Origin of the sequence: Mycobacterium asiaticum (assembly GCF_001668675.1) — a bacterium.
Lineage (GTDB): Bacteria > Actinomycetota > Actinomycetes > Mycobacteriales > Mycobacteriaceae > Mycobacterium > Mycobacterium asiaticum_D.
In genome coordinates this window covers 1-40794 of record NZ_LZKQ01000110.1, presented here as the reverse complement: position 1 = coordinate 40794, position 40794 = coordinate 1, and the positions used below count along the sequence as shown (strand labels likewise).

The 40794-nt window shown below is 66.3% G+C and carries 32 protein-coding genes, 3 tRNA genes and 3 pseudogenes; 7 read left to right on the top strand and 31 right to left on the bottom strand.

Features of this window, described 5'->3' with window-relative positions; translation table 11 throughout:
* Positions 1-163: 163 nt before the first annotated feature.
* From A9X01_RS09840 to A9X01_RS09785, 12 genes and pseudogenes are all read right to left on the bottom strand, one after another.
* Positions 164-475, bottom strand: a pseudogene (locus A9X01_RS09840) (LysM peptidoglycan-binding domain-containing protein); the annotation flags it as partial.
* A gap of 116 nt (positions 476-591) precedes the next feature.
* The gene (locus tag A9X01_RS09835) at positions 592-1179 is read right to left on the bottom strand and encodes a DUF937 domain-containing protein (RefSeq protein ID WP_065120578.1); all 588 of its coding nucleotides are present in this window, start codon (positions 1177-1179) and stop codon (positions 592-594) included.
* Between the two features lie 106 nt (positions 1180-1285).
* Positions 1286-2542, bottom strand: a complete 1257-nt coding sequence (locus A9X01_RS09830) for a saccharopine dehydrogenase family protein (protein ID WP_065120577.1) — start codon at positions 2540-2542, stop codon at positions 1286-1288.
* 81 nt (positions 2543-2623) lie between these two features.
* Positions 2624-3193, bottom strand: coding sequence for a transglycosylase family protein (locus A9X01_RS09825; protein ID WP_065120576.1), 570 nt, complete (start codon positions 3191-3193; stop codon positions 2624-2626).
* Positions 3194-3829: 636 nt separating this feature from the next.
* Entirely contained in the window at positions 3830-4435 is a 606-nt protein-coding gene (gene mobA / locus A9X01_RS09820) for a molybdenum cofactor guanylyltransferase (protein WP_155772014.1), read from the bottom strand.
* A 1-nt stretch (position 4436) separates the two neighbouring features.
* The gene (locus A9X01_RS09815) at positions 4437-5525 is read right to left on the bottom strand and encodes a 2-oxoacid:ferredoxin oxidoreductase subunit beta (protein ID WP_065120575.1); all 1089 of its coding nucleotides are present in this window, start codon (positions 5523-5525) and stop codon (positions 4437-4439) included.
* Positions 5522-7468 carry a 2-oxoacid:acceptor oxidoreductase subunit alpha gene (locus A9X01_RS09810; RefSeq protein ID WP_155772015.1) on the bottom strand — a complete coding sequence of 649 codons (1947 nt, stop codon included), beginning with the start codon at positions 7466-7468 and terminating at the stop codon, positions 5522-5524. Before A9X01_RS09810 ends, A9X01_RS09815 begins: the two co-directional genes overlap by 4 nt.
* A 275-nt stretch (positions 7469-7743) precedes the next feature.
* The gene (gene clpX, locus A9X01_RS09805) at positions 7744-9024 is read right to left on the bottom strand and encodes an ATP-dependent Clp protease ATP-binding subunit ClpX (protein ID WP_036358438.1); all 1281 of its coding nucleotides are present in this window, start codon (positions 9022-9024) and stop codon (positions 7744-7746) included.
* A gap of 382 nt (positions 9025-9406) precedes the next feature.
* A complete protein-coding gene (clpP2, locus tag A9X01_RS09800) occupies positions 9407-10051 on the bottom strand; it encodes an ATP-dependent CLP protease proteolytic subunit ClpP2 (protein ID WP_036358434.1) in 645 nt (214 codons plus the stop codon).
* Positions 10048-10638: an ATP-dependent CLP protease proteolytic subunit ClpP1 gene (clpP1, locus tag A9X01_RS09795; RefSeq protein ID WP_036358432.1), complete on the bottom strand. Its 591-nt coding sequence runs from the start codon at positions 10636-10638 to the stop codon at positions 10048-10050. The genes clpP2 and clpP1 overlap by 4 nt, the downstream gene beginning before the upstream one ends.
* 108 nt (positions 10639-10746) lie before the next feature.
* Positions 10747-12249: a trigger factor gene (tig, locus tag A9X01_RS09790; RefSeq protein WP_065120573.1), complete on the bottom strand. Its 1503-nt coding sequence runs from the start codon at positions 12247-12249 to the stop codon at positions 10747-10749.
* Between the two features lie 51 nt (positions 12250-12300).
* A tRNA-Pro gene (locus A9X01_RS09785) sits at positions 12301-12377 on the bottom strand.
* 133 nt (positions 12378-12510) lie between these two features.
* Between A9X01_RS09785 and A9X01_RS09780 the strand changes: the two genes are divergently transcribed.
* Positions 12511-12581 (top strand) — tRNA-Gly (locus tag A9X01_RS09780).
* A gap of 33 nt (positions 12582-12614) precedes the next feature.
* Positions 12615-13814, top strand: coding sequence for a serine hydrolase domain-containing protein (locus tag A9X01_RS09775; RefSeq protein WP_065120572.1), 1200 nt, complete (start codon positions 12615-12617; stop codon positions 13812-13814).
* Between the two features lie 25 nt (positions 13815-13839).
* Here the strand turns inward: A9X01_RS09775 and A9X01_RS09770 are convergent.
* From A9X01_RS09770 to A9X01_RS09755, 4 genes and pseudogenes are all read right to left on the bottom strand, one after another.
* Positions 13840-14031 (bottom strand): annotated as a pseudogene (locus tag A9X01_RS09770) (Mtp family mycobacterial-type pilin); the annotation flags it as partial.
* Between the two features lie 174 nt (positions 14032-14205).
* Complete coding sequence (locus tag A9X01_RS09765; RefSeq protein ID WP_065120570.1) at positions 14206-15006, bottom strand: Fpg/Nei family DNA glycosylase; 801 nt, start codon at positions 15004-15006, stop codon at positions 14206-14208.
* A 15-nt stretch (positions 15007-15021) separates the two neighbouring features.
* Positions 15022-15501 (bottom strand): ribose-5-phosphate isomerase, encoded by a 480-nt coding sequence (locus tag A9X01_RS09760; protein ID WP_065120581.1) that lies wholly within the window; start codon positions 15499-15501, stop codon positions 15022-15024.
* Between the two features lie 72 nt (positions 15502-15573).
* Positions 15574-16185 carry an Rv2466c family mycothiol-dependent reductase gene (locus A9X01_RS09755; protein ID WP_065120569.1) on the bottom strand — a complete coding sequence of 204 codons (612 nt, stop codon included), beginning with the start codon at positions 16183-16185 and terminating at the stop codon, positions 15574-15576.
* A 123-nt stretch (positions 16186-16308) separates the two neighbouring features.
* Between A9X01_RS09755 and pepN the strand changes: the two genes are divergently transcribed.
* On the top strand, positions 16309-18921 hold the full coding sequence (gene pepN / locus A9X01_RS09750) for an aminopeptidase N (RefSeq protein ID WP_065120580.1): 2613 nt from the start codon (positions 16309-16311) through the stop codon (positions 18919-18921).
* Here the strand turns inward: pepN and A9X01_RS09745 are convergent.
* From A9X01_RS09745 to A9X01_RS09730, 4 genes are all read right to left on the bottom strand, one after another.
* Entirely contained in the window at positions 18912-19649 is a 738-nt protein-coding gene (locus A9X01_RS09745; RefSeq protein ID WP_065120568.1) for a hypothetical protein, read from the bottom strand. The two genes, pepN and A9X01_RS09745, sit on opposite strands and share 10 nt — an antisense overlap.
* 25 nt (positions 19650-19674) lie before the next feature.
* Positions 19675-20142 carry a DUF5130 domain-containing protein gene (locus tag A9X01_RS09740; RefSeq protein WP_065120567.1) on the bottom strand — a complete coding sequence of 156 codons (468 nt, stop codon included), beginning with the start codon at positions 20140-20142 and terminating at the stop codon, positions 19675-19677.
* Positions 20129-20356 carry an aa3-type cytochrome oxidase subunit CtaJ gene (ctaJ, locus tag A9X01_RS09735; protein WP_065120566.1) on the bottom strand — a complete coding sequence of 76 codons (228 nt, stop codon included), beginning with the start codon at positions 20354-20356 and terminating at the stop codon, positions 20129-20131. The genes A9X01_RS09740 and ctaJ overlap by 14 nt, the downstream gene beginning before the upstream one ends.
* Positions 20357-20427: 71 nt before the next feature.
* Complete coding sequence (locus A9X01_RS09730; protein WP_065120565.1) at positions 20428-21075, bottom strand: HNH endonuclease; 648 nt, start codon at positions 21073-21075, stop codon at positions 20428-20430.
* Positions 21076-21205: 130 nt separating this feature from the next.
* Between A9X01_RS09730 and A9X01_RS09725 the strand changes: the two genes are divergently transcribed.
* The 3 genes from A9X01_RS09725 to A9X01_RS09715 all read left to right on the top strand — a co-directional run bounded on the left by A9X01_RS09725 (position 21206) and on the right by A9X01_RS09715 (position 24259).
* Positions 21206-21601, top strand: a complete 396-nt coding sequence (locus tag A9X01_RS09725) for a globin (RefSeq protein WP_036358405.1) — start codon at positions 21206-21208, stop codon at positions 21599-21601.
* Positions 21601-23178 carry a glycoside hydrolase family 13 protein gene (locus A9X01_RS09720; protein WP_081282295.1) on the top strand — a complete coding sequence of 526 codons (1578 nt, stop codon included), beginning with the start codon at positions 21601-21603 and terminating at the stop codon, positions 23176-23178. Before A9X01_RS09725 ends, A9X01_RS09720 begins: the two co-directional genes overlap by 1 nt.
* Positions 23179-23242: 64 nt before the next feature.
* Positions 23243-24259, top strand: coding sequence for an NAD(P)/FAD-dependent oxidoreductase (locus tag A9X01_RS09715; protein WP_065120579.1), 1017 nt, complete (start codon positions 23243-23245; stop codon positions 24257-24259).
* Between the two features lie 54 nt (positions 24260-24313).
* Here A9X01_RS09715 and A9X01_RS09710 read toward each other — a convergent pair whose 3' ends face one another.
* From A9X01_RS09710 to lipQ, 9 genes are all read right to left on the bottom strand, one after another.
* On the bottom strand, positions 24314-24979 hold the full coding sequence (locus A9X01_RS09710; RefSeq protein WP_065120563.1) for a DUF8010 domain-containing protein: 666 nt from the start codon (positions 24977-24979) through the stop codon (positions 24314-24316).
* Positions 24967-25380 (bottom strand): acyl-CoA thioesterase, encoded by a 414-nt coding sequence (locus A9X01_RS09705; RefSeq protein ID WP_065037006.1) that lies wholly within the window; start codon positions 25378-25380, stop codon positions 24967-24969. Before A9X01_RS09705 ends, A9X01_RS09710 begins: the two co-directional genes overlap by 13 nt.
* Complete coding sequence (locus tag A9X01_RS09700; protein ID WP_065120562.1) at positions 25377-30215, bottom strand: NAD-glutamate dehydrogenase; 4839 nt, start codon at positions 30213-30215, stop codon at positions 25377-25379. The genes A9X01_RS09705 and A9X01_RS09700 overlap by 4 nt, the downstream gene beginning before the upstream one ends.
* 54 nt (positions 30216-30269) lie before the next feature.
* Positions 30270-31946, bottom strand: coding sequence for an energy-dependent translational throttle protein EttA (ettA, locus tag A9X01_RS09695; RefSeq protein WP_065037008.1), 1677 nt, complete (start codon positions 31944-31946; stop codon positions 30270-30272).
* Positions 31947-32013: 67 nt separating this feature from the next.
* Positions 32014-32493 carry a single-stranded DNA-binding protein gene (locus A9X01_RS09690; RefSeq protein ID WP_065120561.1) on the bottom strand — a complete coding sequence of 160 codons (480 nt, stop codon included), beginning with the start codon at positions 32491-32493 and terminating at the stop codon, positions 32014-32016.
* 145 nt (positions 32494-32638) lie between these two features.
* Entirely contained in the window at positions 32639-35014 is a 2376-nt protein-coding gene (locus A9X01_RS09685; RefSeq protein ID WP_065120560.1) for a glycerol-3-phosphate 1-O-acyltransferase, read from the bottom strand.
* Positions 35015-35022: 8 nt separating this feature from the next.
* Positions 35023-36852, bottom strand: a complete 1830-nt coding sequence (locus tag A9X01_RS09680; RefSeq protein WP_065120559.1) for an HAD-IB family hydrolase/lysophospholipid acyltransferase family protein — start codon at positions 36850-36852, stop codon at positions 35023-35025.
* Positions 36849-38324 carry a WS/DGAT/MGAT family O-acyltransferase gene (locus A9X01_RS09675; protein WP_065120558.1) on the bottom strand — a complete coding sequence of 492 codons (1476 nt, stop codon included), beginning with the start codon at positions 38322-38324 and terminating at the stop codon, positions 36849-36851. The genes A9X01_RS09680 and A9X01_RS09675 overlap by 4 nt, the downstream gene beginning before the upstream one ends.
* A 229-nt stretch (positions 38325-38553) precedes the next feature.
* Positions 38554-39810, bottom strand: coding sequence for an esterase LipQ (gene lipQ, locus A9X01_RS09670; RefSeq protein ID WP_065120557.1), 1257 nt, complete (start codon positions 39808-39810; stop codon positions 38554-38556).
* A gap of 187 nt (positions 39811-39997) precedes the next feature.
* On the opposite strand from lipQ, the gene A9X01_RS09665 reads away from it, so the two are divergent.
* Positions 39998-40071 (top strand) — tRNA-Arg (locus A9X01_RS09665).
* Between the two features lie 73 nt (positions 40072-40144).
* Here A9X01_RS09665 and A9X01_RS09660 read toward each other — a convergent pair.
* Both A9X01_RS09660 and A9X01_RS28970 read right to left on the bottom strand, forming a co-directional pair.
* The gene (locus A9X01_RS09660) at positions 40145-40480 is read right to left on the bottom strand and encodes a DUF732 domain-containing protein (protein ID WP_065120556.1); all 336 of its coding nucleotides are present in this window, start codon (positions 40478-40480) and stop codon (positions 40145-40147) included.
* Positions 40481-40504: 24 nt separating this feature from the next.
* Positions 40505-40794, bottom strand: a pseudogene (locus tag A9X01_RS28970) (hypothetical protein); the annotation flags it as partial.

Genomic DNA, 40794 nt, shown 5'->3' with positions numbered 1-40794 from the left:
AGGGCAAAACGCAGGTCAGGCTCGTCCTGCAGGACGACCGCAATCTGGTGCTCTACGCCGCCGACGGCCCGGCCTGGTCCACCAAAACCGAGACCGACGCACCGCCGCCGCCCGAGCCGGTGGCCGAGCCCGCCGCCGAGGATCTCGATGACAAGGGCATCTCCCAGGCCGGGCCGTCGGCGGCGTAGAGCACCAGATTGCGGTCGTCCTGCAGGACGAGCCTGACCTGCTTTTTGCCCTTGGTGTCGGTGTGCCACACTGGCTTGTCGGCCGTATACAGGACGAAGTTGCCGTCGCGCTGTACCTCCGCGCGCACCACATCCTGACCGTTGGTCGAGGTGGCCCACAGCGGCTTACCGCGTGAAGCAAGCACCAGGTTCCCGTCATCTTGCAGGGTGAGCGTGTAGGCCCCGTTGTTGGAGACCAGCGACTCGCCGCGTACCAGCTTCTGACCTTCTTGGAGCGTGTCTGCCATGACTTTCCCTCTCGTTGCGTCGATTTCGGTTCTGGTACTACCCCTGACCGCGAGGCTACTAATCCTGCAATTGCCGGAACAGACTTCGGCTCAGCGCAATTATGTTGTGACGCTGGCTATTTCCGCCCGCCCAGCAAACCACCGAGGATGTCGCCGAGCCCGCCGCCCTTGCCGCTCAACACGTTGCCGAGGATGCCGCCGAGCCCCTTGTCGTTGCCGCCACCCAGGATGCTGCCGAGTATGTCGCCCAGTCCGCCGGAACCCTTCTGCGCGCCGGTTTCCTGCGTATTGCCGGAGCCGAGTTGTTTTCCGATGTAGGCCAACACGATTGGCAGCACCACCGGGAGCAGCTGCTTGAGCAGGTCGCTGTTGCCCGCGCCGCTACCGGCCAGTGCCGAGGCGACCTCGTCGGTGTCTTTGCCGCCGAACAGCGTCGAGACGGCCTGGTGTCCGTCGTTCTCGTCGACCTGGTCCAGCGTCGGTCCGCCGCCGCCGGCGTCAAGCAGGCCCCGGGCGGCGTGACCGCTGGCCGCGGATTCGATCCGGCTGGCATGCTCGGGGTCTTGGCTGCCGTGCTGCAACCCGCTGAGCAAGACGGGCACCAGCGTGTGCACCGCCTTGTCCACCTCGCCTTGATCCGCGCCTAACCGGCTTGCCAGCTCCGCGGTCGGAATCTGCTGGTAAAGATCGTCGAGATCGGCCATCGCTCTCCACCTTCGTCGTTAATTCGTAGGGGGTCGCATCTTCGACAGTAGACTCACGCCTCCCGGATGGGCACCCCTCGGCGCGGGGGGTTTTCCGCTCGCCACGTCACGTCAATCTCTCGGTCTGTAACACGACACCTGCCGCCGGGAAACGATCCAGCAGCGCATCACCCATGGCCGCCGCGGGGGTCAGGACCCCGCGCAGGTCGGAAAGCTTGTCGCGGTCTTTGGCCAACGCGAGGCCACACTCGCCCAACAGCACCGATGTCGCCTTGTAGCCCGGGTCGCCCCGCTGTTCCATCCGAGCCACATAGCGAGCGCCCGAGGTGGTCGTGGTGTAGGTCTCCACTTTGTAGAAGCCGCGCTCGCGGGTCGCCTCACTGGGGCCGCTACCCGGTTTGGGAACGACGCGCTCCACCAATCCACTCGGCAGGCGGTGGAAAAAGCGGCTGCCGACGGCGAACATCGCGTTGCCGAAGCCGGTCATGGCGGCCGACGCAACCGGCGCGAGCGGTGAGGAGCCGACGCTCATCGTTTCGGTGTAACGGAACTGGCGCCCGTAGGCCCAATCAAGTAAAGCGTTGCTGCGCCGAACAATTCGGGTGTTGTAGGGCGCCATCAGGAAAGCCGCCGTCCACAGACCGCTGAGTTCGGGGGCGAGCTGGCTGCCGCGCCGCAGCGGCAGGTCCGGTTGCTTGCCCACCTCCGGTTCCGCACCGCGGTCGCTACTGAGGGTGTACGGGTCGGCCATCTGCCGGCGCGCCTCGGGGTCGCGGGATGCGGTGCGCAGCACCTCCAACACCGAGGCGATGGTGCCGCCGGACGCCCCGCCCTTGAATGAGCGGACCACGAAGTTGGTGTCGGCCAGTTCACCCGCGCCGTCGTCGCGCGCGGCCCGGTACAGCGCGTACACCGTCATGTCCGACGGAATCGAGTCGAAGCCGCAGGCGTGCACGATCCGGGCGCCGGTGTCGGCTGCCTGCTTGTGGAACTGGTCGATGCTTTCCCGGACGAACATCGCCTCACCGGTCAGATCGGCGTAGTCGGTCCCAGCGGCGGCGCACGCGGCCACCAGCGGCAGCCCGTAATGGGTGTAAGGCCCGACGGTGGTGATGACGACCCGGGTGCGGGCGGCCATCTCCTCGAGCGTGGCTTGCGATGAGGCGTCGGCGGTCACCAATTGCCAGGATTGGGCGGACGGCCCGAGGGATCTGCGGACCGCCTCCAGCCGCTCGGTCGATCTGCCCGCCAGTGCGATCTTCGCGTCTTGACCGGCGCGGGCGAGGTAGTCGGCGGTCAGCTTCCCCACGAACCCGGTGGCTCCGTACACAATGATGTCGAATTCACGTGGCGTATCGGTCACCGGTTCGACGCTACTACGGGCAGAAACGACGAAGTGCCGGGCTGGTAGCCCGGCACTTGTCGTTATTCGTTTATCGGCTGATCAGCCGCGTCGGCCGCAGACCGGCCAGGCACCGATGCCCTGCGAATGCAGCACGTTCTCGGCCACGCGGATCTGCTCCTCACGGCTCGCACCGGCAGCGGATCCCGAGCCACCGTTGGCACGCCAGGTGCTGGGGGTGAACTGCAGGCCGCCGGAGTAACCGTTACCGGTGCTGATGCCCCAGTTGCCGCCGGACTCGCACTGCGCAATCGCGTCCCAGTTCACGCTGTACGCCTTGGGCGCGGGCGCGGGCACCTGGTCCACGGGCGGCGCGTCCGGAGCCGGCAGGTTCGGGTCGAAGCCGGCAGGCTCCGGCGCGGGCGGCGCGTCGGCCGGCGGAGCGTCGACAGGCGGCGCATCCGGGGCCGGCAAGTTCGGGTCGAACGCAGCCGGGTCGACCGGCGGAGCGTCGGCGGGCGGCGCGTCCGGGGCCGGCAGGTTCGGGTCGAAGCCCGGCGCCACGTTCGGGTCCACGCCCTCGACGTCGGCATGTGCAATGCCGGCGCCCGGCATGGTCACGAGGGTCCCGGTGATCGCGGCGAGGATGAGCGTCTTGCGGACGTTCTTCAAGCTTGTTCCTTTCGTTGCGCGCGCGCCGAAGACAGCCCACAGCTGTGGGTCGGATTGGATTGCTGCGTCGTCAGACGCGGAAATAACTGCTTCAGGGCGTGCCGTCTCGTTTCGGCACGACAGCGGAGGGCCTAATTACCCGGCGCGGCCGTAGACCGTCGCCTGCGGGGCGGCACCGGTACTCGGTTGCCGTCCCCCGCTCCGCTCACACGCGGGTCCGTGGATTCAATTTTGGGTTTGTTTATTCGGTTTTGCGGCGCCCGTTTTCGGGCTAACAGGACCGTACGATAACGATTTGGATTCGTCATCTCGGCGACGCGAAGATCTCGCTGCGGTCACGAGTCGATCACGGCGCGGATCCACCAGGGTCCGCGCAGGTCAATCCCGCATTCACGGACAGTGTCAACGCGGCAACGAAGTCGCGATTTGGTGAGCCGAATCACGCACATAATGTGAGCTGTGACACCGGATTTGGGGTTTGAAAAATTCTGCAGGCCTCCGGCGATCGGGGTGAATCCCGGAGTGACTCAGCCCACATGCCGCGCAGGAGGGACGAGTGCGTCACACCTTCGCTTACGCGAAATGGTTGATCGCCAAGTACCACAAGTGAATTCAGCTAACAATCAGCGCGACGGGTCAGCGCCCGGACCGCACCGGCGTTCTCAAATCGGCCTCGGTGTTGACGTTGGTCAACGCAGCGGATTCCGGCATGACAATCTGCTGGGAGTCCGAGGCGTCGATCAAAGCGCTCATCCGGCGGGCCCCGCCGGCGACAAGCGCGTCGATCCGGTCGGCCAGGTCCGTGCGGTACACCGCGGCCAGATAATGGCTACGGCCGTCCCACGGCATCACGATTTCGGCGTTGGTCTCGACCGCCAGGCGGGCCAGCTCATCGATCAAATCGGTTGTCAGCGAAGGCATGTCGACCGCCGAGACGAATGCGAGCTGCGCGCCGGCTGCCGCGGCCTCGCGCAGACCCCGGCCGGTAGCCGGCAGTGGTCCGAGCCCGCGCATTTCGTCGCGCAGGATGGGGACCGGCAGGGCCGGCAACGGTTGGCCCGGCGCCGCCATCACATAAACCGGCGAACAACGTTGCGCCACAACACTTACCACGTGCTCGACCAGTGTGGTGCTGCCACCCGGCACCGGTAGGGTCGCTTTGTCGCGGCCCATGCGCCGCGATTCGCCGCCGGCAAGAACGACAGCGGCCAGTGAAATCTCCTCGGGCACCTGTGTTGTCACCTCAGTCCACGGTCCAGGTGTCGCGACCGCGCAGCAGCGATTGCAGCGCGGCTTCGTCGGATGCGGTCGCAGTTCTGGCCGTGGTGACCTGCGAACGGGCCGCGTCGTCGTAGGTGGGCCGGCTGACGTCGCGGAAGATACCCATAACCGTGTGGTCGAGGTTCTGATCCGATAGCCGCGACAGCGCGAAGGCGTAGGCCGAGTCGTCGGAATGTGCGTCGTGGACCACGATTTCATCCACGGCGACGTCGGCCGTCTTGGCCACGTCCAGGCTGAAGCCCGACTTCACCACGCAGAACTCACCATTGGCGCCGAACACGATTGGCTCACCGTGACGGACCTTGATCACCCGCTCCTCGGCGCCCTCCTTGCGCAGCACGTCGAACGAGCCGTCGTTGAAGATCGGGCAGTCCTGCATGATCTCGACCAGGGCGGCGCCGCGATGCTGAGCCGCGGCACGCAGAACCTCGGACAGACCGGCGCGGTCGGAGTCCAGCGCCCGGCCGACGAACGTCGCTTCGGCGCCCAGCGCCAGGGACACCGGGTTGAACGGGTGGTCCAGCGATCCCATCGGGGTGGACTTGGTGATCTTGCCGACCTCGGATGTCGGTGAGTACTGGCCCTTGGTCAGCCCGTAGATCCGGTTGTTGAACAACAGCACCGTGATGTTGACGTTGCGGCGCAGCGCATGAATGAGGTGGTTGCCGCCAATGGACAGCGCGTCCCCATCGCCGGTGACCACCCAGACCGACAGGTCCTCACGCGCCAGCGCCAGACCGGTGGCGATGGCCGGGGCCCGGCCGTGGATCGAGTGGAACCCGTAGGTCTCCAGGTAGTACGGGAACCGGCTGGAGCAGCCGATGCCACTGATGAACACGATGTTCTCGCGACGCAGCCCGAGCTCGGGCAGGAAGTTGCGGATTGTGTTGAGGATGACGTAGTCACCGCAACCGGGGCACCAACGGACTTCTTGGTCGCTGGTGAAGTCCTTGCCCTTCTGCGGCTGGTCTTCACCGGAGAGCCGGGGCACCCCGTCGTTCTTGCTCGGTTTGGGGGTAACGCCCAGGTCGGCCCCAATCAAGTTGGTCATAGTGCGGCTCCCGCTCCAACCGTGGCCGCCGACAATCGGGCGACCATGGTTTTGTCTTGCTCGATGTCTGCCAACGTCCCGCCCAACGCGGCGCGGATGACGCGACCCACTTCGTCGGCCAGGAAAGACAGGCCGTGCACCTTGCTCACCGACTGCACGTTCACCAGATACTTCGCGCGTAGCAGCATCGCCAGCTGGCCGAGGTTCATCTCCGGGCAGACCACCTGCGGATAGCGACGCAACACGTCGCCCAGGTTGGCCGGGAACGGGTTGAGGTGGCGCAGGTGGGCATGAGCGACCTTGATGCCCTTGCGCCGCGCCCGCCGGCAGGCCTCGCCGATGGGGCCGTAGGAACTGCCCCACCCGATCAGCAGCAACTCCGCGTCGCCGGTCGGGTCGTCCACCTCGAGATCGGGGACGCGGATGCCGTCGATCTTGGCTTGCCGGATCCGGACCATCAGGTCGTGGTTGACCGGCTCATAGGAGATGTCGCCGGAACCGTTGGCCGCTTCCAGGCCGCCGATGCGGTGTTCCAGGCCGGGGGTGCCCGGCACGGCGAACTGACGGGCAAGTGTCTCGGGGTTGCGCGCGTAGGGCTGGAACGGTTCGTCCGGCTTGGCGAAGACGTGCTTGATCGGCTTGAGCGAGCTGACGTCCGGGATACGCCACGGCTCAGACCCGTTGGCGATGGCGCCGTCGGACAACACGATCACCGGGGTGTGGTACGACACGGCGATGCGGACGGCCTCGATGGCGGTCTCGAAACAGTCGGAGGGCGACCGCGGCGCCACTACCGCCACCGGCGACTCGCCGTTGCGGCCGAACAGGGCCTGCAGCAGGTCGGCCTGCTCGGTCTTGGTGGGCAGCCCGGTGGACGGTCCGCCGCGCTGGACATCGATCACGATCAGCGGCAGCTCGGTCATCACGCTGAGCCCGAGCGCCTCGGACTTGAGCGAGATACCCGGCCCCGAGGTGCTGGTGACACCTAGCGCGCCGCCGTAGGAGGCGCCGATCGCGGCGCAGATACCGCCGATCTCGTCCTCGGCCTGAAAGGTGATGACGTTGAAATTCTTGTGCTTGGACAACTCGTGCAGGATGTCCGAGGCCGGGGTGATCGGGTAGCTGCCCAGCACCACCTGCTTGTCGGCCAGCTGGCCGGCCGCGACGATGCCGTAGGCCAAGGCGGTGTTGCCGGAGATCTGCCGGTATTCGCCGGCCGGCAGCGAGGCTTTCGACACCTCGTAGGTGGTGCCGAACGCTTCGGTGGTTTCGCCGTAGTTCCAGCCCGCCTTCAGCGCCAGCACGTTGGCCTCGGCGACGTCGGGCTTGCGGACGAACTTCTCCCGGATGAAGTTCTCACTGGTCTGGATCGGACGCGAGTACATCCACGACAGCAACCCCAGCGCGAACATGTTCTTGGCGCGCTGGCCGTCCTTCTTGGTGGCGCCGATCGCTTCAACCGCGCCGAGGGTCAGGGTCGTCATCGGTACCGCGTGGACGACGTATTCCTCGAGCTCGTCGGTTTCCAGCGGGTTGGTGACGTAACCGACCTTGGTCAGATTGCGCTTGGTGAATTCGTCGGAATTGGCGATCACCATGCCGCCGCGCGGCAGATCGCCGATATTGGCTTTGAGCGCGGCGGGATTCATCGCGACCAGCACGTCGGGCCGGTCGCCGGCCGTCAGAATGTCGTAATCGGCGATCTGGATCTGGAATGACGAGACGCCTGGCAAAGTTCCTGCGGGAGCGCGGATTTCGGCGGGGTAATTGGGTTGGGTGGCGAGGTCGTTTCCGAAAAGCGCCGCCTCAGAGGTGAATCGGTCGCCGGTCAGCTGCATGCCATCGCCGGAGTCTCCCGCGAATCGGATAACGACGTTCTCCAGGCGCTGCCGACCGGACCCGTTATGAGACTCTGCCCCGGCGCCATTGCCGTTCAGATCCACGTCTCCGCCTTCCATCTGGTGTCCGGACAGGCACTCCACTGGTTCCCAAGATTACGCGCGCCGGAGTGCCTTCTTCCGCTCTCACGTTTCATGTCACTGGCGGTACCAATTATGACACTTTTCTTAGGTTGTATAGCCGCTCTCGAGGCGGTGTTACCAGCGAGTACGCAAGCAAAAGCCGTAGTCAGCGCGGGGTCGTCGACGGTGAAACGCCAAACTGTGGTATTCGTCACTCTGGCGTGGCAAACGCACGTCAGACGCGGGAAATCGAGCGGTCAGGCGCTCTTGTCGCGCCGCTCCGAACGAGACGGCTTGCGGGGCACGATCGTCGGCAGCACGTTGTCCTGCACGGTCTCCTTGGTGACGACCACCTTGGCAACGTCGTCGCGGCTCGGGATGTCATACATCACCGGCAGCAGGACTTCTTCCATGATCGCGCGCAGACCGCGGGCGCCGGTGCCGCGGTGGATCGCCTGGTCGGCGATCGCCTCGAGCGCCTCGTCGGTGAATTCGAGCTCCACGCCGTCCATCTCGAACAGGCGAGTGTACTGCTTCACCAGAGCGTTCTTGGGCTCCGAAAGGATCTTGACCAACGACTCCTTGTCGAGGTTGGTGACCGAGGCGACCACCGGCAGGCGGCCGATGAACTCAGGGATCAGGCCGAACTTGATGAGGTCCTCGGGCATCACTTCGGCGAAGTGGTCGGTGGTGTCGATCTCGGCCTTCGAGCGCACCTCGGCGCCGAAGCCCAAGCCTCGCTTGCCGACCCGCTCGTAGATGATCTTCTCCAGGCCGGCGAACGCACCAGCGACGATGAACAGCACGTTGGTGGTGTCGATCTGGATGAATTCCTGGTGCGGGTGCTTACGGCCGCCCTGCGGCGGAACCGACGCCTGGGTGCCTTCCAGGATCTTCAACAGAGCCTGCTGAACACCCTCGCCGGACACATCCCGGGTGATGGACGGGTTCTCGCTCTTGCGGGCGATCTTGTCCACCTCGTCGATGTAGATGATGCCGGTCTCGGCGCGCTTGACGTCGTAGTCGGCGGCCTGGATGAGCTTGAGGAGAATGTTTTCGACGTCTTCACCGACGTAGCCGGCCTCGGTCAGCGCGGTGGCGTCGGCGATGGCGAACGGCACGTTGAGCATCTTGGCCAGCGTCTGGGCCAGGTACGTCTTGCCGCAGCCGGTCGGGCCGAGCATCAGGATGTTGGACTTGGTGAGCTCGACCGGCTCGTAACGCGAGTCACGGCCCTTTTCGCCGGCCTGAATCCGCTTGTAGTGGTTGTAGACGGCGACCGCGAGCGTGCGCTTGGCGGTGTCCTGCCCGATGACGTAGCCCTCGAGGAAGTCACGGATCTCGATCGGCTTGGGCAGTTCGTCAAGTTTGACGTCGTCGGCGTCGGCCAGTTCCTCTTCGATGATCTCGTTGCACAGGTCGATGCACTCGTCGCAGATGTACACGCCCGGGCCAGCAATGAGCTTCTTGACTTGCTTCTGGCTCTTGCCGCAGAACGAGCACTTCAGCAGGTCACCGCCGTCTCCGATGCGTGCCATGATGCCTCAGGGCCTACTTCCTGTGTCGCCGTAACGTCTTGGTTGCCGGTTGGTATCTCACGACGCTACCCGTTAGTTCCGGCCTGCCGCGACCGTTAATGCCGAATAGCTTGCTTGGTATTCAACTGGTTATTCGCGCTTATGGTGTGCATGAAACATATAGCCCGAGAGCCTCCGCCACTCGTTGAGACGCGCAATACGTGTCCCTGGCGTGTCGCGGTCGTTACGCCACCGAGGCTGTGGTCAGCCGCTTGGCGAGCCCTCCGGCCACAACCCTACCGCGACGCTGACCCGCGAGGAGACGCAAAAGCACCCGATTTCGTTGAAATCCGGGTGCTTTTGCGTCTGCTCGCGGGGATAGGTGACACCCAGCTTGCCGGGCTCAGGCGTTCTGCGCCGAAAGCTTCCGGTATTCCAGAACCGTGTCGATGATTCCGTAGTCCTTGGCCTCTTCGGCGGTCAGGATCTTGTCGCGGTCGGTGTCCTTACGGATCACCGACGCGTCCTTACCGGTGTGCCGGGCCAGCGTCGTTTCCATCAGGGTGCGCATCCGCTCGATCTCGGCGGCCTGGATCTCCAGGTCGGAGAACTGACCCTGGATCACGCCGGACAGCGACGGCTGGTGAATCAGCACGCGCGCGTTCGGCAGCGCCATCCGCTTACCCGGGGTGCCGGCGGCCAGCAGCACCGCGGCGGCCGACGCGGCCTGACCCAGGCACACCGTCTGAATGTCGGCGCGCACGTACTGCATGGTGTCGTAGATGGCCATCAACGAGGTGAAGCCGCCACCCGGCGAGTTGATGTACATGGTGATGTCGCGGTCGGGATCCAACGACTCGAGCACCAGCAGCTGCGCCATGATGTCGTTCGCCGACGCGTCGTCGACCTGCACGCCGAGGAAGATGATGCGTTCCTCGAACAGCTTGTTGTACGGGTTGGATTCCTTGACGCCGAAGCTCGAGTGCTCGATGAACGACGGCAGGATGTACCGCGCCTGGGGTTGGATCCGGGGGTCCTGAGGGTTCACTGGGCTTCTCCATTACTGATGTGGGCGGCGCGGGTGATGATGTGGTCGACGAAGCCGTATTCGAGAGCTTCCTGCGCGGTGAACCAGCGGTCGCGGTCGGAATCCGCTTCGATGCGCTCGATCGGCTGGCCGGTGAACTCGGCGTTGAGCCGGAACATTTCCTTCTTGATGACGGCGAACTGTTCGGCCTGGATCGCGATGTCGGCCGCGCTACCGGTCACCCCGCCCAACGGCTGGTGCATCAGGATGCGGGCGTGCGGCAGCGCGTAACGCTTGCCCTTGGTGCCGGCCGCCAGCAGGAACTCACCCATCGAGGCGGCCATGCCCATGGCGTAGGTGGCGACGTCGCACGGCGCCAGCACCATGGTGTCGTAGATCGCCATTCCGGCGCTGATCGAGCCGCCGGGCGAGTTGATGTACAGCGAGATGTCCTTGTCGGCGTCCTCGGCCGCAAGCAGCAGAATCTGCGCGCACAACCGGTTGGCGACTTCGTCGTTCACCTCCGAACCCAGGAAGATGATGCGCTCGGACAGCAAGCGCTCATAGACGGAGTCCGTGAGGTTGAGACCCAACGAGTTCGAACGCATGTCAGTCACGACTGAATTACCTGCTTTCTCGTATTGCGTGTTGCACCTGACACTAACGAACCGGGCCCACCCTTTGACCACCTGAGAAGGGCTCGTTCGCTCACAGCGTCACGAGGTGGGTTCGTCGGCCTGTTCGGCGTTGTCCTCTTCGGCCGCTTCTTCGCTGCCTTGTTCGGCGGCTTGGGCCTGCGCGGTGGCGTCGTCGGCTTCGGACGCATCCTCGGCCCCATGGGGCTCGTGCTCGGGCTCGTGCTCGTGATCGTGATCGTGATCGTGATCGTGGCCGGCGTGCCGCTTGCCGAAGAACTCACTGGTGTCGATCGTGTTGCCGTCGTTGTCGGTGACGGTCGCCTTCTCGATCACGGCCGCGACCGCCAGACCGCGCCGCACGTCGGCGAACATGGCGGCCAGCTGATTGTTCTCCTGCAGATAGGCGAACAGCTGTTGCGGCTCGATGCCGTACTGCCGGGAGGTCATCACCAATCGCTCGGTCAGGTCCTCCTGGCCGACCTGGACGTCGAGTTCGTCGGCGATCGCGTCGAGTAGCAGCTGCCGCTTGACGTTGTTCTCGGCGGCGGTGCGCGCTTCGGCCTCGAACTCCTCGCGGGACGAGCCCTGCTGTTCGAGCACCTCGGCGAACTTGGCCGGGTCCTGGTTGAGGCCGCTCATCGCGGCTTGCAGGGTCTCGTCCATCTGCGAGCGGACGATCGCGTCCGGCACCGGCACCTCGACCTGCTCGAGCAGCGCGTCCAGGGCGGCGTTGCGGATCTGGTCGGCCTGCTGGGCGCGCTTGGTGTTGCGAACCTGCTCGGCCAGGCTGGCGCGCAGCTCCTCAATGGTGTCGAACTCGCTGGCCAGCTGGGCGAACTCGTCGTCCGGCTCGGGCAGCTCGCGCTCCTTGACCGACTTGACCGTGACGGTCACCTCGGCGTCCTGGCCCGCATGTTCGCCGGTCGCCAGCTTGGCGGTGAACACCCGCGACTCGTCGACGGACAAGCCCACCAACGCGTCGTCCAGGCCCGCGATCAGGCGGCCGGAGCCGACTTCGTGCGACAGCCCCTCGGCGGTGGCGTTCGGCACTTCCTCGCCGTCCACCGTCGCGGACAGGTCGATCGAGACGAAGTCGCCGGTCTGCACCGGCCGGTCGACGCCGGCCAATGTGCCGAACCGCGCCCGCAGCGAATCCAGTTCCGCCTCGACCTCCTCGTCGGCGACCTGCACCGGCTCGACCGAGACGGTCAGCGCGTCCAGATTGGGGATCTCCAGCTTGGGACGGACGTCGACCTCGGCGAAGAACTGCAACTCTTCGCCGTACTCCTTCTTGGTCACCTGGATGTTGGGCCGGCCGATCGGTTGCACGTCCGACTCCGTCAACGCCTGGCCGTAACGGCTGGGCACGGCGTCCTCGATGACCTGGTCCAGCAGCGCCTCGCGGCCGAAGCGCGCCTCGAGCAGGCGGGCCGGCGCCTTGCCGGGCCGGAAACCGGGCAGTCGCACCTGCTTGGCCAGCTCCTTGTAGGCGCGCTGGAAATCGGGTTCGAGTTCGGTGAACGGCACCTCCACATTGATGCGAACCCGGGTCGGGCTCAAAGTCGTAACGGTGCTCTTCACGGCGTGCTCCTCGGTTTGTCGTTCCTGCGTGCGGCTGTGCGCTTGTCGGGCTGGTCGGGGTGACAGGATTTGAACCTGCGGCCTTCCGCTCCCAAAGCGGATGCGCTACCAAGCTGCGCTACACCCCGCGCTGACCTCGCGATCCTACGGCCAGCCGGGACCCGGCCCGGAGGCGACCTCGGACCTTACGCTGCGGTCACGCGACTGCGTCGATTAGATTTGATCTACGCCACCACGTACAGTCTCGCTCGACTAACACTTGCGGGCGTAGCTCAATGGTAGAGCCCTAGTCTTCCAAACTAGCTACGCGGGTTCGATTCCCGTCGCCCGCTCTGAGCTAAGATTTTGCACGGCAGAAAGGCGCAATGAGCGACCTGGGAAGCGTCACTATTCACGGCTCATGCGCCTCGAACTTCGTCGGAGTGCGCGACGCGTTCGAGCGCAATTTCGCGCTGCGTGGGGAAGTCGGCGCCGCCGTCGCCGTATGGGTCGACGGTCATCTGGTGGTCAATCTGTGGGGTGGCTGGGCCGACGGCGCGGGCACCCGGCCGTGGCAGGAGGACACGCTGACCACGGTGCTGTCCGGCACCAAGGGTCTGACGTCCACCTGCATCCATCAGCTCGCGGATCGCGGTGAGCTGGACCTGCATGCGCCGGTGACCCGCTACTGGCCCGAGTTCGGCCAGTCCGGCAAGGACGACATCACGTTGGCCATGGTGATGAGCCACCGCTCCGGGGTCATCGGACCGCGTACCCGGGTGACCACCGAGCAGCTGTGCGACTGGGACTACGTCTGCCGGCAGCTGGAGATCGCCGAGCCGTGGTGGAAGCCCGGCACCGCGCAGGGCTATCACATGACCACCTTCGGATTCATCCTCGGCGAGGTGTTCCGTCGCGTCACCGGACGCACCATCGGGCAGTACCTGCGCACCGAGATCGCCCAACCGATCGGCGCCGAGATCCACATCGGGCTGACGCCGGTCGAGCAAGCCCGCTGCGCCGAGCGGGTCAACAAGCCGACCGGCCGGCAACTGCTGGCCGAACTGCAGGCGCCCAGCGATCCGACCAGCTTGGCCGACCACCCCAAGGCCGGCATGTCGATCTCGATGGGATTCCTCGCCGACGACGACCTGGACACCGAAAACCTGCAGCTGTGGCGGCAGCTGGAATTTCCCGGCACCAACGCGCAGGTTTCCGCGCTCGGCATGGCCACGTTCTACAACGCGTTGGCCCAGGAGAAGCTGCTGAGCCGCGAGCACATGGATTTGGTTCGGGTCTGCCAGGGCGGCTTCGAGCCGGACCTGGTGTTGGGACCGCGGGTCGCCGACCACGGGTGGGGCCTGGGTTACATGCTGAACCAGCGCTGCATCAACGGCCCCAACCCACTGGTCTTCGGCCACGGTGGTCTCGGCGGGTCATTCGCGTTTGTCGACCTCGAACACCGAATCGGCTACGGATACGTGTCGAACCGTTTCGACGCCAGCAAGGCGAACGCCGATCCGCGCAGTGTCGCCCTCAGTAACGAGGTCTACCGCGTGCTCGGCGTCCTCCCTGCCGACGACTGAGCCGCTACCGGCGCCAGCCGTTGTTCCAGTCGCGGCTGTGGTCATTGCCGTCTCGGTCCCGGTGATGATCGTCGTGGCAATTACCGCCGTCCCAGTTCTGGCCCCAGCCCGGGTCCCAGAATTGTCCGGGACACCAGTGATACTCAGGCAACGGAGCGGGTTGGGCCGCAGCGGTGGTCGCCGCTCCCACACCGGCGAGCCCCAGCGCAGCGGCCATGGCGAAAAGGGTTGCAGCTAAACGGGAAATGTTTTTCACAAGGACATCTTCTACCCGCACGCCGCACCGCGAAACTGTAGACGCCAGCGTTTCTTCTGCCAGTTTACTGGTAAACGGCTTGACGCCGGCCGTGATCGAAATCCTCAGTGAATACTGAACTTTCGCGCTGCGCGATCAATTTTGGCAGGTCGGACACCAGAACACATTGCGGCCCTCCAGCACTGCCGTGCGGACCACCTCCCCGCACACCCGACACGGTTCGCCGGCCCGCCGGTACACGTACGTGCGGGGCCGGGCGGGCGCGTACGAGGGCGCACCATGATCGTGCTCGGGGCGGACGACGATGATCTTGCCGCGCCGCAACCCGACCTTCATCAACGCCACGAGATCCGCCCATGCCGCGGCGAATTCCGCCTCGGAGACCTGCTGCGCGGGCCGGTATGGGTCGATGCCCTGGCGGAACAACAGCTCATTGCGGTAGACGTTACCCACTCCCGCGATGACGGTCTGATCCATCAGCATGGATCCAATAGGTCTGCGCGACTTACTGATTCGCGCCCATGGCCACGCCGGGTCGGCATCGGCACGCAACGGGTCGGGTCCCAGCCGGGCGACGACATCGTCGACCTGGGCCGCGTCGATGACCTCGCATACCGTGGGTCCACGCAGATCGGTGCCGTATTCGGTGCCGACCATCCGCATCCGCACCTGTCCAACGGGGTCGGGCATGAGACCGTCTTGCCGTTGCCACTCCGAGAAGGCTCCATAGAGCCCGAGGTGCACATGCACGATCGGGCCACCTTCGTAGTGGTGAAACAGATGCTTGCCCCACGCGCTGGCGCGCCGCAGCACCCGACCGTTCACCACGGCCGCGTCGGCGAAGCGTCCCTGCGGGCTGGACACCGCCACGGGGTGTCCGGCGAAGCGGCGCTGATGCAGCCGGGCCAGCCGGTGCAGCGTATGGCCCTCGGGCACTGGCTGTCAGTCTCCTCAGGAAGAGACGCCGGGCACCGGCGGCGCTTCGTGGGTCCGTTCGTATTCGGCGAGAATGTCGATGCGGCGTTGATGCCGTTCGGCTTTCGACCAGGGCGTGGACACGAACGCATCGACGATGGCCAGCGCCTCCTCGACGGTGTGCATCCGACCGCCGATGCCGATCAACTGCGCGTTGTTGTGCTGGCGCGCCAACGATGCCGTTTCCACGCTCCATGCCAGCGCACACCTGGCGCCGGGCACCTTGTTGGCGGCGATCTGCTCACCGTTGCCCGACCCGCCCAGCACGATGCCGAGGCTGTCCGGGTCGGCGACCGTGCGGGTTGCCGCGGCGATGCAGAACGCCGGGTAGTCGTCCTCGGCGTCGTAGCTGAAGGCGCCGCAGTCGATCGGCTCGTGGCCGGTCTTCTTCAGGTGCTCGATGATGTGTTGCTTGAGCTCATAGCCGGCGTGGTCGGCACCCAGGTAGACGCGCATGCCGGTCATTGTGCATCAGGCGGCGCACGCCACCGCGACGGCCACCCAACCCGCCGTTAGTCCGACCCGGGCTCAGTCGAACTGGGGCGGCTCGGTGCGCGTCCGCTTGAGCTCGTAGAAGTGCGGGTAGGACGCGAAGGTCACCGAGGCGTCCCAGAGCTTGCCGGCCTCTTCGCCGCGCGGGATCTTCGAGATCACCGGGCCGAAGAATGCCACCCCGTTGACGTGGATCGTCGGTGTGCCGACGTCGGGACCCACCGCGTCCATGCCGGCGTGGTGGCTCTTGCGCAGGGCCTCGTCATATTCGGTGCTGGTTGCGGCCTCGGCCAGTTCGGCGGGCAGGCCGGCGTCGGCCAGCGACAGCTTGATGACCTCTTCGAGATCCTTGTTGCCCTCGTTGTGGATGCGGGTGCCCATGGCCGTGTAAAGCGGCTCCAGCACCTTCTTGCCGTGGGCCTGCTCGGCGGCAATGGCAACCCGCACCGGCCCCCAGGCCTTGGCCATCATTTCCTTGTACTGCTCCGGCAGTCCCTCGCGATTCTCGTTGAGCACCGCCAGGCTCATGACGTGCCAGTTCACCTCGATGTCGCGGACCTTCTCCACCTCAAGGATCCAGCGCGAGGTGATCCAGCACCACGGACACAGCGGATCGAACCAAAAACCGGCTTCAGACTTCTCGGCCATTACTGCGTCCTCTCGTCGACACATCGGACAGTCCGCTCAGACACAACCGTAGCCACGCCCGGACTGTTCCCGCCGGGATGCTGCGCGCTGAAGCGGCGACGCTCAGCCGATATGTTGGAGCGCGTGGCCCTTCCCAACCTCACCCGGGACCAGGCGGTCGAACGCGCCGCCCTGGTCACCGTGCACAGCTACCAGATCAACCTCGACGTCACCGACGGCGCGGGCAAACCCGGCGAACGCACCTTCCGCTCCACCACCACCGTGGTGTTCGACGCTCTCGCCGGTGCCGAGACCGTGCTCGATCTGGCGGCCGACACCATTCACAGCGCCAGCCTCAACGGTCAAGACCTCGACGTGTCCGGCTACGACGAATCGACGGGTATCACCCTGCGCGGCCTGGCCGACCGCAACGTCGTCGTGGTGGACGCGGACTGCCGCTACTCCAACACCGGCGAAGGCCTGCACCGCTTCGTCGATCCGGTCGACGACGAGACCTACCTGTACTCGCAGTTCGAAACCGCCGACGCCAAGCGGATGTTCGCCTGCTTCGACCAGCCGGACCTCAAGGCCACGTTCGACGTTCAGGTGACCGCGCCCAAGCACTGGCAGGTGGTCTCCAACGGCGCCCCGCTGTCGGTCGAGGAGGGCGACGGGGGCAGTGAAAGGGCCAGCATCCACACCTTCGCCACCACCCCGCGGATGAGCACCTACCTGGTTGCCCTGGTGGCCGGGCCGTACGCGGTGTGGAATGACACCTACCGCGACGAGCACGGCGAGATCCCCCTCGGCATCTACTGCCGGGCCTCGCTGGCACCGCACATGGACGCCGAGCGGCTGTTCACCGAGACCAAGCAGGGCTTCGGCTTCTATCACCGCAACTTCGGCATGCCCTACGCATTCGGCAAGTACGACCAGCTGTTCGTACCCGAATTCAACGCCGGCGCAATGGAAAATGCCGGCGCGGTGACGTTCCTGGAAGACTACGTGTTCCGCAGCAAGGTCACCCGGGCGTCCTACGAGCGCCGGGCCGAGACCGTGCTGCACGAAATGGCGCACATGTGGTTCGGCGACCTGGTCACGATGACCTGGTGGGACGACCTATGGCTCAACGAGTCGTTCGCCACCTTCGCCTCGGTGCTCTGCCAGGCCGAGTCGACCGAATACACCGAAGCCTGGACGACATTCGCGACGGTGGAGAAGTCGTGGGCCTACCGTCAGGACCAGCTGCCCTCCACCCACCCCATCGCTGCCGACATCCCCGACCTGCACGCGGTCGAGGTGAACTTCGACGGCATCACCTACGCCAAGGGCGCCTCGGTGCTCAAGCAGCTCGTCGCCTACGTGGGCCTGGACCACTTCCTGGCCGGGTTGCGGGATTACTTCAAGACCCACGCGTTCGGCAACGCGACCTTCAGTGATCTCGTCACCGCCTTGGAGAAGGCGTCGGGACGCGACCTGTCCGACTGGGGAAAGCAGTGGTTGCGCACCACGGGTTTGAACACGTTGCGGCCCGACTTCGACGTCGACGGTGACGGCAAGTTCACGCGGTTCGCGGTGACGCAGAGCGGTGCCGCACCCGGCAAGGGTGAGACGCGGGTGCACCGGGTGGCCGTGGGCATCTACGACGACGAGGGCTCCGGCAAGTTGGTGCGGGTGCACCGCGAAGAGCTGGATGTCGAGGGCGAAGCCACCGAAGTGCCTGCGCTGGTTGGGGTTTCGCGTGGCAAGCTGGTTTTGGTCAACGATGACGACTTCACCTACTGTTCGCTGCGGCTCGACCCCGAGTCGCTGCAGACCGCCCTGGAACGCATTGCCGACATCGCCGAGCCGCTGCCACGCTCGCTGGTCTGGTCGGCCGCCTGGGAGATGACCCGCGAGGCCGAACTGCGTGCGCGCGACTTCGTGGCGCTGGTGCTGAACGGCATCCAGGCCGAGAGCGAGGTGACGGTGGCACAGCGGCTGCTGTTGCAGGCCCAGACGGCGGTGGGTTCCTACGCCGAGCCGGGTTGGGCCCGCGAGCACGGGTGGCCGCAGCTCGCCGACCGGCTGCTGGAGTTGGCCCGCGGCGCCGAACCCGGATCGGATCATCAGCTGGTCTTCGTCAACGCCTTGTGCACGTCGGTGTTGTCACCGCGGCACGTAGACGTGCTGTCGGAGTTACTGGACGGGGACCCGGCCGAGCAGGGCCTGGCGGGCCTTGACGTGGACACCGACCTGCGTTGGCGCGTGGTCGTCGCCCTGGCCACCGCCGGCGCAATCGACGCCGACGGTCCCGATACGCCGCGCATCGACGCCGAGACGCAAAACGACCGGACGGCCGCGGGCCGACGGCACGGAGCTCAAGCCTCAGCCGCGCGACCGCAGCTGCAGGTGAAGCAGGATGCGTACACCCGCGTGGTCGAGGACGACACCCTGGCCAACGCGTTGAGCCGGGCGATCATCGCGGGCATCGCCGCCCCGGGACAGGGCGAGTTGCTCAAGCCGTTCACCGACCGTTATTTCGAGGTGATCCCGGCGGTGTGGGCGCGCCGGTCCAGCGAAGTCGCACAGTCGGTGGTGATCGGCTTGTACCCGCACTGGGACATCAGCGAGGAGGCGATTGCCGCCGCCGACAAGTTCCTGCAAGCACCGGACTCCGAGGTGCCGCCCTCGCTGCGCCGGCTGGTGCTCGAAGGGCAGGCCGGGGTGAAGCGGTCCTTGCGGGCACGCAAGTTCGACGCCGAGGCTCAGCAGTAGCCGCCGTCGCTTAAGCCGGCCGCCAGTTCCAGCCGGTTGGTGCGGCGAAAGACCAACTCGCGGAACAGTTCCCAGCTGTAGGCGCGCAGCATGCCGGCATAGCCCAGTTCCGCCCACTGCGCGCTGTGCCGCTCCTCGTGGTGCAAGAGCCGATCCAGTGCCAGCCGGGGCGATTGCGCGCGGACGATCCCGCGCAGCGCCTCGGCGGGCTCGGCCCCGCGGGCGGTGTTGACCATGAAGATGTCACCCCAGGTCGTTCCACCCCGCTGGCTGTAGAGCCGCTGAAGCCGGTTGCCGCCGGTGCCCATCAGGATTCCGTGTGGCGTCGTCATCAGGCGACCGCCGTTGCGGTGGACGAACCGGACGTCCCGGTTGTAGCTCCAGCTGTTGGCCCGCTGCCGGTCTTTGATCCGCCTGACCTCGGCGGTCGAGTACGCCGTCTCGGGGAAGTCATTGGCTGTCCCCGGGCGACTGCCCGCCTTGCCGTAGTCGGTGCCGGCGTTGAGCACGTAGGTCAGCAGCACCGCCCGGCGCACGTCGTCCCCGCCGGTGCCGGAGGGGACGAGGAAGAACGACTTGCCGTGCGGATCGGTGATCTCCTCGTACCCGTCGAGAAGATTCAGCGCGGCCGCGTCGATGCCGTGATGTTCGGCGATCTCGGCGACGACGTCGGGCGCGATCGCGCGACGGGCGGCGTTGTCCCGCCACAGCTGTGCATAACTCGTCACGCGTCGCGCTGGAGCGGGCCGGCGGTCAGGCCGGCGATATGCCCCCGCTGAGCACCCGGATCGCACTGACCAGGCCGTCGATCAGATTGCCCTGCTCGAACGCCGACGAAGCGGCGGCCACACCGAGCGGGGCCGCCGACTCCGCACCCCGGCCACGTACGTCAGAGCCGTACACCACCTCGATGGCGCTCTGATTCGGCGACACCGCGAGCAGCACCGCGTTGTTCGGGGTCGGGACCTTGGCCAGGATTTCGCGCGCCCGGGCGGCGGTGTCGCTGCCCAGGTCACCGAGGTAGACGGCGAACCGCGCCTTGGACGCACGCGAGGCGTACTTCAACGCATCGTCCACGGCGACAAGCTCTTTGATGGAGAACGGGTAGTGCACCGAAAGCTCGCCCGGCTCGGTGACCCCGGAGATGCGTCCGCTGGTCGTGAGGACCCAACCCTTGGGCAGGTCGGTGGGCTCCACCGTCGCGACTTCACCATGTGCCACTTGCGCCACCTCCAACCGTGAACTCCGAACCGCCGTGACCACCGTGGGAACCGCCGACAGCCTCATCGGTGGCGGCCCACAGAATCGGCGCGTGTGTCCACTTCTCCGACAGGTTATAGCTCTTGGGATGCGGGCCCTTGCGCGTCAAGGTCAGCAAGCTCAGGACCACCACCAGCAACAACGGGACACCTACTAGCAGCAGGTGAGTCTGCATAGCGTTCACGACGCAAACCGTATCCCACCCGGGGTGATACCGGGACACCTAGGACCCCGGAAATCCCAGAATCAGGCCGCGCCCTCACCCAGGTAACGGGCCCACGACGGGTCCAGCTCCTTGACCGTCGACAGCAGCCGCCAGTGCTGGCCGGTCGGCGGTAGCGGCGCGCGCCGCAGCGCCCAGCCGAGTTCGCTGAGCAGTTTGTCGCCCTTGCGGTGGTTGCACGCCGAGCAGCACGCGACGCAGTTCTCCCAGGAGTGGTCACCACCGCGGCTACGCGGCACCACGTGGTCGACGGTGTCGGCCTTGGCGCCGCAGTAGGCGCAGCAGAACCGGTCGCGATGCATCAACGCCGCCCGCGTCATCGGCACCCGGGCGCGGTAGGGCACCCGGACGTAGGACCGAAGCTGGATCACGGACGGCACCGCGATCGAGCGGGTCGCGGAATGGATGATCAACCCGGCCGGGTCGTCGTGCACCACGTCGGCCTTGCCGCAGATCACCATGACGATCGCCCGCCGCATCGGCAACGCGGTCAGCGGCTCGTAGGTGGAGTTCAGCAACAGCACCCGCCGCCGGTTCCAGATGGATGCGCTGTCGGTGCGCGACGGCGGATGGGTGTCGACACTATGGAGAGATGGCGCGGCGGCAGGCCCGGTCCCATATGCCGCGGCACCCGAACTGCGGTGGCTGCGGCGTTTGTTGCGCTGCGCCATAAATCCTCCGCCGACAGTTCACCACGATTTTCTGCAGATCGCACGCCTATTGCCGGGTCGGCGCCGTGTCGATCCGGTGAATAGCCGGAGCGTCGCGGCCACCGTCGCGGGTGCCCCACAATGGACAGCGATGGATCAAACAACAGAAACCTTCTACGACGCCATCGGCGGCGCCAAGACCTTCGACGCGATCGTCTCGCGCTTCTACGAGCAGGTTGCCGAGGACGAAATCCTGCGTCCGCTCTACCCCGAGGAGGACCTCAGCGGCGCCGAGGAGCGGCTGCGGATGTTCCTCGAGCAGTACTGGGGCGGCCCGCGCACCTACTCTGAGCAGCGCGGACACCCGCGGTTGCGGATGCGGCACGTGCCGTTCCGGATCACTGCGCTCGAACGTGACGCCTGGTTGCGGTGCATGTACACCGCCGTCGGCTCCATTGACTCCCAGACCCTGGACGACGAACACCGGCGGCAGTTGCTCCAGTATCTGGAGATGGCTGCACACTCCCTGGTCAACTCGGCGTTCTGATGGCTGACCAGGCAGCACAGCCGTGGTGGCAGTCCGCGGTGTTCTACCAGGTGTATCCGCGCTCGTTCGCCGACAGCGACGGTGACGGCGTCGGCGACCTCGATGGGCTCGCCGACCGGCTGGATCATCTGGCGTGGCTCGGCGTGGACGCGATCTGGGTCAACCCCGTCACCGTCTCGCCGATGGCCGACCACGGCTACGACGTCGCCGACCCCAGGGACATCGACCCGCTGTTCGGCGGGATGGCCGCCTTCGAGCGGCTGATCGCCGCGGCGCACGCCCGCAACATCAAGGTCACCATGGACGTGGTGCCCAACCACACCAGTTCCCAGCACCCGTGGTTTCAGGCCGCGCTGGCCGCCGGCCCGGGCACCGACGCACGCGATCGGTATTTCTTCCGCGACGGCCGCGGACCGGATGGCCTGCTGCCGCCGAACAACTGGGAGTCGGTGTTCGGCGGCCCAGCGTGGACGCGGGTGATCGAGCCGGACGGCAACCCCGGGCAGTGGTATCTGCACCTGTTCGACACCGAGCAGCCGGACCTGAATTGGGACAACCCGGAGATCTTCGACGACTTCGAGAAGACGCTGCGGTTCTGGCTGGAACGCGGGGTGGACGGGTTCCGCATCGACGTGGCGCACGGGATGGCCAAGCCGGCGGGCCTGCCGGACGCGCCGGATGCCGCCGTCGAGATCCTGCGGCACAGCGACGAGGACCCGCGGTTCAACCGGCCGCACGTGCACGCCATCCACCGCGACATCCGCACCGTCATGAACGACTACCCCGACGCGGTGACCGTCGGCGAGGTGTGGGTCCACGACAACGCGCAGTGGGCGGAATACGTCCGTCCCGACGAACTGCATCTCGGCTTCAACTTCCGGCTCACCCGCACCGACTTCGACGCGACCGAGATTCATGCCGCGGTTCAGAATTCGCTGGAGGCGGCGGCGCTGGAGAACGCCACCCCGACCTGGACGCTGTCCAACCACGATGTGGGCCGCGAGGTCACCCGCTACGGCGGCGGCGAGGTCGGCCTGGCCCGGGCGAAGGCGATGGTCATGCTGATGCTTGCGCTGCCCGGCGCGGCGTTCGTCTACAACGGTTCGGAACTGGGTCTGCCGGACGTGGATCTGCCCGATGAGGTGCTGCAGGACCCGACGTGGGAACGGTCCGGGCACACCGAGCGTGGCCGCGACAAGTGCCGGGTTCCGATGCCGTGGTCGGGCGACGCTCCCCCGTTCGGTTTCTCCACGAACCCCGACACCTGGCTGCCGATGCCGGCCGACTGGGCCGCGCTGACCGTCGGCAAGCAGCGCGCCGACACCGGATCGACGCTGGCGTTCTTCCGCGAAGTCATTCGATTGCGCGAGGCGCGAGCCGAATTCGAGGGAACCGCGATCGACTGGCTGTCCTCGCCGACCGGGGTGCTGATCTTCCGGCGCCGCGGCGGCGGCCTGGTCTGCGTGCTCAACGCCGGTGATCGGCCGGTCGCGCTGCCGCCGGGCGAGCTGTTGTTGAGCAGCGCGCCGCTGGTGGACGGCCGGTTGCCGGCGGACAGCGCGGCATGGCTCGGGTAGCCGCTCGCTCGCTTTCGGCCGCCCGCTGCTCTATAGGTGATGCATGACTTCGTACGCGTGGGCAGTGATCGGAGCGGGACCCGCGGGAATCGCCGCGGTCGGGCGGCTGCTGGACCAGGGCATCCCGCAGGAAAAGCTCGCCTGGATCGACCCTGCCTTCGGCGCGGGCGATCTCGGCGCCAAGTGGCGGTCGGTCTCCAGCAACACCATTGCCGGCACGTTCCTGGAATATCTCAACGGCGCCAAGGCATTCCGATTCTCCGAGGCGCCACCGCTGCCGCTGCGCGAGGTCGACCCGGCCGAGACGTGCGCGCTGGCACTGGTGGCCGACCCGTTGTTGTGGATCACCGACCATCTGCGCGAGCAGGTGCAGACCTTCCAGACCACGGCGACCGCGCTTTACCTGGAGAACAGGCGGTGGCGCGTCGAGACCGAGGGTGAATCCGTCATCGCCGACAATGTGATTTTGGCCGTCGGTGCGGTGCCCAGGAAACTGAACTATCCGCAGTTGGACGAGATACCGGTCGAGGTGGCACTGGACCCGGAGAAGCTCGCCGCCGAGTCGCTTGAAGGTGCGACGGTGGCCGTTTTCGGCTCCTCGCACTCGTCGATGATCGCACTGCCCCATCTGTTGCGCCATCCGGTCAAGAAGGTGATCAACTTCTACCGCAGTCCACTCAAATATGCGGTGTACCTAGATGATTGGATTCTGTTCGATGACACCGGCCTCAAAGGCCGGGCGGCCGAGTGGGCCCGGGAGAATATCGACGGGGTGTACCCGGACCGGCTGGAAAGGTACTGGGTCTCCAGTCCCGAGTTCGACGAGAAACTGCGCGAGTGCGATCGCGTGGTCTACACCGTCGGCTTCGATCGCCGGGAACTGCCGGCGACGCCGCAGTGGGGGCCGTTGGAGTACAACCAACAGAACGGGATCATCGCTCCCGGCTTGTTCGGACTGGGCATCGCCTTTCCCGAATACGCCGAAGACCCGTACGGCTACGGGCAGTATCGGGTGGGCTTGAAGAAATTCATGGACTACCTCAACAGCGTGCTGCCGTTGTGGACGGTCTACGGCACCTGAGGAGCCGTGAAAAACTCGCGCTGATTCAAAGACCCGGGCGGTGCGGCCCGCGGTTCAGCGCAGCACCAGCGACGCGGGTCCCCGCCGTCGGTACACCGACCCGAATCGGGCGTCGATGCGCAGCCAGGTCGGCAGCACCCGCACCCGGATCACTTCCTCGTCACTGATCGCATCAGCCGATGGCGGCAGGAAACCCATTGCCGTCAAAGCGAATACGCAGCGCATCGGCAACCCGACGACGGTGTCGCCCGAACTGACCTCGATGACCTCCTGATCGAGCAGCGAGACCGGCGGGCCGTGGGCGCTGCCGTGCTCGCGGGCCAATTGGGCGCCGCTCTGGGACAGCTCCAGGATTGCCTTGGCCGGTACGTCGTCGAGGTGGGTGAACCCCGAATCCGGCGGCAGTGCGCCCCGCCATGCCGAATCCATGGCGAAACCCGGTTCGACGTAGCCGTCGGCGGAGGCGCCGGCCGCCGGCCCGCGCGCCAACCCGTCGGCGCCGACCGACATGTCCTCCGGCCGCACCGTGCCGGCCACCACGCGACTGGCCAGCACATCGAAACCCGTTGCCACCCAAGCGGTCACGAGTCCGGTGGCGCGAGCTCGCAGCCGGATCACCGCGGCGTCGTCGAGGCGCAGCGCGTGATCGACGAACTTGGCCAGATCCGCGCGGTGGGCGTCGTCAGGCAGCCACAGCCCGCGCTCCGCTACCGAATCCACCGCTGCAGGTACTCCCGATGGTGCGGCGACAGTCGCACCAGCCGCTGCTCCTTGATGTGCACAGCGGCCAGCTGCGACTCGGCGATGACGGCGGGTTTGGACTCCGGGTCGGCGTTCACCGAACGCACTTCGTAGCCCAAGGTGAAGTCGACGGCCCGCAGCCGCTTGGTCCAGATGGTCACCTGCAGCGGCGAGTCGGCCAGCCGCAGTTGGTCTTTGTAGGTCACCCGCACGTCGGCGATCAGCAGCCCGATGGTGGTGATGTCGGCGCCGAACGGCTCCTTGAGGAAGGGCACCCGCGACTCTTCGAGGATCGTGACCATGGTGGCGTGATTGACGTGCTGGTACATGTCGATGTCCGACCAGCGCACCGGCACCGCTGCGACGTATCCGATGCTCACCCCGACGAACCTCGACCGCTGGTGCGGGTCATGCGCCGGATCTGCCGTGCCGCGACCGACAGGGTCGCGAGATCCGTCGCGCCGCTCTCCCGTATTTCGTCGAGGGTGCGGCGCGCCCGTTCCACCCGGGACGCGCTGATGTGCTCCCACTCGGCGATCTTCTGCTCGCCGCTCTCGTCGGGCTCGCCCACCGCGAGCACGTCGAAGCACAGCGACCGCAGGGAGGCGTAGATGTCGTCGCGAATAGCCAAGCGCGCCAAGGAGTGCCAGCGGTCGTTGCGCGGCAGTTCGGACACTGCGGTGAGTAGCGAGTCGGTGCCCAACCGGTCCATCAACGCGAAGTAGGTGTCGGCGACCTCGGCGGTCTCGATCTCGGTGATGTCGGCGATGTCGATGATGTCGAGCAGGCTGTAGCGATACAACCCGGCAGCGACCCGGTAGGCCAGATCAGGCGGCGCGCCCTGCGCGGTGAACTCCGCGGCCTCCTTCTCGACAATGGCCTTGTCGTCGCCGCGCAGCCACTCCGACATGTGTGGCGTCAGGGCTTTGACCTTCGCGGCGAAGCGGTTGATCTCGGCGCCGACGGCCAGCGGCTGGGGACGGTAGTTGAGCAGCCAGCGACCGGCCCGGTCGATCAGCCGCCGGGTGTCCAGGGTCAACCGGTCGGACAACGAAACCGGCAGATTGGCCGCGCGGATGCGCCGCCAGGTGTGGCCGACGCCGAAGATGGCGTTGGTGGCCGCATACGTGCGCACGGCGTCGATCGGTGTGACGCCGACGTCCTCGGCGATCCGGTAGGCGTAGCTGATGCCTGCGGTGTCCACCATGTCGTTGACCAGCATGGTCGTGACGATCTCGCGGCGCAGTTGGTGCCCCCGGATCTCCGGGGTGAAGCGTTCCCGCAGCGGCGTGGGGAAGTAATAGGGCAGCCGCGAGGCGAAGACATCCTGGTCCGGCAGTTCGGTCTTCAGCAATTCCTCTTTGAGACCCAGTTTCACGTGCGCCATCAACGTGGCCAATTCGGGTGACGTGAGGCCGATGCCGGCCTCGGTGCGCCGGACGATCTCCTTCTCCGACGGCAGCGCTTCGAGTTCCCGGTTGACGCCGCGCTCGGCGACGAGGTATTTGATCTGGTCGGCGTGCACCGGAAGCAGGCTGGCCGCGTTGGCTCGGCTGGTGCCCATCAGGTCGTTCTGGTCCTCGTTGTCAGTGAGTACCAGCGTCGCGACCTCGTCGGTCATCGACTCGAGCAGCTGTTTGCGTTCCTCGGCCTTGACCTTGCCGGCGGTGACCAGCGAGTCGATCAGGATCTTGATGTTGACCTCGTGGTCCGAGCAGTCGACACCTGCGGAGTTGTCGAGTGCGTCGGTGTTGATCCGGCCACCGGACAGGTCGAACTCCACTCGGCCCAGGGCGGTCACGCCGAGGTTGCCGCCTTCGCCAATGACTTTGGCGCGCACCTGGCTTCCGTTGACGCGCACCGGGTCGTTGGCGCGGTCGCCGACATCGGCGTCGGACTCCGCCTCGGCTTTGATGTAGGTGCCGATGCCGCCGTTGAACAGCAGGTCGACGGGCGCCTGAAGAATCGCGCGAATGAGGTTGGGCGGGGCCATTTCCTGCACGTCCCCGTCGATCCCGAGGGCATCGCGGACCTGCGGGCTGACCGGGATGGCCTTCTGTTCCCGGCTGTACACCCCGCCGCCCTCGCTGATCAGCGACTTGTCGTAGTCGTCCCAGCTGGACCGGGGCAGGTCGAACATCCGCTTGCGTTCCACCCAGGACGACGACGCATCGGGGTTGGGATCGAGGAAGATGTGCCGGTGGTCGAACGCGGCGATCAGCCGGATGTGCTTGCTCAACAGCATGCCGTTGCCGAACACGTCGCCGCTCATGTCGCCGACGCCGACGACGGTGAAGTCCTCGGACTGGGTGTCCACGCCGATCTCGCGGAAGTGCCGCTTGACCGCCTCCCACGCGCCTTTGGCGGTGATGCCCATGGCTTTGTGGTCGTAGCCCACCGATCCCCCGGACGCGAACGCATCGCCGAGCCAAAACCCGTAAGACTTCGCGACGTCGTTGGCGATGTCGGAGAAGGTGGCGGTGCCCTTGTCCGCCGCCACCACCAGGTAGGCGTCGTCGCCGTCGCGGCGCACCACCCCGGGGGGCGGATGGACGGCCTTGGTGGCGTGGTCGACGTTGTCGGTGACGTCGAGCAATCCGGAGATGAACAGCTGATAGCAGGCGACGCCTTCGGCGCGGGTGGCGTCACGGTCGGCGGCTGGGTCGCCGGTCGGCAGCGGCGGACGCTTGACGACGAAGCCACCCTTGGCGCCGACCGGCACGATGACGGCGTTCTTGACCGCCTGCGCCTTGACCAGGCCCAGAATCTCGGTGCGGAAGTCGTCGCGGCGGTCAGACCAGCGCAGCCCGCCGCGCGCGACCGGTCCGAAGCGCAGGTGTACGCCTTCGACGCGGGGCGAGTAGATGAAGATCTCGAACTTCGGCCGCGGCAGTGGCAGCTCGTCGATCAGTTGCGCGTTCAGCTTGACCGACAGCACATTGCGGCTGCGCGCCGAATCCGGGCGGGTGACAAAGTAATTGGTGCGCAGCGTGGCCTGGACCAGCGAGGCGAACGCCCGCAGGATGCGGTCGGTGTCCAGGCTCACCAACGCGTCGATGTCGGCGGCGACGGCGGCTGCGGCGGCTTGCGCGTCCCGGCCGCTGCCGGACGAGCTGGGGTCGAAGAGAGCTTCGAACAACGCGACCAGTGACCGTGCGGTCGAGGGGTGGTCGTTAAGGACCGTCTCGATATAGGACTGGCTGTAGGGAAAGTTGGCCTGGCGCAGGTATTTCGCGTAGGCGCGCAATAGCACCACCTGCTGCCAGGTCAGCCCGGCACGCATCACCAGTTCGTTGAACCGGTCGATCTCGACCCGGCCCTGCCAGATGGCGGTGACGGCTTCGGCGAATCGTTGCGCACCCGCCTCGCGCTCTTCGTCGGACGCCGCCAACGGGATGGTCGGATGCGGCACGATCTTGAACTGGTAGATCCACACCAGCAGCCCGTCGGGCCGGGTGACGGTGAACGGGCGCTCTTCGAGCACCACGACGCCCATGCTCTGCAGCATTGGCAGCAACTGGCTCAGCGAGGCGGTGCGGCCGCCCAGGAACCAGGTCAGCTGCGCGACGCCATGCTCGTCCCGGTCGGAGAACACCAGCTTGACCGAATCGTCGCTGAGTTCTTTGATGACGGCGATGTCGTCGATGGCCTCGGCGGGGGTGACGACCTGCTTGTACGCCTCGGAGAAGGCGCTCGCATAGTGCTCGGCATCGGCGTGGCTGACCGAATCTGTCGGCGCGGCGGCGGCCAGGCGGTCGCCCCAGGTACGGGCGGCCTCGCTGAGCAGCGCCTGGATGCGGACGCGGTTCGCCTCCGACACGTCGACGGGCCGCGGATGTGGATCGTCGGTGGGCAGCCGGACCATGAAATGCATGAGCGCCCACGGGGATTCGCTGACCCGCGCGGTGAACTCCAACCGCGTCCCACCGAATTCGCGGACCAGGATGTCCTCGATCTGCAAGCGCACCGCGGTGGTGTAGCGGTCGCGCGGCAGATACACCAGGCAGGAGACGAAGAACTGGAGCCGGTCGGCCCGCAGGAACAGCAGCGCGCGCCGTTGAGATCCCATATCGACGACGGCTTTGGCCATGGTCAGCAGCCGTTCGGCGCTGAGCGTGAACAGCTCCGGTCGCGGTACGGTCTGGATGACGTCGAGCAGCAACTGGCCCGGATGGCTGGGGTCGCTGCCGGCGAGCGTCAGCGCGTCGCGCACCCGGTGCGAGATGGTCGGGATCTCCAACACGTCGGCGTTCATCGCGGCCACCGTGAACAACCCGACGAAGCGGTGCTCGTAGACCGTGCCGGCGTCCCCCCGTGCGCCGTCGGCGTATTCGCGCACGGCGATGGCGTACGGGTAGGCGCCGTAACGCAGATAGCTGCCCACCGCCGCCTGAGCCAGCACCAGCAGCTTGGACTCGTCGGTCAGCCGGGGCCGGGTGCCGGACCGGGCCCGCAGCACACCCAGGCCACTGGACCCATCACCGACGACCAGGCCGTCCTGCACCTCGGTGCGCTGGTAGCCCAGCAGCAGGAAATTGCCATCGTTGAGCCAGCGCAGCAGCGCCGCCACGTCGTGCCGGTCGGGTGCCTGGTAGTGGCCCTCGGGGTCGTTCTCGACGGCGGCGGCGACCTCACTCAGGGTGGCGATCAATGCCGACGCGTCGGTGGCGACCCGCTGCACATCGGCCAGCACCTTGGGCAGCAGACGTTCCGCCTCCGCAAGGACCTTGCTGTCCACCGCGGGTGAGAGCTGAACGTGGATCCAGGCCTCGCCGGCGTAGGGCGAGGAGTCGTCCGACTTCGGCTCGACCCGCTGGATCTCGCCCGCGGAATCACGGCGAACCTCGAAGACCGGTGTGAGGATCGCCGTATAGGACAGGCCGAGCCGGTGCAGCAGCACGGTGACCGAATCCATCAGCATGCTGCCCTGATCGGTGACCACTTGAAGCGCCGGCCCGAACCCGCCGGGGTCGTCGGCGGGGTACACCGCCACGGAGCTCTCACCGGCCGGCCGGTGCTCGGCGAGCCGGCGGTGAGCATCCACGATCGCGGGCGTTACCAGTGCGGAGGCGGGATTCGGCGAACCCGGTTCGCTGTCGTGCGATCCGCGATAGCTGTCGATGTACGCCTTGGATACCCAGTCAGGTATTCCGGACCGCTGCGTGAACGTGCTCCACGCCGCGACGTCATCTCTTGCTCCGGGATCGATCGTCATTCCGATTGCTCCCCACTCGCGACGGGTACCGCTGGGCTAGTGCCGGACCTGACACTAGTCCCGTGTCAGCTTGCGGTGGGTCACTCGGTGCGGACGCGCCGCGTCGGCTCCCAGCCGCTCCACCTTGTTCTCCTCGTAGGCGCCGAAGTTGCCCTCGAACCAGAACCACTTGGCCTCGTTGTCGGCGTCACCCTCCCACGCGAGGATGTGCGTGCAGGTCCGGTCGAGGAACCAGCGGTCGTGGGAAATCACCACCGCGCAGCCCGGGAAATTCACCAGTGCGTTTTCCAGCGAGCTCAGCGTCTCGACGTCCAGGTCGTTGGTCGGTTCGTCGAGCAGGATCAGGTTCCCGCCCTGTTTGAGGGTCAGGGCCAGATTCAGCCGGTTGCGCTCGCCACCGGACAGCACGCCCGCAGGTTTCTGCTGGTCGGGACCCTTGAAGCCGAACGCCGATACATACGCCCGGGACGGCACCTCGGTTTGTCCAACCTCGATGTAGTCCAGGCCGTCGGAGACCACCTGCCACACCGTCTTCTTCGGGTCGATGCCGGAGCGCGTCTGGTCGACGTAGCTGAGCTTGACCGTCTCGCCGACCTTCACGGTGCCGCTGTCCGGCTCCTCCAGCCCGACGATCGTCTTGAACAGCGTCGTCTTGCCGACTCCGTTGGGCCCGATCACGCCGACGATGCCGTTGCGCGGCAGCGTGAAGGACAGGTCCTTGATCAAGGTGCGGCCCTCGAAGCCCTTGTCGAGGTGGTCGACCTCGACCACCACCGAACCCAGGCGCGGGCCGACCGGGATCTGGATTTCCTCGAAGTCGAGCTTGCGCGTCTTCTCCGCCTCTGCGGCCATCTCCTCGTAGCGCTGCAATCGAGCCTTGCTCTTGGCCTGTCGGGCCTTGGCGCCGGAGCGGACCCAGGCCAATTCCTCTTGCAGGCGCTTCTGCAGCTTGGCGTCCTTACGACCCTGAACCGCGATCCGCTCGGCCTTCTTCTCCAGGTAGGTCGAGTAGTTGCCTTCGTAGGGGTAGGCGCGGCCGCGGTCGAGCTCGAGGATCCATTCGGCCACGTTGTCCAGGAAGTACCGGTCGTGCGTGACCGCGAGGATCGCGCCGGCGTAGCTGGCCAGGTGCTGCTCGAGCCACTGCACGCTTTCCGCGTCGAGGTGGTTGGTCGGCTCGTCGAGCAGGAGCAGGTCGGGCTTGGACAGCAGCAGCTTGCACAGCGCGACGCGGCGCCGTTCACCGCCGGACAGGTTGGTCACCGGCTCGTCCGGCGGCGGGCAGCGCAGCGCGTCCATGGCCTGCTCGAGCTGGGAGTCCAGGTCCCACGCGTCGGCGTGGTCCAGGTCCTCCTGCAGACGGCCCATCTCCTCCATCAACTCGTCGGAGTAGTCGGTGGCCATCAGCTCGGCGACCTCGTTGAAGCGGTCGAGCTTGACCTTGATCTCGCCCAGACCCTCCTCGACGTTGCCGCGGACGGTCTTCTCCTCGTTCAGCGGCGGCTCCTGGAGCAGGATGCCGACGGTTGCGTCGTTGGCCAGGAAGGCATCACCGTTGTTCGGCTTGTCCAGTCCGGCCATGATCCGCAAGACGCTCGACTTACCGGCCCCGTTGGGGCCGACGACGCCGATCTTGGCGCCCGGGTAGAAGCTCAACGTCACGTCGTCGAGAATCACCTTGTCGCCATGCGCCTTGCGGACCTTCTTCATCGTGTAGATGAACTCAGCCATGCCGCGGTGTTGCCTTTCTGATCTTTCGGAAATATCCGCGGCCCATCCTATGCACCGCCGGGAAACGCTAGGCCGACAGTGGCAGCCCGCCGGGTCCTGCGGCAACGTCGCCAGCCTGGTCGGGGTGGCTGCCGCCGGGGACATCGGTGCCCGACGCGGCGCTCGGAGCCGCCTCGGGAGCCGGACCGGTGTAGCGCTGCTTTTCGATGCGGGCGATGGTGCGCGCCAGGTCCGGCCCCACCGCTATCGCCCGCATTTCGGTCGACGAACGGGGATTGCCGTCACGGTCCTCGTACTCGCTGGTGTAGAGGTGGCCGTAGGCGATCACCGGTGCGCCCTTGCCCAGTGCGGCACCCACACCGGTGACCAGCCGGCCCCAGCAGTTGACGGTGACGAACAGCGAGTTGCCCGGCTCCCAGCCGCCGTCGCTGGTGCGGCGACGGGAGTTGCTCGCCACCCGGAACTTGATCAGCTCCTCATTGCCAACCTGCCTGCGCTGGGGATCGGTGACGATGTGACCGACGATGGTGAACGGTGTCTCGAACATGTGGGCTCAGTTTCCTTCCGCGAAATCGCTTGGTCGTGCTCGGTGTTGAGCCCATTGAGCCCGCGGCCACCGACGAAGCGGGCCGCGCGGCACCGAGGCAGAGGCGAACCTGTGGACAAAGCCGCGACTGTGGATGAGTCGGCGGTCAGGCGGGCGTGGCGCTGCCCGTCTCGCGCTGGGGGCGCATCCGCTGCCGGCGCGCTTCGACCTCCCGCTCGACGAACCGATTTCGGGCGATCTGGCCCACGTAGGTGAAGTCGCGCAGGATGTCACGCAACTCGCGCCGGAACGCGCTGCGCCGCTCGAACAGGTCCGGTGCGGGCGCGATCAGGTCCTGGTCGGTGACGACCTGGCGGGCGGTGGCGAACAACAACGTCGACACCGACTCACTGCTGCGCACCCGTCCCTGCGCGACGTACTGGCGACCCACCCCGAGGGCCAGGTCGGTCAACTCCTTCTGGCCGATGTCGGGCGGGGCGTCGCGCAATACGTCGGCGACGATCTCGTAGGCCTCGAAGAACACCCGCAACATCGCTTCGGAGATCAACGGCCGCTTGACGTACAGGATCTTCTCGATCTCGTCGCCCCCGGCGGCCACGTGCGCTTCCCAATCCTGGTGCCACGCCATCTCCCGAGCAATGTTTTCCCGGAACGCCGCCGAGTCGGCGAAATAGAAATCGAACTTCAGCAGGTCGCGCAGCCGCATCGCCTGCGCCCAGAACGCCTCGACCCGGTCACCGGTGGCGTGCCGAGCGTGCGCCAGCGCCAGTTCAACGATGGAGGTTTCCAGGAATGCGTGGATGACCGAGTTCCGGTAGAACGCCGCGGCGTGTTCGTCTTCCGGGGCGATGTACCACACCGGCTCCCGGCCGCTGTCGACCCGAGTTACCGGGTGGCCGTTGGACAAAGCGTCCACCGCCGCATTGACGCCCTCGCGCGAGCGCAGCCGCAAGGCACTGGTGGACACGGGGGTCTGCTTGCGGTCGAGGTAGTCCAACGACTCCTGCAGGGTGTGGTGCAGCTGATCCAGCGTGAGCGCCAGCCCCCTGGTGGTCAGCAGCAGCGCGGATACCAGACCGGTCGCCGTCACCGGGGTGGACTGCAGGATCCGCCACGCCACCTCGAACGACATCTTTTGCAGCGCAAGGCGTTTGGCCGCTTCATCGCGGGCCAGCGGACCGTTGGGCGGGCCGAGGTACTGGCGCATCGAAACCGCTTCCGGGAAGCGGACATAGATCTTGCCGTAGTTGCGTTCGCCCTGGGCCTTGATGAAGTTGTAGAGCCAGCTGAAACCTTCGGGCGTCTTCTCGGCGCCCTGGGCGTACGCCGCATACTCGGCGATCTCGTGCAACTGGTCGAAGCAGATCGAAACGCCCTGTAACAGGATGTCGTCACTGCGGCCATCCAGATAGGCGTCGGCCACATAGCTCATCAGACCGAGCTTGGGCGGCAACATCTTTCCGGTCCGCGACCGGGTGCCTTCGATGGACCAGCTCAGGTTGAACCGCTTTTCGACGATGTAGCCCACGTACTCCTTGAGGACGTACTTGTACAGCGGGTTGTCGCCGATGTTGCGCCGAATGAAGATCGTCCCGGACCGGCGCATCAGCGGTCCCATCACACCGAAGGACAGGTTGATGCCGCCGAACATGTGGACCGGCGGTAACCGATTGTCCTGCATCGCGACTGGCACCACGGCGCCGTCGATGTAGGACCGGTGGGAGAACAGCAGCACGGCCGGGTGCGCTTCCAGGGCGGCGCGCATGGCGGCGACCTGATACTCGTCGTAGTCGAACTCCGGATCGAAACCGCGGCTCAGCAATCGGCCGAGCACCGAGATGACGTCCACCGACGCTTGGCTCCAGCCGGTCGCCAGTTCGTCGAGCATCTTGCCGGCTTCCTCGACGGTGGCGCCGGGAATGTTTTCCAGGCCGGCACGAAAACGCGTCGAGGCCAACATCTCCGGCTTGACCAGGCGAGGAGATTTGTATTGCGGGCCCAGGATCCGGTATTCCGCGCGGGCCAATGCCAGCAGCGCCCGGCGACTGACGAATTGCGCGAATTCCGCGGTGTTTTCACCGACGGTGGTGTCACGCCACTGCTGCCGAAGCTCGGACACCTTGGCCGACTCGCCGGCCACCACCCGGGCGCGCCACGGTTCGGTGCGCAGAATGCGCCGTTGCTGACGTTGGCTGGGATGGTAGGGATCTCGGCCGGGAAGGAGCGCGGACAGCTTGGCCGCTCTGCCCCGGTCGGCGGCCGGCAGCCAGAACACCCGCACCGGCACGATCGACCGGTCGCTACTGGATTCGAATTCCTCGACGAGCGCGGTCAGACTGCTCGGAGGCGCATCCTCCGGCGGCAGCTTCAACACGTCGAACTTGATCTCGGGATGGCGGGCACGTTGCTGGCGCAGCCACTCCATGACCAGTTGCATCTCGGCAGGCGTGTCCATCGAGGCAAGCACGAGCGCATCTTCAGCGGTCAGGACTGCGCTGGTGTCGGCGGCCGGCTGCGTCACAGCCGTCCTCAGGGCTTAGGGGTCGACGGGTCGACGGTGTCGGCCTGGTTCGTACTGGACTGTTGCGCCTCGCCGTTGCTGTGCAGGACGTCATCCTCAAGGTGGACATCGTCTTTCAAGTCGACACTGGATTCGTGCGGGGTCTTGTCGGGTGTCGTCCGCGGGGTGATCTTGCCGGCCTTCTTCGGCGCAGCCTTTTTCGCAGCCGCCTTCTTCGCGGCGGTCTTCTTGGCCGGGGCCTTTTTGGCCGGAGCTTTCTTCGCGGCCGCCTTCTTGGCCGGCGCCTTCTTCGCGGCCGCCTTCTTTGCCGCTGCCTTCTTCGCCGGCATCTTCTGGTACAGAGCGACTTCGGGCAACTCGTCGACCGGCCAATCCGCCAACGTGTCCAGGTAAAGCTGGCGGATCTCGGCGATGCGGTCCGGCAAAGTGTCCAGGGTCCAGTCCTCCACCGGGATCGGCGGGAACACCGCGACGTCGACCGTGCCCGGGTTCAATGTGGTGGAGTTGCGGGACGCGATGATCTCGGCATTGCGAATCACGATGGGCACGACGGGAATTCCGACCGCCATCGCGATGCGGAACGGCCCCTTCTTGAACGGGCCGACCTCCGTCGTGTCCAGTCGGGTGCCCTCCGGGGCGATGACGATGGACAGCCCGTTCCTGGCGCGCTCCTCGACCGTATGCAAGGTCTCCACGGCGGAATTCGGGTCGTCGCGGTCGATGAACACCCCGTCGAGCAACTTGCCCATGGTGCCCATGATGGGGTCGCGCTCCAGCTCCTTCTTGCCCACCCCGACCCAGTTGTCTTTGACCAATGCGCCGGAGATGATCGGGTCAACCTGGTTGCGGTGATTGAAGATAAAGACCGCGGGCCGCTGCGCGGTGAGGTTCTCCCGCCCGACCACATTGAGGTGCACACCGCAGGTGGCCAACAACAACGCGGAGAAGTTCGACGTGAAGAAGTTGACGCCGCGCCGGCGGTTGCGGGTGAGCAATCCCAGCCCCACCGCGCCCGCGGCGACCGGGAACATGGAACTGAAACCCGCCAGGGTGCGGATCTGCCGTCGCAGGCCGACGCCCCCGCGGCTCTCGAATTTCAGGATCGGCCACCCCCGCCGCCTGGCGACGGCGGCCATTTTGCCCTCGGGGTTGGTGGGCCGTGGATTGCCGACCAGATACATCAGGGCGACGTCCTCGTCGCCGTCGGCGTAGAAGTAACTTTCCTTCAGGTCGATGTCGTGCTCAGCCGCAAACTTCTGCACCGCAGCGGCTTTGCCGGGTCCCCACAGGATCGGCTTGACCACGCCGCCGGTGAGCAGCCCGTCCTCGTTGACTTCGAACTTGTTGGTGAGCGTGTTGGTGATGCCCAGGAAGCGCGCCACCGGGTTGACCTGAATGGTCAACGCTGAGGAGCTCAGCACCACCGTGTGTCCGCGAGCGACGTGCGCACGCACCAATTCGCGCATCTCCGGGTAGATCCGGGATTCGATCCGCTGGTTGAACAGCCGCTCACCGATCTCGTCCAGATCGGTGAGCAACCTTCCGGCCAGCGCCATGGACGCCTTACCGATCAGATCCTCGAACTCGATCCGCCCCAGGGTGTGGTTCAGCGCGCCGGTGATCATGCTGAGCAGCTCCCCGATGCCGATGTCGCGGCGGCGCAGCCGTTCCTGGGTCAGGATGACCGCGGTGAAGCCCGCCACCAGCGTCCCGTCCAGGTCGAAGAACGCACCGACCTTGGGACCCGGTGGGCTCGCCATGATCTCGGCCACCGAACCGGGCAACCGCAGATCCCTGGGTGGTTGACGCGTTGCGTCGTCCTTCTCGTCGGCGCTCATGAGCCCGACACCGATCGAGCGGCCGCATCCGACGGCTCGGCCTCGAACGAGGCGGCCACGGCGCGCGGCGGCGGATCACCGGCCAGCGCGAGGATTTCGTTGAACGCCTCGAGCAGGCATTGCGCGAAGAGCTCGTCTTTTCGCACCGACGCCCGGTCGTAGCGCACGGTGATCGTGCACCAGCCGCCACGGGAGATCAGCACGACCATCATGGCCACACCGGGCAGCGGCCCAATACCGTACTGCCGCAGCACTTTCGCACCGGCGATGAAGGTATCCCCCGGGTAGACCGGGACATTGCTGGCCTGCACGTCAGAACCGATCACCGAACCGCTGAGACCTTCGAGCACCGCCGTCGGCAGCACGCTGAGCACCGGCGCGATGGAGCCGACGATGTTCATCGCCGGTTCGTCGCGCCGCTGCGTCATCTGCGCGCGGATCTTCTTCATCCGGGCGACCGGGTCGACGGTGCCCACCGGAGCCGCCAGGTTGACGCCGGTGAACTGATTTCCGCCGGCGGCGTCACCGTCTGAACGCAGGTTGACCGGGACCGCCATGGGCAGCGTGCTGATCGGCACGCCGAGGGCCTCGTGGTAGCGCCGCAAGGCGCCGCACAGCCCGGCGAGGTAGGCGTCGTTGATGGACCCGCCGCCGGCTTTCGCGGCCTTGTGCAGGTCGGACAGCCGAATGTCGATCGCTTCGGTGCGGGTGGTCAGGCTGCGCCGGCGCAGCAGTGGCGACGGCTCCGCGGCCCGATTCATCACCCGCGCGCCCGACATCGCGTAGCCGAGGATGCCTGAGACGGTCGACACCGGGTCCAGCACCGCGCGTCCGGCCACCGACACCGCACCGGTCAGAGCGCCGAGCGCGCCGCCGACCATCGCGAGCGGCAAATGGTTGAGCCCTTGCCGCATCAGATCGTTGGGAGTCAGATCCTGCGGGATGGGCTGTGGCGGGACCGGCCTGGGGTCCGGATCCCGTTCCAGGTCGTAAATCTCGGCAAACATCTCCACCCCGCCGACACCGTCGGTGACCGCATGGCTGAGGTGCAGCAGCGTCGCCGCCTTACCGTCGGGCAATCCCTCCACCAGGGTGGCCGTCCACAGTGGCCGCGATATGTCCAGCGGCGATTGCAACATCACCTCGGCCAGATCGAAGACCTCGCGCAGGGTGCCCGAGCCACTGACGTGGAGCCGTCGTACGTGGAAGTCGAGGTTGAAGTCGGGATCGACCACCCAGCGCGGCGCCGCGGTCGGCAAAGTCGGTACCACTACCTTCTGCCGTAGCCGCAACACCTTTCGGGAGGCGTTCTCGAATCGGTTTCGGAAGCGTTTCCAATCCGGTGTGGTGTCGAGGATTTCCAGCGCCATGATGCCCGAGCGGGTCCGTGGATTGGCCTCGCCCCGGTGCATCAAATAGTCGACCGGTCCAAGCTCGTCAGGTAGCTTGACCGCGCCCTTGGACTCAGCCACGATCGAGACCCTCCGCGAGCCGGGTTTCTCGGCACCTCAACCCTCTCACCGCTGATCAATCCTCCTGCTATCGGGCCCCGCCACCAGAATGCCAGCCCAACGCTAGTCCGGTTCCGCCGGTGGTGAAAGTGACGATGCACTCAGTACCGTGGGCGACAGTCGCCGAGTCGCGAGACACGCTGTGGCGCAGCGATATTGCTTTGGCAACGCCCGGTCGGGTTGCGGCGGTTCAGCTGGCCGGGGTCGCCGACAGCGCCAACGAGTCGAGCAACGAGCTCTCCCGCCGGCCGTACACGACGCCGAGGAAGTCGGCGACGGCGTCGGCGGCCAGCCGGGAGCGGACGGTCGGGGTGATGTCGAACGCGTGATGGGCGTTGGCCAGTTCGGCGTAGGCGACCGTCGGCGCACCGGCGCCGCGCAAGGCCGCGCAGAATGCCCGGGCCTGCCCACTGGGGACCAGCTCGTCCTTTTCGCCGTGCAGCACGAAGAACGGCGGGGCCTCGCTGTGCACGTAGGAGACCGGCGAGGCCTCGATGAAGCGTTCTGGCTGGTGGTCGTAGCGGGCCTTCATGACGAACTGCTCGAGGAACGGCAGCATCAACTCGTGCATGTTGTCGAAGTCGGTGAAGTCATACACCCCGTAGTACGGCGCGACCGCCTGAACCGTGGTGTCGGCGCGCTCGAAGCCCGGCTGGAACCGCGGCTCATTGGGAGTGAGCGCGGCCAGCGACGCCAGGTGCCCGCCGGCTGATCCTCCGGTGATCGCGATGAAGTCCGAGTCGCCGCCGTAGTCCCCGATGTTCTCCCGGACCCAGGCGATGGCTCGTTTGACGTCGATGATGTGGGCCGGGAACTTCGCCCGCGGGCTCTTGCTGTAGTTGATCGACACGCAGATCCAGCCGAGTTCGACCATCCGGCTCATCAGCGTGTACGCCTGCGGTCGCTTCCCGTTGACGCTCCACGCGCCGCCAGGGACCTGGATGAGGACCGGTGCCCGGTGACCGGGGGCAAGGTCGGGGCGGCGCCAGATGTCGAGCAGGTGTTCGTTGCCACCGGGCCCGTAGGAGATGTTGGAGGTCTTGGCCGCGTAACGGCGGTGCGGGCCCGGCTTGGGCCGCGGCAGCCTGCTGCGGCGAATGACGGAGGGGTCCGTGGTCGGGTGATACACCTGCTCCCGGAAGCTCGACCCAAACGACTCCTCCAGTGCCGCGGTGAGCGCCAGGTCGGCACGCTGGGCCGCCCAGGTGGTGCCGACCCGGTTGATCGCCGGCGGGGCGATCCGGCACAACGCGTGCCCGGTGACGACGTGCGGAGGGAATTCCGTGGCCAACCACCCGGCGATCCAACCGGCGGCGAATGGCGACCCGCGTAGCAGCAGGGCCCCGGCCCGATAGGTGTCCTTGGCGTCAGCCGCCAATTCAGCACCCTGTCGTAGCGCCTCAGCACCGACTCGCGAGCACCGCGCAGTCACACTGGACAAGCACATAACTAGGTTCCACCCCTCGACGTCAGGCACACGCGTCGTTGCGGTTACCGGCCGAGGGCGGCCGATTATGTACGTGTGTCGAGGCTCACACAATAACCCGTAATTGGCCCTCCCAAACATCTTTCGGGCGCGTGTTGTTGCGGTCGCGGCCAGGGATTCGGCCGTTGGATAGACTGACCTGCACATTGCCTCCGTAGCTCAGGTGGATAGAGCAAGGGCCTTCTAATCCCTAGGTCGCACGTTCGAGTCGTGCCGGGGGCGCTGGTGGGGCGCGTTATGCCTCGAGTGATCCCTGAGACTTCTGTTACGGATGATGCGCGACGCGTGGGCGGAACTACTCCACCGACTCAAGCGCCCGCGGGCAGTACGACTTCGCCGAAATCGTCGCGAACTGCGCGGCCCCCTTGCTGCTCAACCCGGGATTGTTATCCCGGATGTCGTTGATGAGCTGCAGCCCCGACACGCCCCGAGAAACAAAGCCGCATACGGCTTTGCCCGCGCTGATGGCCTGACTCGGATCCTGAAAATTGATCCCTACCCCATGCAGGTCGTCAAGAAAGACTTCGTTGTTCTCATCGGTGGGCGGCTCATCGAAGCCGGGATCGGCGTGCGCGGGTACCGCCATGGCGATGCCCGCCATTACTCCGAGAAGCGCCAGCAGCAGCTTCATCGCGTCCTCCTTCGCTGTGCGGTCCTAACCGGACTGGATTTCGGCCGTCGCGGCGACTTCCTGGTCATCCCTGACGTGCACCGCGTGCACGCCCGGTGTCTTTCGCAGTTTGGCGACCAGATCATCAAGGCCTGCCTCGTCGACACTCCAGTGCTGCACCTTGTCGGGCTGCTCCTGCAGCTGAGCGATGATGCGGTCGAGCTGGACCGGCTCCGTCCGGTGCTCGGAGAGCTTCGCGCCGGCCTGTTCAACGAGGCGAATTTGGGCAGTTTCACCGGCGGCGTGCTGGGCAACACGCCCGCCCGGGTCATCAA

What these genes read in the sequence shown, in the direction of transcription:
- A9X01_RS09835 (WP_065120578.1), bottom strand. Translation starts at nt 1,179, where the DNA reads ATGGCCGATCTCGACGATCTTTACCAGCAGATTCCGACCGCGGAGCTG.
- A9X01_RS09815 (WP_065120575.1), bottom strand. Translation starts at nt 5,525, where the DNA reads ATGACCAACTTGATTGGGGCCGACCTGGGCGTTACCCCCAAACCGAGC.
- clpX (WP_036358438.1), bottom strand. Translation starts at nt 9,024, where the DNA reads ATGGCACGCATCGGAGACGGCGGTGACCTGCTGAAGTGCTCGTTCTGC.
- clpP1 (WP_036358432.1), bottom strand. Translation starts at nt 10,638, where the DNA reads ATGCGTTCGAACTCGTTGGGTCTCAACCTCACGGACTCCGTCTATGAG.
- A9X01_RS09775 (WP_065120572.1), top strand. Translation starts at nt 12,615, where the DNA reads ATGAGCGACCTGGGAAGCGTCACTATTCACGGCTCATGCGCCTCGAAC.
- A9X01_RS09760 (WP_065120581.1), bottom strand. Translation starts at nt 15,501, where the DNA reads ATGCGCGTCTACCTGGGTGCCGACCACGCCGGCTATGAGCTCAAGCAA.
- A9X01_RS09755 (WP_065120569.1), bottom strand. Translation starts at nt 16,185, where the DNA reads ATGGCCGAGAAGTCTGAAGCCGGTTTTTGGTTCGATCCGCTGTGTCCG.
- ctaJ (WP_065120566.1), bottom strand. Translation starts at nt 20,356, where the DNA reads ATGCAGACTCACCTGCTGCTAGTAGGTGTCCCGTTGTTGCTGGTGGTG.
- A9X01_RS09730 (WP_065120565.1), bottom strand. Translation starts at nt 21,075, where the DNA reads ATGGCGCAGCGCAACAAACGCCGCAGCCACCGCAGTTCGGGTGCCGCG.
- A9X01_RS09725 (WP_036358405.1), top strand. Translation starts at nt 21,206, where the DNA reads ATGGATCAAACAACAGAAACCTTCTACGACGCCATCGGCGGCGCCAAG.
- A9X01_RS09720 (WP_081282295.1), top strand. Translation starts at nt 21,601, where the DNA reads ATGGCTGACCAGGCAGCACAGCCGTGGTGGCAGTCCGCGGTGTTCTAC.
- A9X01_RS09700 (WP_065120562.1), bottom strand. Translation starts at nt 30,215, where the DNA reads ATGACGATCGATCCCGGAGCAAGAGATGACGTCGCGGCGTGGAGCACG.
- ettA (WP_065037008.1), bottom strand. Translation starts at nt 31,946, where the DNA reads ATGGCTGAGTTCATCTACACGATGAAGAAGGTCCGCAAGGCGCATGGC.
- A9X01_RS09690 (WP_065120561.1), bottom strand. Translation starts at nt 32,493, where the DNA reads ATGTTCGAGACACCGTTCACCATCGTCGGTCACATCGTCACCGATCCC.
- A9X01_RS09680 (WP_065120559.1), bottom strand. Translation starts at nt 36,852, where the DNA reads ATGAGCGCCGACGAGAAGGACGACGCAACGCGTCAACCACCCAGGGAT.
- lipQ (WP_065120557.1), bottom strand. Translation starts at nt 39,810, where the DNA reads ATGTGCTTGTCCAGTGTGACTGCGCGGTGCTCGCGAGTCGGTGCTGAG.
- A9X01_RS09660 (WP_065120556.1), bottom strand. Translation starts at nt 40,480, where the DNA reads ATGAAGCTGCTGCTGGCGCTTCTCGGAGTAATGGCGGGCATCGCCATG.